General features: G+C 73.5%; 46 protein-coding genes and 1 pseudogene (2 of these 47 only partly in view). 31 read left to right on the top strand and 16 right to left on the bottom strand.

Going from position 1 to position 57,404, the window contains the following annotated elements:
* Positions 1-144 carry the beginning of an IclR family transcriptional regulator C-terminal domain-containing protein gene (locus ABZ822_RS21870; RefSeq protein WP_360856561.1) on the bottom strand. Its footprint begins 1,488 nt before the window's first position, so the window shows 144 of its 1,632 coding nt (coding positions 1-144); its start codon is at positions 142-144; its stop codon lies off the left edge, out of view.
* A gap of 234 nt (positions 145-378) precedes the next feature.
* Here ABZ822_RS21870 and ABZ822_RS21865 point away from each other — a divergent pair, with 234 nt between their 5' ends.
* Together ABZ822_RS21865 and ABZ822_RS21860 are read left to right on the top strand one after the other, a co-directional pair.
* Entirely contained in the window at positions 379-1,569 is a 1,191-nt protein-coding gene (locus ABZ822_RS21865; protein WP_360856558.1) for a thiolase family protein, read from the top strand.
* A 36-nt stretch (positions 1,570-1,605) separates the two neighbouring features.
* A complete protein-coding gene (locus ABZ822_RS21860) occupies positions 1,606-2,067 on the top strand; it encodes an FAD-dependent monooxygenase (RefSeq protein ID WP_360856764.1) in 462 nt (153 codons plus the stop codon).
* 69 nt (positions 2,068-2,136) lie between these two features.
* On the opposite strand, the gene ABZ822_RS21855 is transcribed toward ABZ822_RS21860, so the two are convergent.
* From ABZ822_RS21855 to xylB, 3 genes are all read right to left on the bottom strand, one after another.
* Positions 2,137-2,742, bottom strand: coding sequence for a peptidoglycan recognition family protein (locus ABZ822_RS21855; RefSeq protein ID WP_360856555.1), 606 nt, complete (start codon positions 2,740-2,742; stop codon positions 2,137-2,139).
* 76 nt (positions 2,743-2,818) lie between these two features.
* Positions 2,819-4,150: an ROK family transcriptional regulator gene (locus ABZ822_RS21850; protein ID WP_360856552.1), complete on the bottom strand. Its 1,332-nt coding sequence runs from the start codon at positions 4,148-4,150 to the stop codon at positions 2,819-2,821.
* Positions 4,147-5,586 carry a xylulokinase gene (gene xylB, locus ABZ822_RS21845; protein ID WP_360856549.1) on the bottom strand — a complete coding sequence of 480 codons (1,440 nt, stop codon included), beginning with the start codon at positions 5,584-5,586 and terminating at the stop codon, positions 4,147-4,149. Before xylB ends, ABZ822_RS21850 begins: the two co-directional genes overlap by 4 nt.
* 97 nt (positions 5,587-5,683) lie before the next feature.
* On the opposite strand from xylB, the gene xylA reads away from it, so the two are divergent.
* Positions 5,684-6,853 carry a xylose isomerase gene (gene xylA / locus ABZ822_RS21840; protein ID WP_360856546.1) on the top strand — a complete coding sequence of 390 codons (1,170 nt, stop codon included), beginning with the start codon at positions 5,684-5,686 and terminating at the stop codon, positions 6,851-6,853.
* 451 nt (positions 6,854-7,304) lie between these two features.
* Here the strand turns inward: xylA and ABZ822_RS21835 are convergent, their stop codons facing one another.
* Positions 7,305-8,612 (bottom strand): SWF or SNF family helicase, encoded by a 1,308-nt coding sequence (locus ABZ822_RS21835; RefSeq protein WP_360856543.1) that lies wholly within the window; start codon positions 8,610-8,612, stop codon positions 7,305-7,307.
* The gene (locus ABZ822_RS21830) at positions 8,609-11,545 is read right to left on the bottom strand and encodes a DEAD/DEAH box helicase (RefSeq protein ID WP_360856540.1); all 2,937 of its coding nucleotides are present in this window, start codon (positions 11,543-11,545) and stop codon (positions 8,609-8,611) included. Before ABZ822_RS21830 ends, ABZ822_RS21835 begins: the two co-directional genes overlap by 4 nt.
* Before the next feature lie 335 nt (positions 11,546-11,880).
* On the opposite strand from ABZ822_RS21830, the gene ABZ822_RS21825 reads away from it, so the two are divergent.
* From ABZ822_RS21825 to ABZ822_RS21795, 7 genes are all read left to right on the top strand, one after another.
* A complete protein-coding gene (locus ABZ822_RS21825; RefSeq protein ID WP_360856536.1) occupies positions 11,881-12,936 on the top strand; it encodes an acyl-CoA desaturase in 1,056 nt (351 codons plus the stop codon).
* A gap of 117 nt (positions 12,937-13,053) precedes the next feature.
* On the top strand, positions 13,054-13,239 hold the full coding sequence (locus ABZ822_RS21820; protein WP_360856534.1) for a hypothetical protein: 186 nt from the start codon (positions 13,054-13,056) through the stop codon (positions 13,237-13,239).
* Positions 13,240-13,381: 142 nt separating this feature from the next.
* A complete protein-coding gene (locus ABZ822_RS21815; RefSeq protein ID WP_360856531.1) occupies positions 13,382-13,924 on the top strand; it encodes an MOSC domain-containing protein in 543 nt (180 codons plus the stop codon).
* Between the two features lie 533 nt (positions 13,925-14,457).
* Positions 14,458-15,909, top strand: a complete 1,452-nt coding sequence (locus ABZ822_RS21810) for an FAD-linked oxidase C-terminal domain-containing protein (protein WP_360856529.1) — start codon at positions 14,458-14,460, stop codon at positions 15,907-15,909.
* A 6-nt stretch (positions 15,910-15,915) separates the two neighbouring features.
* Entirely contained in the window at positions 15,916-17,136 is a 1,221-nt protein-coding gene (locus ABZ822_RS21805) for an FAD-binding oxidoreductase (RefSeq protein WP_360856526.1), read from the top strand.
* A gap of 319 nt (positions 17,137-17,455) precedes the next feature.
* Positions 17,456-18,781, top strand: a complete 1,326-nt coding sequence (locus ABZ822_RS21800) for a heterodisulfide reductase-related iron-sulfur binding cluster (protein ID WP_360856523.1) — start codon at positions 17,456-17,458, stop codon at positions 18,779-18,781.
* Between the two features lie 203 nt (positions 18,782-18,984).
* Entirely contained in the window at positions 18,985-20,658 is a 1,674-nt protein-coding gene (locus ABZ822_RS21795; protein ID WP_360856520.1) for an L-lactate permease, read from the top strand.
* A 263-nt stretch (positions 20,659-20,921) separates the two neighbouring features.
* Here the strand turns inward: ABZ822_RS21795 and ABZ822_RS21790 are convergent, their stop codons facing one another.
* The 3 genes from ABZ822_RS21790 to ABZ822_RS21780 form a co-directional block, all read right to left on the bottom strand.
* Entirely contained in the window at positions 20,922-21,599 is a 678-nt protein-coding gene (locus ABZ822_RS21790) for a GntR family transcriptional regulator (protein ID WP_360856517.1), read from the bottom strand.
* A gap of 104 nt (positions 21,600-21,703) precedes the next feature.
* Positions 21,704-22,732: a hypothetical protein gene (locus ABZ822_RS21785; RefSeq protein WP_360856514.1), complete on the bottom strand. Its 1,029-nt coding sequence runs from the start codon at positions 22,730-22,732 to the stop codon at positions 21,704-21,706.
* 251 nt (positions 22,733-22,983) lie between these two features.
* Positions 22,984-23,589 (bottom strand): class I SAM-dependent methyltransferase, encoded by a 606-nt coding sequence (locus tag ABZ822_RS21780; protein WP_360856511.1) that lies wholly within the window; start codon positions 23,587-23,589, stop codon positions 22,984-22,986.
* A 382-nt stretch (positions 23,590-23,971) separates the two neighbouring features.
* On the opposite strand from ABZ822_RS21780, the gene ABZ822_RS21775 reads away from it, so the two are divergent.
* The 5 genes from ABZ822_RS21775 to ABZ822_RS21755 all read left to right on the top strand — a co-directional run bounded on the left by ABZ822_RS21775 (position 23,972) and on the right by ABZ822_RS21755 (position 29,320).
* Positions 23,972-24,742: an MHYT domain-containing protein gene (locus ABZ822_RS21775; RefSeq protein WP_360856508.1), complete on the top strand. Its 771-nt coding sequence runs from the start codon at positions 23,972-23,974 to the stop codon at positions 24,740-24,742.
* A 227-nt stretch (positions 24,743-24,969) separates the two neighbouring features.
* The gene (locus ABZ822_RS21770) at positions 24,970-27,840 is read left to right on the top strand and encodes a nitrate- and nitrite sensing domain-containing protein (RefSeq protein WP_360856505.1); all 2,871 of its coding nucleotides are present in this window, start codon (positions 24,970-24,972) and stop codon (positions 27,838-27,840) included.
* Entirely contained in the window at positions 27,837-28,277 is a 441-nt protein-coding gene (locus ABZ822_RS21765; RefSeq protein ID WP_360856502.1) for a roadblock/LC7 domain-containing protein, read from the top strand. Before ABZ822_RS21770 ends, ABZ822_RS21765 begins: the two co-directional genes overlap by 4 nt.
* Positions 28,278-28,293: 16 nt before the next feature.
* Positions 28,294-28,722: a DUF742 domain-containing protein gene (locus ABZ822_RS21760; protein ID WP_360856499.1), complete on the top strand. Its 429-nt coding sequence runs from the start codon at positions 28,294-28,296 to the stop codon at positions 28,720-28,722.
* Positions 28,703-29,320 (top strand): ATP/GTP-binding protein, encoded by a 618-nt coding sequence (locus ABZ822_RS21755; protein ID WP_360856496.1) that lies wholly within the window; start codon positions 28,703-28,705, stop codon positions 29,318-29,320. The genes ABZ822_RS21760 and ABZ822_RS21755 overlap by 20 nt, the downstream gene beginning before the upstream one ends.
* Before the next feature lie 93 nt (positions 29,321-29,413).
* Here ABZ822_RS21755 and ABZ822_RS21750 read toward each other — a convergent pair whose 3' ends face one another.
* Positions 29,414-29,842 (bottom strand): PPOX class F420-dependent oxidoreductase, encoded by a 429-nt coding sequence (locus tag ABZ822_RS21750; RefSeq protein ID WP_360856493.1) that lies wholly within the window; start codon positions 29,840-29,842, stop codon positions 29,414-29,416.
* 138 nt (positions 29,843-29,980) lie between these two features.
* On the opposite strand from ABZ822_RS21750, the gene ABZ822_RS21745 reads away from it, so the two are divergent.
* Both ABZ822_RS21745 and ABZ822_RS21740 read left to right on the top strand, forming a co-directional pair.
* On the top strand, positions 29,981-30,433 hold the full coding sequence (locus ABZ822_RS21745; RefSeq protein ID WP_360856490.1) for a roadblock/LC7 domain-containing protein: 453 nt from the start codon (positions 29,981-29,983) through the stop codon (positions 30,431-30,433).
* Positions 30,434-30,830: 397 nt separating this feature from the next.
* Positions 30,831-31,772 (top strand): DUF6397 family protein, encoded by a 942-nt coding sequence (locus ABZ822_RS21740; protein WP_360856487.1) that lies wholly within the window; start codon positions 30,831-30,833, stop codon positions 31,770-31,772.
* Positions 31,773-31,836: 64 nt separating this feature from the next.
* Here ABZ822_RS21740 and ABZ822_RS21735 read toward each other — a convergent pair whose 3' ends face one another.
* Together ABZ822_RS21735 and ABZ822_RS21730 are read right to left on the bottom strand one after the other, a co-directional pair.
* A complete protein-coding gene (locus ABZ822_RS21735) occupies positions 31,837-32,709 on the bottom strand; it encodes an acyl-CoA thioesterase II (protein WP_360856484.1) in 873 nt (290 codons plus the stop codon).
* 174 nt (positions 32,710-32,883) lie between these two features.
* Positions 32,884-34,443 (bottom strand): alpha/beta fold hydrolase, encoded by a 1,560-nt coding sequence (locus ABZ822_RS21730; RefSeq protein ID WP_360856481.1) that lies wholly within the window; start codon positions 34,441-34,443, stop codon positions 32,884-32,886.
* 118 nt (positions 34,444-34,561) lie between these two features.
* On the opposite strand from ABZ822_RS21730, the pseudogene ABZ822_RS21725 reads away from it, so the two are divergent.
* The 11 genes and pseudogenes from ABZ822_RS21725 to ABZ822_RS21675 all read left to right on the top strand — a co-directional run.
* Positions 34,562-35,794 (top strand): annotated as a pseudogene (locus ABZ822_RS21725) (ATP-grasp domain-containing protein); the annotation flags it as partial.
* Positions 35,795-36,117: 323 nt separating this feature from the next.
* Positions 36,118-36,957 carry a DUF364 domain-containing protein gene (locus ABZ822_RS21720; RefSeq protein WP_360856478.1) on the top strand — a complete coding sequence of 280 codons (840 nt, stop codon included), beginning with the start codon at positions 36,118-36,120 and terminating at the stop codon, positions 36,955-36,957.
* Complete coding sequence (locus ABZ822_RS21715; protein WP_360856475.1) at positions 36,954-38,117, top strand: pyridoxal-phosphate dependent enzyme; 1,164 nt, start codon at positions 36,954-36,956, stop codon at positions 38,115-38,117. Before ABZ822_RS21720 ends, ABZ822_RS21715 begins: the two co-directional genes overlap by 4 nt.
* Positions 38,114-39,223: a dipeptide epimerase gene (locus tag ABZ822_RS21710; protein ID WP_360856472.1), complete on the top strand. Its 1,110-nt coding sequence runs from the start codon at positions 38,114-38,116 to the stop codon at positions 39,221-39,223. Before ABZ822_RS21715 ends, ABZ822_RS21710 begins: the two co-directional genes overlap by 4 nt.
* 14 nt (positions 39,224-39,237) lie before the next feature.
* On the top strand, positions 39,238-40,596 hold the full coding sequence (locus tag ABZ822_RS21705) for an MFS transporter (RefSeq protein WP_360856761.1): 1,359 nt from the start codon (positions 39,238-39,240) through the stop codon (positions 40,594-40,596).
* On the top strand, positions 40,593-41,384 hold the full coding sequence (locus ABZ822_RS21700) for a class I SAM-dependent methyltransferase (protein ID WP_360856468.1): 792 nt from the start codon (positions 40,593-40,595) through the stop codon (positions 41,382-41,384). The genes ABZ822_RS21705 and ABZ822_RS21700 overlap by 4 nt, the downstream gene beginning before the upstream one ends.
* Positions 41,385-41,504: 120 nt before the next feature.
* Positions 41,505-43,097, top strand: a complete 1,593-nt coding sequence (locus tag ABZ822_RS21695; protein WP_360856465.1) for an ABC transporter substrate-binding protein — start codon at positions 41,505-41,507, stop codon at positions 43,095-43,097.
* Complete coding sequence (locus ABZ822_RS21690) at positions 43,094-44,041, top strand: ABC transporter permease (protein ID WP_360856462.1); 948 nt, start codon at positions 43,094-43,096, stop codon at positions 44,039-44,041. Before ABZ822_RS21695 ends, ABZ822_RS21690 begins: the two co-directional genes overlap by 4 nt.
* Complete coding sequence (locus tag ABZ822_RS21685; RefSeq protein ID WP_360856459.1) at positions 44,038-44,913, top strand: ABC transporter permease subunit; 876 nt, start codon at positions 44,038-44,040, stop codon at positions 44,911-44,913. The genes ABZ822_RS21690 and ABZ822_RS21685 overlap by 4 nt, the downstream gene beginning before the upstream one ends.
* On the top strand, positions 44,910-46,652 hold the full coding sequence (locus ABZ822_RS21680) for an ATP-binding cassette domain-containing protein (protein WP_360856456.1): 1,743 nt from the start codon (positions 44,910-44,912) through the stop codon (positions 46,650-46,652). The genes ABZ822_RS21685 and ABZ822_RS21680 overlap by 4 nt, the downstream gene beginning before the upstream one ends.
* A gap of 87 nt (positions 46,653-46,739) precedes the next feature.
* On the top strand, positions 46,740-47,534 hold the full coding sequence (locus ABZ822_RS21675; RefSeq protein WP_360856453.1) for a DUF817 domain-containing protein: 795 nt from the start codon (positions 46,740-46,742) through the stop codon (positions 47,532-47,534).
* Positions 47,535-47,559: 25 nt separating this feature from the next.
* Here ABZ822_RS21675 and ABZ822_RS21670 read toward each other — a convergent pair whose 3' ends face one another.
* Positions 47,560-50,073, bottom strand: coding sequence for a DUF3516 domain-containing protein (locus tag ABZ822_RS21670; RefSeq protein ID WP_360856450.1), 2,514 nt, complete (start codon positions 50,071-50,073; stop codon positions 47,560-47,562).
* Between the two features lie 167 nt (positions 50,074-50,240).
* Here ABZ822_RS21670 and ABZ822_RS21665 point away from each other — a divergent pair, with 167 nt between their 5' ends.
* A complete protein-coding gene (locus tag ABZ822_RS21665; RefSeq protein ID WP_360856758.1) occupies positions 50,241-51,032 on the top strand; it encodes a metal-dependent hydrolase in 792 nt (263 codons plus the stop codon).
* A 237-nt stretch (positions 51,033-51,269) separates the two neighbouring features.
* Positions 51,270-52,613 (top strand): MFS transporter, encoded by a 1,344-nt coding sequence (locus ABZ822_RS21660; protein WP_360856447.1) that lies wholly within the window; start codon positions 51,270-51,272, stop codon positions 52,611-52,613.
* A gap of 104 nt (positions 52,614-52,717) precedes the next feature.
* Here ABZ822_RS21660 and ABZ822_RS21655 read toward each other — a convergent pair whose 3' ends face one another.
* On the bottom strand, positions 52,718-54,499 hold the full coding sequence (locus tag ABZ822_RS21655; protein ID WP_360856444.1) for an ABC transporter ATP-binding protein: 1,782 nt from the start codon (positions 54,497-54,499) through the stop codon (positions 52,718-52,720).
* Positions 54,496-56,430: an ABC transporter ATP-binding protein gene (locus tag ABZ822_RS21650; RefSeq protein WP_360856441.1), complete on the bottom strand. Its 1,935-nt coding sequence runs from the start codon at positions 56,428-56,430 to the stop codon at positions 54,496-54,498. The genes ABZ822_RS21655 and ABZ822_RS21650 overlap by 4 nt, the downstream gene beginning before the upstream one ends.
* Positions 56,431-56,580: 150 nt before the next feature.
* Here ABZ822_RS21650 and ABZ822_RS21645 point away from each other — a divergent pair, with 150 nt between their 5' ends.
* Positions 56,581-57,318, top strand: a complete 738-nt coding sequence (locus tag ABZ822_RS21645) for a L,D-transpeptidase family protein (RefSeq protein ID WP_360856438.1) — start codon at positions 56,581-56,583, stop codon at positions 57,316-57,318.
* Positions 57,319-57,384: 66 nt separating this feature from the next.
* Here the strand turns inward: ABZ822_RS21645 and ABZ822_RS21640 are convergent, their stop codons facing one another.
* Positions 57,385-57,404, bottom strand: the 3' end of a protein-coding gene (locus tag ABZ822_RS21640) for a Gfo/Idh/MocA family oxidoreductase (protein WP_360856435.1). It continues 1,486 nt past the right edge of the window; 20 of the gene's 1,506 nt are visible here — the last part of the coding sequence; its start codon lies off the right edge, out of view; its stop codon occupies positions 57,385-57,387.

The raw sequence follows: 57,404 nt of genomic DNA, 5'->3' as shown, positions 1-57,404 counted from the left end.
CGTGGCGTGCACGAGATCGCTCGGGCGCAGGCGGTGGTTGCCGGGCCGGGACATCGCGCGCAGCACCGTGAGGCCGCGGTCGAGCGGGCCGACGATCCCGTCCGCCGCCACCGCCGCCTCGGCCCGGTCGGTGTCACGCGCCATGCGGGCCTCCTGCTGCTTGCCGGGCCTCCGGGACGGACGAGGGTGCCCGGGCTGGTCGGGGCTCTTCCGGGTGCCTGCGATCCGCGGACGAGGGCGGGGCACCGGCGGGGTCCCGCCCGACCTGCCGACCGCACCGTTGACAGTCCGACACCGCCGGGCGGACACTCACTGCGCCGAGATTATGAACGAAAGTTCATCCAGCGAACAAGCCCCCTGTCAGGAGGAGCGCTCCCCATGACCGACCGCCTGCGCGAGGTCTACATCGTCGACGCCGTCCGGACGCCGATCGGCAAGTACGGTGGCGCGCTCTCCGGCGTACGACCGGACGACCTGGCCGCGCACGTCGTCAAGGCGCTCACCGACCGGACCCCGGACCTGGACCCGGCCCGGATCGACGACGTGTACGTCGGCAACGCGAACGGGGCGGGCGAGGAGAACCGTGACGTGGCGCGGATGGCCGTGCTGCTGGCCGGGCTGCCCGTCAGCATCCCCGGCGCCACGGTGAACCGCCTCTGCGGCTCGGGACTGGAGGCCGTCATCCAGGCCGCGCGGGCCATCGCGACCGGTGACGCCTCCGTCGTCCTGGCCGGGGGAGTGGAGTCCATGACCCGCGCCCCCTGGGTGCTGCCCAAGCCGGAGCGGGCGTTCCCGGCCGGGAACCAGCAGATGTTCTCGACGACCCTGGGCTGGCGGATGACCAATCCGCGGATGCCGGAGGAGTGGACCGTCTCCCTCGGCGAGGGCGCCGAGCTGGTCGCGGACAAGCACGGCATCACCCGTGACCAGCAGGACGCCTTCGCCCTGGCCAGCCATGAGAAGGCGGCGCGCGCCTGGAAGGACGGGGCGTACGACGCGGAGGTGGTGGCCCTCGAGGGCGCGGACCTCACACGGGACGAGACCGTCCGCGAGAACACCTCGCTCGAAGCCCTCGCCAAGCTGAAGCCCGTCTTCCGTAAGGACGGCACCGTCACCGCCGGCAACGCCTCGCCCCTCAACGACGGCGCCGCCGCGCTGCTTCTCGTGGACGAGGAGGGCCTGAAGGCCACCGGGCGCGAACCGCTCGCCCGTATCCGTACGTCGGCCGTCACCGGCACCGAGCCGCAGCTCTTCGGGCTCGGCCCGGTGGAGGCGGTCGGACGTGCGCTGGGCAAGGCGGGCCGGAGCTTCGCCGATCTGACCACCTTCGAGCTGAACGAGGCGTTCGCCGCCCAGTCGCTCGGCTGCCTCGCCGAGTGGCGCGACCTGGACCCGGCGATCGTCAACCCGCGCGGCGGCGCCATCGCCATCGGCCACCCGCTCGGCGCGTCCGGTGCTCGCCTCGCCGGAGCCGTCGCCCACCAACTCGCCGCCGCGGGCTCGGGCGTGGGGCTGGCCGCGCTGTGCATCGGCGTCGGACAGGGCCTCGCCCTCGTCCTCGAACGCTGACCCTCAGGCCACCGATCCGCCTGGCCCGACGAGCGGATCTGGGACGAGCTGGACGCCCGCTTCGCCGTCGACTCCGACTGGCGGCTGGAGCGCGGCCCGGTCACCGCCAAGTCCGTGACGCCCATGCGCAGTTGGGTCACCGAGCCCATGCGGTACGGCAGCCTCTTCCTCGCGGGCGACTCCGCGCACATCGTCCCGCCCACCGGCGCCAAGGGTCTGAACCTCGCCGTCGCGGACGTCGTCGTGCTCGCCGCGGCCCTGGCCGACCGGCACGCGACCGGGTCACAGGACGCGCTCGACGCCTACTCCGCGACCTGCCTGCGCCGCGTCTGGCAGGCGCAGCACTTCTCGTCCTTCATGACCACGGCCCTGCACACCGACCCGCGGGACACGCCGTTCGACGCGCAGGTGCGGCTCGCCCGCCTGCACCGGATCGCCGACTCCGCCGCCGCCTCGGCCGAACTGGCCGAGCACTACACGGGCCTGCCGATCGGTTGAGCCCCGAAGAGCGCGCCGGGGGGCATACGAAGGCCGGCAGGACGCCCGGCCGACCGGTACGGAGGGGCTTCAGAGGCCGCGCACTCCGCCCACCAGCCGCAGATAGCGGGTCCAGTCCCAGTACGGGCCCGGGTCCGTGTGGTCGGCGCCGGGCACCTCGTGGTGACCGATGATGTGGTCGCGGTCCTTCGGGATGCCGTAGGTCTCGCACAGGTGCGCGGTGAGCAGCGCGGAGGAGATGTAGAGGGCGTCGGTGAACCACTCGGGCCGGTTCACCCATCCTTCGTGCTCGATGCCGATGCTCCGCGTGTTGTGGTTCCAGTTGCCCGCGTGCCAGCCGATGTCCTTGTCGCGTACGCACTGGGCGACCAGGCCGTCCCGGGACCGCACCACGTAGTGCGCGGAGACCCGGGACGACCGGTTCCGGAAGATCCGGATCGTATCGGCGAAGGTCACCTGCGTGACGTGCACGACCACCCGGTCGATGCGATGGGCCGAAGGGCGGCGGGAGACGGTGTAGTTGGACCGGGATGCCGGGGACCAGTACGCGCCGGGGTAGTCGGCGGGACGCCGGGGGCGGGCCGTGGCCGGCGCGGCGGCGCCCGCTCCCAGGGCGGCGGCGGTCACGAGGCCGCCGCGCAGCAGGGTGCGGCGGGCCGGGCGGGAGGGATCCATGGGGGTCTCCAGGGGCGAGCGCGCACGCCGGCCCACCGCCCACGGAGACCGGACCGGCCGGCCCCGGAAGGCGACGTCAGCCCGAGCCACCACCGCGGGAGCCGGCGCGCCCGAGGGGATCGTCGAGTACAGCTTGCACAACGGAGTGCGCCGCCCCCAGCAACGGCCCGTCGCGTCCCACCCGGGAAACGGTGATCCCCCCGTACGGGCGGATCACCCGGCCGGTCAGCTCCCGCTGCGCGGCGGGCAACAGCCAGGGCGACAGCCCGGCCAGGGCACCGCCCAGCACCACGGCCTGCGGGTCGAGCAGGTTCACCACGCCGGCGAGGGCGATCCCCAGCGCCGTGCCCGCCTCGTCCAGCGCGCGCAGCACCGCCTCCTCGCCCGCCGCGGCACGTTCCTGCAGCTCTGCGATCCCCTCACCGTCCCGCAGGCCCGCCGCTCTCCGCACCGCCTCCTCGCCCGCGTACTGCTCCAGGCAGCCGCGGCCGCCGCACGGACACGCGGGCCCTTCGGGACGGACCGGCACATGGCCGAGCTCGCCCGCGAAGCCCTGGGCACCCCGGAGCAGCGCGCCGTCCACCACGACCGCGGCGCCGATGCCGATCTCGGCGGAGATGTGCACGAAGTCCCGCCGGGAGGCGCCGCCTTCGCCCAGCAGGAGTTCGGCGAGGGCGCCGAAGTCGGCCTCGTTGCCGACGGAGACGGGGACCCCGGGCGGCACCGCGGCCTGCAGTGCCGGGCCGGCGTCCACGCCCTGCCAGCCGAGGTTCGGCGCGTGCACCACCGTCGCCGAGTCCCGGGCGACCAGGCCGGGGACGGCGACGGCCAGACCGCGCGGCCGCAGCCCTTCGCTTTCCGCCTCCGCCGTGACGGCCCGTACCAGCTCCGCGAGCCGGGCCAGTACGGTCGCGGGGTCGCTGCCCCGCCCCGCGACCGGCTCCTCGACCCGTACGCGTACCCGCCCGCGCAGATCGACGGCGCACACCGCGAGATGGTCGACGCCGATCTCCGCGCCCAGACCGGCCGGCCCGTGGTCGCCGATCACCAGGGCGCTGCCCGGCCGCCCGACGGTGCCGGGGCGGCCGCGGCCCAGCTCCACCAGCAGCCCGGCGGACGTCAGTTCGTCGACGAGCGTCGAGACCGCGGCCCGCGTCAGCCCGACGCGTCCCGCGACATCGGCGCGGGAGAGCGGGCCTTCGGCGGCGACCGTGTGCAGCACCAGGGAGAGGTTGCGCTGCCGTATGCCGTGCTGGGTGTGGGGCGTACGCCGCGCGTCGGGAACGGGGCGCGCGGTGGGTGGGCGGGGCGTACGCGATATGCCGGACGCGTCCGATGCCGGCTCCTGCCGGGGCTGTTCGCGGCCCGGGGCCCCCGCGGCCGGTCCGCTGCGCGGGGTGCCGGTCATGCGTCGCCGAACAGGGGGCCCGACCCGGCCAGCGTCGCGCTCAGGCGCTCCCACGCGGCGTCGTCCCGGACGACCGGATCGTAGGCGGGGCCGTCGTCCGTGCCCCAGCGCCGGGCGACGGCCGCCGGGTCCTCCCCGGTCAGCACGCCGGCAGCCTGGGCCGCGGCGCCGAGAGCGACCAGCTCCGCGGCGCGCGGCACCTGGACGGACCGGCCCGAGAGCCGGCGGACCGTCTCCCGCCAGGCCGTGCCCCGTGCGCCGCCGCCGATGAGCAGCATCGGTGCCCCGGCGCCCGCCGTCTCGCCGTCCAGCACCCGGTCGAGAGCGGCGAGCAGGGCGAACACCGCGCCGTCGTACGCGGCCTGCAGCACCTGCCCCGCCGTCGTGTCGTGCCGCAGCCCGTGGAGCAGGCCGGACGCGTACGGGCGGTTCGGAGTGCGCTCGCCGTCGAGGAACGGCAGGCACACCGCGCCGCCGCCCGCCTCCACCGCCTCGCGGTCGCGCCCCAGCAGGGCGGCGATCCGGTCGACGGCGAGCGTGCAGTTGAGGGTGCAGGCGAGCGGCAGCCAGTCGCCGCGCGCGTCCGCGAAGCCCGCGACGGTGCCGGTGGGGTCGGCAGGGCCGCGACGCGCCACCGCGTACACCGTCCCCGAGGTGCCGAGGCTGATGACCGGCTGTCCCGGGCGCAGCCCGAGGCCCAGCGCGGCGGCCATGTTGTCCCCGGTGCCCGCGGCCACCGACACGCCGGGCGCGAGCGGCAGTTCGGCCAGCCCGTCCCGTACGGCGCCTGCCGGCTCCCCGGGCGCCAGCACCTCGGGGAGCAGGGCGGGAGAGAGGCCGACGTGCGTCAGCAGCTCCTCGTCGTAGGCGCCGGTCGCCGCCGACCACCACCCGGTGCCGGAGGAGTCGCCGCGGTCGGAGGTGCCGCGCCCGGTCAGCCGCTCGGTGAGGTAGTCGTGCGGCAGCCGCACCGCCGACACCGCTTCGGCGGCCTCCGGCTCGTTCTCGCGCAGCCACGCCCACTTGGTGATCGTGAACGCGGGGGCGGGCACGCTCCCGATCCGCTCGGCCCACGCCTCCGGACCGCCGAGTTCCTCCACCAGCCGGTCGCGCTGCGGGGCGGAGCGCACGTCGTTCCACAGCAGGGCGGGCCGTACGGGCCGGCCCGCCGCGTCCAGCGTGACGAGTCCGTGCTGCTGCCCGCCGACGGACACCGCGGCCGCGTCGCGCGCCGCGGTCCCGCACCGCGTCAGGGCCTCGCACAGCGCGGACCACCACTGCTCCGGGTCGCTCTCCCGGCCGGGCCCTTCGCTGACCCGGTGGGGTGCCTGCCCGCGCGCCACGACCTCGCCCGTCGCCGCGTCCACGACCAGGGCCTTCGTGGACTGCGTCGAGCTGTCCACGCCGACGACCAGCGGTCCTTGTGGTGCTGCCATCGTCCGTCCCTCTCCTCGGGTGCGCGCACGGGGTTCCCCACTCTGCCGGTGCCGACTAATTTGTCAACAGCCATGACGAAAGAGCGAGGGAGCCGCGATGAGCTACCAGCCCACCCCCGACGACAGGTTCAGCTTCGGTCTCTGGACGGTCGGATGGCAGGGCCGGGACCCGTTCGGTGAGGCGACCCGGGCCCCGCTCGACCCCGTCGAGGCCGTACGGCGGCTGGCCGACCTCGGCGCGTACGGCGTCACCTTCCACGACGACGACCTGATCCCCGCCGGTACGCCCGCGGCCGGGCGGGAGGCGCACGTCAAGCGGTTCCGGCAGGCCCTCGACGCCACCGGCCTCGTCGTGCCGATGGCCACCACCAACCTCTTCACCCATCCCGTGTTCAAGGACGGCGCGTTCACCGCCAACGACCGCGACGTGCGCCGCTACGCCCTCCGCAAGACCCTCCGGAACATCGACCTCGCCGCCGAACTCGGCGCCAGGACCTATGTGGCGTGGGGCGGCCGGGAGGGAGCGGAGTCCGGCGCCGCCAAGGACGTACGGGACGCCCTCGACCGGATGAAGGAAGCCTTCGACCTCCTCGGCGACCACGTCACCGAGCAGGGCTACGACCTGCGCTTCGCCATCGAGCCCAAGCCCAACGAGCCGCGCGGTGACATCCTCCTGCCCACCGTCGGCCACGCGCTCGCCTTCATCGAACGCCTGGAGCGCCCGCACCTCTTCGGCGTCAATCCGGAGGTCGGCCACGAGCAGATGGCGGGGCTCAACTTCCCGCACGGTATCGCCCAGGCGCTGTGGGCGGGCAAGCTGTTCCACATCGACCTCAACGGGCAGTCCGGCATCAAGTACGACCAGGACCTCCGCTTCGGGGCGGGCGATCTGCGGGCCGCCTTCTGGCTGGTCGACCTGCTCGAATCGGCCGGCTACGCGGGGCCGCGCCACTTCGACTTCAAGCCGCCGCGCACCGAGGACGCCGAGGGCGTCTGGGCCTCCGCCGCGGGCTGCATGCGCAACTACCTCATCCTCAAGGAGCGTTCGGCGGCCTTCCGCTCGGACCCGGAGGTCCAGGACTCACTGAAGGCGTCGCGGCTGGACCAGTTGGCGCGGCCGACCCTGCGCGAGGGCGAGACGGTGGCGGATCTGCTGGCCGACCGTACGGCCTTCGAGGACTTCGACGTGGAGGCCGCTGCGTCCCGCGGGATGGCGTTCGAGCGGCTCGACCAGCTCGCCATGGACCACCTGCTCGGGGCGCGGTAGGTAACCAACTTCCCCTGACATCACCAACGTTGAGCAAAATACCGGGATCGGTGATGAGTCGAACCCTCGTCCGCATCCGTATAGGGATGCGCGAGACCGGAACGGCACTTCCGTGGGGGAGGCGCCGACACGGTCTCGCGGCACGCCCGGGGAGGCGAACGTCGTCGTGGCGCCGCTCTCTTCCGGATGCGACACGGACCGGCTCCGGCCGGAGACCGTGCGCAGCAGCGGCCGCCCCATCCGGGCCCCACGGGTCCGGCGGATGCCGAGGAGTCTGAGGGGTCCTCTCGGTGTCCTGCCGTCCGTCGAGGCTGCGGATGGGGGAGTGCCGAACGGGGCGTGCCGGATGGACACGGAGGGCCGGGCCGCCGATGCGGCCCAGCCCTCCGCACACCGTACGGCTGTGCCACTGCCCGGGCGCCCGCCCGGCTCGGCCCGCCCAAGTCGCCCTTCAGCCCGTGGCGTCGAGGAGCGGGGCCAGCGCGGCGGCCGGGTCGTGTCCGGCCGGCCCGGCCGGACACCACCGGCCCCGCTCCTTGCGGTACGGCCACCAGCGCCCGTCACGCCCGTACCGGAGCTGGGCGTCCGCTCCGACCGCCGTCCAGCGGTTCCCCGTGGCCCGCAGCCGCGGGGCGTGCTGCTCACCGGCCCACGCGGAGGACAGCTCCGTCCGGGCCCGCGCCAGTGCCTCCGGCTCCGGGTCCCACTCCTCCTCCAGCACCGCGAGCGCCGCCGCACCGCCCTGGCGCCAGGCGCGTACGGCCAGGTCCATGCCGCGCGCGTCCCGGCCGCTGCCCTCGGTGAGGCGGGCCGCCACCGGGACGGCGGGGCCGGAGGCGGCGAGCCGTACGGCGTCCTGGGCCACCGTCAACTCCGCCCCGATCGGCGACTGTTGGTGCCGGGGCGAGAGGGCGTCGGCGAGCAGCAGCGTCGCGCGCGCCGCCGCGTCGGAGGCCAGGAACTCCAGCGCGGCCGCGTCCAGCCCCGCCGCCGGATCGGCACCCCCCGTGAGAACGGGCGGGTGGCCCGGCTCCGTGACGGGCGGGGGAGGTGCGGGCAGGGGCGGCAGCGATCCGGCCGCCGCGAACGCCTCCCGGGCCGGGACGCCGTCCACGGCGCCCGGCTCCGCGCGGGCCTGGTCCCCGGTGGCGCGCCCCTCCGCGGCCTCCGTGCTCCGGGCCGCGCGGGCCGCGCTGCGTACCTGAAGCTCCGTCAGCAGCGCGCGTTCACCGCGGCCCCGTATCAGCAGCAGCACCAGAGGATCCTGGTCCAGCAGACGCGCCACCTGATAGCTCAGCGCGGCGGTGTGCGGGCAGTGGTCCCATGCGTCGCAACGGCACTCAGGCTCCAGGTCCCCGATGCCCGGCAACAGCTCGACACCGGCAGCCGCCGCGTCCTCGACGAGATGGGGCGGCATGTCGTGGTCGAGCAGGGCGGCGATGTGCCCGGCCCGGTCGGCGACCGTTTCCAGCAGCCGGTCCCACTCCGCGTCCCCGAACTCCCGCAGGAGCACGTCCGAGCGGTACGGCACACCGTCGCGGTCACGCACCACGGCGGTGATCCGGCCCGGCCGGACCGACACGGCACCCACCGCGCCCGCGCGCGCGTAAGCGCGGCCCCTGGCCAACTGCCCGCTGTCCAGGGCGGTGTCCTCCAGCGCCTTCAGCCAGGCCCGGCCCCACCAGGTCCGCGCGAATCCCTGTCCGCGCGCGGGGGGCAAGGCCTCGAAGACGCGCTCCCCCGTCGATTCCCCCGTCATCGGCCGTCCTTCCGCAGTGCCACCAGATCCGCCAGTTCCGCGTCGGTCAGCTCCGTCAGGGCCGCCTCGCCTCCGCCGAGGACCGCGTCCGCCAACTCCCGTTTGCGCTCCAGCATCTCCGCGATGCGGTCCTCGACCGTGCCCTCGGTGACGATCCGGTGAACCTGCACCGGCTGGGTCTGGCCGATCCGGTAGGCGCGGTCGGTGGCCTGCGCCTCGACCGCGGGGTTCCACCAGCGGTCGTAGTGCACCACGTGCGCGGCGCGGGTCAGGTTGAGCCCGGTGCCCGCCGCCTTGAGCGACAGCAGGAAGACGGGGACCTCGCCGTCCTGGAAGCGCCGCACCATCTCCTCCCGCCGCCCCACCGGCGTGCCGCCGTGCAGGAGTTGGGAGGACACGCCCCGCGCGGCGAGATGCTGTTCCAGCAGCCGGGCCATGGCCACGTACTGGGTGAAGACCAGCACGCTCGCGTCCTCGCTGAGGATGGTGTCCAGCAGTTCGTCGAGCAGCTCCAGCTTTCCCGAACGGCCCGTGAGCCGCGGCCGGTCCTCCTTGAGGTACTGCGCCGGGTGGTTGCAGATCTGCTTGAGGGCCGTCAGCAGCGCGACCACCAGCCCGCGCCGGGCGAAGCCACCGGTGCCCGAGATCTCCGCGAGCGTCTCACGCACCACCGCCTCGTACAGCCCGGCCTGTTCCCGGGTGAGCGCGACGGCACGGTCGGTCTCGGTCTTCGGGGGCAGTTCGGGGGCGATGCCCGGGTCGGACTTGCGCCTGCGGAGGAGGAAGGGGCGCACGAGCCGGGAGAGCCGCTCGGCGGCCGCGGGGTCCCGGCCGCTCTCGACGGCGTCGGCGTAGCGCCTGCGGAACGAGCCGAGCGAGCCGAGGAGTCCGGGCGTGGTCCAGTCGAGGATCGCCCACAGCTCCGACAGGTTGTTCTCCACCGGCGTGCCGGTGAGGGCGACGCGCGCGCGGGCGCCGATGGTGCGGAGCTGACGCGCGGTCGCCGAGAACGGGTTCTTGACGTGCTGTGCCTCGTCGGCGACCACCATGCCCCACGGTCCTGCGGCGGCCAGCCGCTCGGCGTCCAGGCGCATGGTGCCGTACGTGGTGAGCACGAACCCGTCGTCCGGCAGCTCGTCCAGACTGCGGGCGCCTGCGTGGTAGCGGCGTACAGGGGTGCCGGGCGCGAACCGCTCGATCTCCCGCTGCCAGTTGCCCATCAGGGAGGTCGGGCAGACGACGAGGGTCGGGCCCCCTGCGCGGAAGTCCGCCCCCTGCCGGTGCAGATGGAGCGCGATGACGGTGATGGTCTTACCCAGGCCCATGTCGTCGGCCAGAGCGCCGCCGAGGCCGAGCGCGGTCATGCGGTCAAGCCAGTCCAGGCCCCGGAGTTGGTAGTCGCGCAGGGTCGCGGCGAGGGCGGCGGGCTGCGCCACGCCGTCGCGGTCGCCCTCCCGCTGCGGGTCGGCCAGCAGGTCGCGCAGCGCCGCCAGCCGGCCCTCCGCCTCCACCCCGACGGTCTCGCCGTCGGCCTCCGCCGTCCCGGTCAGGGCCGCGCCGAGGGCGTCGATCGGCGCGACCTCGCGGTCCTTCCGGTCGCGGGCGCGGTGGGCGAGTGAGGGATCCACCAGCACCCACCGGTCCCGCAGCCGTACGACGGGACGGCCGGCCTCGGCGAGGCGGTCCAGCTCCTCGCGGGTGAGGTCCTGCCCGCCGACCGCGAAGCGCCAGCGGAACGCCAGCAGGGCGTCCGCGGACATCAGGGACGGCAGTCCGGACTCGGGGCGGGCGGGACCGGTCTCGCCCTTCGGGCCGATCACGGCTCTGGCCGTGAGGTCGCGGGCCAGCTCCTTCGGCCAGTGGATCTGGACGCCCGCGGCGTCCAGACGCCCTGCTGCTTCGCCCAGCAGCTCGGTGACCTCCTCGTCGGCGAGTTCGATCGCGTCGGGAACGGCCGCGGACAGCAGCGGGGACAGCGGAGCCCAGATACGGGCGGCCCGGCGCAGCGTGAGCAGGGCGTCCATCCGGGCACGGGGACCGAAGGCCGCCGGGCGTCGTCCCTCCTGCCCGGCCCACACCTCCGAGGCGTCGGCGACGAGTGTGGGGTCGGTGAGGCCGTGCAGTTGCACGACGGCGCGGAACCGCGGCCCGCCCGGCTCGCTCGGTCCGTCCTCCTCGCCGATCTCGTGCGGGGCGCCGATCTCATCCGGGCCGCCGCCCTCGTCCGGGCCGCGGTCGAGGAGGCCGGGCAGCTCGATACGCAGCGAGACCCGTACGCCCGCGTCGTGCCCCGCGGCCACGTCGGCCGCCCAGTCGCGCTGTTCCGGCAGCCGCTGCGGTTCGGGCGCGGCGAACGCCGGGCCGCCCGCGGCAAGGGAGGCGGCGGGCGAGCGGGGCATACCGTCGGCGACCGCGTCCAGGAAGGAGCGCAGCAGCCGTTCGGGTTCGGGCAGGCGCAAGGGGTCGGTCCCCGGCAGAGGCACGGCGTGGGCGGCCGGCGGCATGGCGGTGGCGAGCTCGCGCAGGCGCCGCAGGTCGTCGGGGCCGAGCGGCCCGACCCGCCAGGCGTCATGGTCGGTGGCCGTCAGCCCGGGCAGCAGGCGGCCGCGTGCGACGAGCTGGAGCGCGAGCACCGCGGCCGAGCCCCAGAAGACGGTGGCGGGGTCGCCCTGAGCGGCGCGGGCGCGGGTGAGGACGGGCACCGCGTCGCGGACCGGCAGGATCACGGCGCGTACGGTGCGCTCCCGGACGTCGTCGCCGTGCGGCACGGCGACGGTGAGGTCCTCGGTGTCGGCGGCGGAGGGGTGCGGGCCGCCGTCGGGGGCGACGAAGGCGACCCGGCCGGTGCGCGCGGGGTCACCGGGCAGGAAGACCGCCGGGCAATGGGAGAGCCGGGCGATGTCGGACGGCGTTGTCGTGGGGGACCGATGCACGGAACCTTGCATTCCTCAAATTTGACTACTGGACCCGGAGGGCGCCGAGGTTACCTCACGCCGCCGCCTCGCGGGGGTGCCGCCGCAGTGAACAGGATCACGTGAACTGCCGTGCGGGGAGCCGGCCGTCGCACCCGGAGCGGACGGACCGTCCCACCGCCGGTGACGTGGGCGGCCGCGGCCCGGCGCGCGCCCGACGGTGTACCCAGCCCCCCAAGCGGGAGGGTGCTGACCCCCGCCTGCGCCGGGTGCTGCCGCCATGGTCTCCGCGAGGCTCCCGTCCGTACGTTTTCACAGGTCAGCCCTTTGCGACCGATCACGGACCGGAGACCTTCATGCCGCAGGCCCCCGCACCGACCACGGAATCCGCGCCCTCCGCCTCCGCCCCGCCGAACGCGGGGAGCGAGTTCACCCCGCTGCTGCGGAAGGCGAAGGAACAAGGGCTCCTGGAGCGCCGCAGGGGCTGGTACGCGACGGGCATCGCCGTCAACGGACTGCTCCTGGCTGCCGTCGCGGCCGGAATCCACCAGGCAGGGGACACCTGGTGGACGCTGCTCCTCGCCCTCCCCCTGGCCGTCCTCTCCGCCCGCACCGCCTTCGTCGGGCACGACGCGGGGCACTCGCAGATCGCCGGGAGCCGCCGTACCAACCGGGTCATCGGCCTCGTGCACGGCAATCTGCTCCTCGGCATGAGCTACGCGTGGTGGAACGACAAGCACAACCGCCACCATGCCAACCCCAACCACGTCGAGAAGGACCCGGACGTCGCCGTGGGCGCGCTCGTCTGGACCGAGGAGCAGGCGGCCGACCGGCGGGGCTTCGCCGGCTGGGTCACCCGCCACCAGGCGAAGCTGTTCTTCCCCATGCTGCTGCTCGAAGGGATCGCCCTGAAGGTCAGCAGCATCCAGGACCTCCGGCGGCAGGGGGCGCGCGAGCGCGCCGTCGAGGCGCTGCTCCTGGTCGCGCATGTCGCCGGGTACGCCGCCCTGCTGCTCACCGCCCTGCCCCTGGGCAAGGCGATCGCGTTCGCCCTCGTGCACCACGCGCTCTTCGGCCTCCACCTCGGCATGGCCTTCGCGCCCAACCACAAGGGCATGGAGATGCCCGGCGGGGACGACCGGCGCTGGGGCCACCTCCGCCGCCAGGTCCTGACCTCCCGCAACGTCCGGGGCGGAGCCGTCACGGACTGGCTCCTGGGCGGGCTGAACTACCAGATCGAGCACCACCTCTTCCCGAGCATGCCCCGGCCCCACCTGCGGCTGGTCCAGCCGCTCGTCCGCCGTCACTGCCGCGCGCTCGGGCTGTCGTACGCCGAGACCGGGCTGATCGACTCGTACGGGCAGGCGCTCAGGCACATGCACGCGGTCGGCGCTCCGCTGCGTCCGGAGTGAGACTGGAAGGGACCGGCGCGGGGCGCCGGAACGCGGCGCACGGACGCCGGGGAACTGTCCCGGGCGCGTGCCCGTTCACCGGGTGACCGTGGGGTCGCCGCGAAGGAGGCGTCGGAGATGTCTGTTGGGGCCAAGGTCGCCGTCGGGGGCGTGGCGGTAGCGATCGTTCTGCTGATTCTCGGGGTGCCCCTCTGGGGCGTGCTGCTGGTGCTGATCGGTGTACCCGCGGCCGGATATCTCCTGCTCGACCCCGCGCAGCGGCGGAGGCTGCGCCGGGTGAGTAGGAAGGAGCTCCGCCGCTGAGCCGCGTTCCCGCGGCGCTGAGCCGCGTTCGGTGCTCCTGCGGGCCCGCCCCGTAAGCGCGGGGCGGCGCCCGGAGCGCGCCGTCGCCGCCCGGCCAGGGTGATCATCGGAGTTCACGGGGACCTGCCGGAGGGGGAGTGTCATGGGCGCGAGGGTCACGGCGGTCAGCCGCAGCGGTGACCACGACTTCAGCAAGCCCACGCAGAGCAGCATCCGGCTGCTGGCCGGGCTGGGAGTCGAGGGGGACGCCCACCTGGGGGTGACCGTGCAGCACCGCTCCCGCGTCGCCCAGGACCCCACCCAGCCGAATCTGCGCCAGGTTCATCTCATCCACGAGGAACTGTTCGCCGAGGTCGCGCGGGCCGGGTTCGAGGTCCTCCCCGGGCAGCTCGGGGAGAACGTGACCACGGCCGGTATCGACCTGCTGGCGCTCCCCGTCGGCACGCTGCTGCGCCTCGGCGGCGAAGCCGTGGTCGAGGTGACGGGTCTGCGCAATCCCTGCCTGCAGATCGACATGTTCCGGGACGGGCTGCTGAAGCAGGTCGTGGGGCGCGACGAGGACGGCGGCATCGTCCGCAAGTCCGGGATCATGGGGATCGTCATCACCGGCGGCGAGGTGCGGCCGGGCGACCCCGTCGCCGTCGACCTGCCGAGAGGGCCGCACCGCCCGCTCGAACGGGTCTGAGGGGACGCGACCCTCAGGGCCGGGGGCGCGGGCCGACGGTGACCCCCGGCGAGCCAACGGGCAACCCTCTTGCCGGTGTTGGACGGCCTTGCCCCGTACACGCCGCAGCGGACCCGGAGTTGTGGCCCCGAGGCGGACGACCACGGGCCGGCGAGAACTGCCGTCCCGCCTGCTGCCGCTCTGCCGCTCTGACGCACCGCGCAGGACACGAGCGGCGTCGGCCGCATCGTGACTACTGACGCCGAAGCCGACACGGTACGGCCCTACGTCGCCGTGCTGCACGGGCGGCTGACCGGAACCGGACACGGGCGGGAAAGATGCCTGGTCCGCACGGGGTCCCGCACCGGGATCCGGAGGCACACGGACAGCCGCCCCAGGGACGTCCGGAGGGGTCGCGAAAACATAGATGCAACAAGGGGTTGACCCTTAGATGCAACAGCCCTAGGTTCCGAGCCGCGGTCCGTGGGTTCCGGATCACGGAATTCAGGGGCGCTGTCGCCGTTCTGTCACGTGATCAGGAGGCCGCGGCAACCATGATCGACGATGTGCTGCGCGGGAAGTTCGAGGACGCCCTCGGCCCCGGCGCGGTCCTCCACGATCCGCTCGAACTGCGGACGTACGAGTGTGACGGGCTCACCGGCTTCCGTGAAGTCCCCGCTCTGGTCCTGCTGCCCAGCACCACCGAGGAGGTGGCGGTCGCCGTCTCCCTCTGCGCCGCCGAAGGAATCCCCTTCGTCGCGCGAGGCGCGGGCACGGGCCTGTCCGGAGGCGCCGTGCCCGTCGCCCGGGGCGTCGTGATCTCGCTGGCCCGGATGCGGCGGGTGCTGGACTTCGACGCCGAGGACCGGCGCATGGTCCTCCAACCCGGCGTCACCAACGCCGAGATCTCCCAGCTCGCCGCACCCTGCGGCCTCTACTACGCCCCGGACCCCTCCAGCCAGATCGTCTGCACCATCGGGGGCAACGTCGCGGAGAACTCCGGCGGCGCGCACTGCGTCAAGTACGGCTTCACCGTCCATCACGTCCACGCCCTGCGCGTCGTGCTCCCCGACGGCTCGGTCGTCGACCTCGGCGGTGACACCCCCGGGACCGCGGGCCCGGATCTGCGCGGCCTGTTCATCGGGTCCGAGGGGACGCTGGGCATCGCCACCGAGATCACCGTCCGGCTCCTGCGCATCCCCGAGAGCGTACGGACGCTGGTCGCCGACTTCCCGACGGTGGAACAGGCGGGCGAGGCGGTGAGCGCCATCATGGCGGCCGGAATCACCCCGGCGGCCGTGGAAATGCTCGACGCCCTGGCGATCGAGGCGTGCGAGGCCGCGGTCGGCGCGGGCTACAGCCGCGACACCGCCGCCGCCCTCGTCGTCGAACTCGACGGCCTGGAGCAGGAATGCGACGAGCAGTTCGAGCGGGTCGTCGCCCTCTGCCATGAACAGGGCACCACCTCGGTCCGCATCGCCTCGGACCCCCACGAACGCGCCCTGATCTGGAAGGGGCGCAAGGCGGCCTTCGCCGCGGTGGGGCGCATCAGCCCCGACTACCTCGTCCAGGACGGCGTCGTGCCCCGCACCCGTCTCGCCGAAGCCCTCACCCGCATCGCGGCGATGGGACACGAAGCGGGCCTGCGGGTGGCCAATGTCTTCCACGCCGGGGACGGCAACCTCCATCCGCTCGTCCTCTTCGACAGCCGGGCCGGCGAGGCCGAGCGCGCGGAGCAACTCTCCAAGGACATCGCCGAGATGTGCGTCGAACTGGGCGGTTCGCTCAGCGGAGAGCACGGCATCGGTCTCGACAAGGCCTGCTCGATGCCGCGGATGTTCGGCGAGGACGACCTGGCCGCCATGCGGCGCGTGCGCGCCGCCTTCGACCCGGACCAGTTGGCCAACCCCGGCAAGGTCCTGCCCACTCCGCGGCTGTGCGGCGAACGCCCGGGCCCCTACCGGCCGCACCCCCTGGAAACCGCCGGCGTCATCGAGAGGCGGTGAGACGCCGTGACCGACGAATCCCCGGCGACCGTGCAGCACGACACCCCTGCGGACCCAGGCCCGGTTCGTGTCCGGCCCACGACGCTCGCCGAGGCCGCCGACGTCCTCCGCGGAGCGGCCGCCGACCGGCAGGCGCTGCTCTTCACCGGAGCCGGTACGGCCACGTCCTGGGGCGGTCGTCCGACACGTACGGACCTGGCGGTGGAGACGGCCGGACTCGACCGGCTCGTCAGTCACGCGCCGGGGGACTGGACGGTCACCGTGCAGGCCGGCATGCCCCTGACGCGGCTGCAGGAACTGCTCGCCCCCGAAGGCCAGTGGCTTCCCCTCGACCCTCCCGCCGCACCGTCCGGCGCGACGCTCGGCGGGCTGCTGGCCACCGACGACTCCGGTCCCCGGATCCTCGCCTACGGCGGACTCGGCGGCCTGGTGATCGGCGCGACCCTGATCCTCGCGGACGGCTCCGTGGTCCGCACGGGCGGAGGCGTGATCAAGAATGTAGCGGGCTACGACCTGGCCAAACTGTTCACCGGGTCGCTCGGCACGTTCGGCCTGCTGGCCGAACTCACCCTCCGCGTCCACCCGTTGCCCCAGGTCGGGGCCACGCTCGACCTCCCCGCCGCCGACGCCGAGCAGGCGCTCGCGGCGGCCCGCGCCGCACTGCACTCGCCCCTCGAACCGGTGGCCACCGAGTGGGACGGCACCCGGCTGCTGATCCGCTTCCACGGCACGGTCGCGGGAACCGCCGCCCGGGTGCGGCTCGCCGACGCCATCCCCCGGCTCGCCGGGGCACGCGTCCTCGACGGCGCGGACGAGAACGCGGCCTGGGGACGGCTCGCAGCCCGCATGAGCGGCGAGGACGGCGACACCGTTCTGCGCGCCGCGGCCGGCCCGGCACACCTGCCCGAACTCGCCGATGCCCTCGGCGACATCGCCGCGGCCCACGGTGTCGGTGCGGAGCTGTTCAGCAGCGTCGCCGTGGGCGTCCACACCGCACGTCTGCGGGGCGGCGACGCCGCCGGGCACGCCGCCTGCCTCACCGCCTGGCGCGACGCGGTACGGGTGCGAGGCGGCACGGTCACCCTGCGCCGACGGCGGGAAGGTGTCGACTCCCTGGCCGGAGCCTGGGGGGACGCCCCGCCCACAGCTCCTCTTCTCCGCGCGCTCAAGCGGCAGTTCGACCCCGAGGACCGATGTGCTCCCGGCCGATTCGCCCCCTGGTTCTGACGCGGCGGCCGTGCCCGCCCCGCCCTCCTCCCGGCCGTGTGCGCCGGGCTTCTCGCGGCGACGGCCGCCGTCACGTCCCAGGCGGCCTTCGCACCCGCCGGGCCGGCCGCGCCGGGCCCCAAGTCCCCGGAAAGGCAGGTCACTTCCGGCACCTCACGGACCGCGCCCGGGCCACTGCCTTACTGCCACCGGGCCACTGCCTTACCGCCACCGGACCACTGCCGTACGGCCCCCGGACCACTGCCGTACCGCCACCGCCGTACCGCCCCCGGATCCATGGTGCGACGGCCACCGGACCCCGACCCCTCAGGAGCGCGACATGAACCCGCACGGTGAGAGCGGCGAGGAACCCCACGCGGCCCGGGGCTTCGACACACACCACCCGCCCGCACCGGAACTCGTCTCCGACTGCGTCCACTGCGGCTTCTGCCTGCCCGCCTGCCCCACATACGCCCTGACGGGGGAGGAGACGCAGTCGCCGCGCGGCCGCATCTACCAGATCAAGCTCATCGGCGAGGGAGCGGCGCCCCTGGACGCCGCGGCCGTCCACCACTTCGACAGCTGCCTGGGATGCATGGCGTGCGTCACGGCCTGTCCGTCCGGCGTCCAGTACGACCGCCTCATCGAGAGCGTCCGCCCGCAGATCGAGCGCAACTGGGCCCGCAGCCGCTCCGACCGCGCCTTCCGCGAACTCGTCTTCCGGCTGTTCCCCTACCCGCGCAGGCTGCGGCCCGCCGCCGTCCTCGGGGCGCTCTACCGGCGTCTGCGGATCCGGAACGCCCTGGCCCGCAGCGGACTTCTGCGCCGTCTGCCCGCCCGCCTCCGGGCCCTGGAGGCGCTGATGCCCGACGTCCCCCTGCGCTCGGCCCTCCGCAGAACCCCCGCGCGCAGTCCGGCCCGCGCCACCGCGCGCCGTACGGTCGGCATGGTCACCGGCTGTGTCCAGCAGGTCTTCTTCGCCCACGTCAACGAAGCCACGGTCAGGGTGCTCACGGCCGAGGGATGCGACGTCGTCGCGCCGCGGGCGCAGGGCTGCTGCGGCGCCCTCAGCGAACACGCGGGCCGCGAGGAGGAGGCAGCCGCCCGCGCCCACCGCCTCATCGACACCTTCGGGCCGCTCGACGTCGACGCGATCGTCGTGAACGTCGCGGGATGCGGCTCGGCCCTCAAGGAATACGGCCGCCTGCTCGCCGACGACCCCGGCTACCGCGAACGGGCCGAGGAGTTCGCCGCCAAGGTCCGTGACGTCTCCGAACTGCTCGACGAACTCGGCCCGGTGGCTCCCCGCCACCCCGTACCCGCCCGGCTCGCCTACCACGACGCCTGCCATCTCGCCCATGCCCAGGGCATTCGCGACGAGCCGCGCGCCGTCCTGCGAACGGTGCCGGAGCTGGACGTGACGGACATCCCCGAGTCCGCCATGTGCTGCGGATCGGCCGGCATCTACAACCTGGTGCAGCCGGACGCGGCCGAGGAGCTGGGACGCCGGAAGGCCGGCCACATCCAGGAGGTCGCCCCGGACGCGGTCGTGACGGCCAACCCCGGCTGCCTGCTGCAGATCGACCGGCACCTGGACGGCGAACTGCCGTTGCTCCACCCGGTCCAGGTCATCGACGCGTCCATCCGGGGCGTCATGCCCTGGTGACCCCCGGGCCCGCCGGAGGCGCCACCGCACCGGCCGTCCGCACGCCGAAGCCTCAACTCCCTGTTCCCGATCGCCTGTCCCCAGCCCCGAGTCCCAGCCCCGAGTCCCAGGCCCGTCCCCAGCCGCCAGACCCCGTCCCGAGCCGCGCCGTCCCCCCCCCCCCCGAACCGAACTCCGAGCCCGTCCCCGTACCGGAGGTTCCCGTGTTCCAGCCCGCACTCGACCCCTTGGGCGACTCACTGGCCTGGTCGGCGCTCGCCGCCGCCATGCCCCTGATCGTCTTCTTCGTCCTCCTCGGCGTCGTACGCCTCAAGGCGCACTGGTCCGCGCTCGCCGCGCTCGCCACGTCCGTCGTGGTGGCCGTGGCCGCCTACGACATGCCGTCGGGGCAGGCGCTCGACTCCGCCGCCGAAGGCGCGGTCTTCGGGCTGTTCCCGATCATGTGGATCGTCGTCAACGCGCTCTGGATCTACCAGATGACCGTCGACACCGGGCACTTCGAGGTGCTGCGCAGGTCCTTCAGCCGGCTCTCCGACGACCAGCGCCTGCAGGCCGTCATCGTCGCCTTCTGCTTCGGGGCCCTGCTCGAGGCCCTCGCCGGGTTCGGCGCGCCCGTCGCCATCAGCTCGGTCATGCTCATCGCCCTCGGCTTCCGCCCCTTCAAGGCCGCCACCGTGGCGCTCGTGGCCAACACCGCCCCCGTCGCCTTCGGCGCCATGGGAACCCCCGTCATCACCCTCTCCCAGATCACCGGCCTCTCCCTGGAGGACATCTCCTCCACCGTGGGCCGCCAGACCCCGGTCCTGGCCGCCATCGTGCCGGTCCTGCTCGTGTTCCTGGTCGACGGCAAGCGCGGGGTGAAGGAGACCTGGCTGCCCGCGCTCTCCTGCGGACTCGCCTTCGCCCTGGCCCAGTTCGCCTGCTCCAACTACGTCTCCGTGGAGTTGACGGACGTGGTCGCCGCGCTCGCCGCCGTCGGCGTCCTCGTCCTCGTCATGCGCGCGACGGGCACCGGCGTCCCGGAAGGAAAAGGCCGCGGACTTCAGCCCCCGCCCGTCATCGCCGGCGGCAGCGAGGACGCCGACCCGGCTCTCGTCGAGCACGCCCGAGCGACCGCCGAGGCCCACGACCGTCCCGGCGCCGCCGTCAAGGCGTACCTGCCCTACGCCGTCATCATCGTCGTCTTCGCCGTCGCCCAACTCGGCCCCGTCAAGACGCTGCTGGAGCACGGCTCGGTCGAATTCTCCTGGCCCGGCCTGAACGTGGCCGACCCGGTCACCGGAGAACCGAGCAGCGCCATGGTCTTCAAGTTCAACTGGCTCCCCGCGACCGGCACTCTGCTCCTCCTCAGCGGTCTCGTCACCGCGGCCGTGCTGGCGGTGAGGCCCGCCGTCACCGTCCGCGCCTACGGCCGTACGCTCCACCAGCTGCGGTGGGCCATCCTCACCGTCGCCGCCGTCCTCGCCCTCGCGTACGTGATGAACCTGTCCGGGCAGACCGCCACCATCGGGCACTGGATCGCGGGCGCGGGAGCCGGACTGGCCTTCCTGTCACCGGTCCTGGGCTGGCTCGGCGTCGCCGTCAGCGGATCCGACACCTCGGCGAACGCGCTGTTCGGCACCTTGCAGGTGGCCGCGGCGAAGAGTTCGGGACTCAGCCCCGAACTCCTCGCGTCGGCCAACAGCTCCGGAGGCGTCCTCGGCAAGATGCTCTCGCCGCAGAATCTCGCCATCGCCGCGGCCGCCACCGGACTCGGCGGTCGCGAGGCCGAGATCCTGCGGAAGGTCGTGGGCTGGAGTCTCGCGCTGCTGCTCGTGATGTGCGTCCTGGTCTGGCTGCAGTCGACGCCGGTGCTGGCCTGGATGGTCCCCGCCTGAGCATTCCACGGGTGGGCGTACGGGCGCGGGCGCGGCGGGAGTTGAGGGTACGTGCGCGGCTCCGGCGTCAGTGGGGGTACGTGCGCGGCTCCGGCGTCGGTGGGGGTATGTGCGCGGCTCCGGCGTCGGTGGGGGTACGTGCGAGCGGCCCCGTTGCCGCTGGGGGGACGGCGCCCGTGGCCGTACACGCGCCGGCCCGGCGGGATTCGGTGCGACGGCCCGTACCCGCTGCGGATGAGGCAGCGGGTACCGGCGCCGCCCGCTCACGTGCCGGTGCCGGTGTCCTCGCCCGCAGTGCCGCCGGGCCCCCGGTGGAGGACCGCGGCGCGGGTACCGCCCAGGTGCTCGCGCAACGCCGTCCGGTAGGCGGCCAGATCGCCCTGCTCGAGGAGGTCCACGAGCCGGATGTGCTCCTCGTTGGTCACGCGCAGCCGGTCGTGGTCGTTGACCAGGGCCCACAGCCCCATGCGCTGCTGCCGGTCGCGCAAACCGGCGTAGAGGTCCAGCAGGATCGCGTTGTCCGCCGCGGCGACGATGAGTTGATGGAACGCCTGGTCGGCGGCGACGAATCCCCTGCCGTCGCCCGCCGCGCGCAGCCTCGCCTGCTCGCACAGCTGCTCGCGCAACGCCGCCACCAGGCGGTCCATCGCGGCCCGTCCCAGCCCGGCGACCTTCTCCGCGGCGAAGGACTCGACCACCTCGCGCGTCTCGAGCACCGCTTCGACCTCCTGGGCCGACACGGGCACGACCACGGCCCCGCGCTTGGGGTAGAGGCGCAGCAGACCCTCGGCCTCCAGCCGCAGGAACGCCTCACGCACCGGCGTACGGCTGATGCCGAGCTCCTCGGAGACCATGCCCTCGCTGATCAGCTCACCGCCCGCGAGGACGCCGTCGAGTATCCGGCCCTTGGTGTAGAGATAGGCGCGCTCTGCCGTGGGCACAGCACCGGCCACGCTTCCGCCCCCCGGCCGTCATCGATGGATGCTTGGGTCCAAGCGGGACATTAGACGCGTGGCCGGTGCACGTGCAACAGGGGGTCCGCAGGTCAGGAGGGCCGTACGGCCAGGTCGTCGAGCGCCTTGAGCAGGCCGGGAAGCTCGGGGCCCCGGCCCACCGGCAGTACCTCGCCCGGTTCGTCGTCGAGGAGGATGAAGGCGATGTCGTCGGTCCGCGCGACCATGCTCCAGCCGGGTCCGTCGACGCGCAGGGTACGGGCGTCGCCCGTGGCGAACGCGGAGCGGATGCGGCCCGGCGGCGGGGGCGTTGCGACGTAGCCGCGCGCCTCCTCCAGGACCCTGCGCACCGCGGCCTTCGCGGCGGCCGACGTGGAGCCGTCCTCGTCCTGCTGCCGCTCCCCTCCCTGCTCGGCATCCGTTTCGTGTTCCGCGCCGGTCTCCGGGGACGAGTCCTCGGCGGAGGAGTCCTCCGGGGCGGCGCCCTGTTCGGCTGACGGCCCGTCCGTCCTGTCCGACTCGGAGGCGTCGTCCTCCGCCGGACCGGACGTCTGCTCCTGCTCCCTGTCCGCCGCGCCGTCCGCCTCTTTGTTCTCCCGCGCCGTCCCGAACTCGGCCTCGTCGTCGATCTGTTCACGCCAGGCGGCCCACTGGAGCGCGATCTCGTCGGCACCCAGCCGCCGTTGGGCCGGGCCCCAGCTCTCCGAGTCCGGGGGGCACAGCAGCTCCCAGTCGCTTTCGTCCACCTCCGGGTCGGGCTCCGGATCGTGCGGTGCGGGGACGTCCGGGGCGGCGACGGCGACGGCGAGGGGCCAGCCGGGGAGCGCGGCGATGACGCTGCGCTCGCCGGGTGAGAGGTCGTACTCCATGCCGCAGTCCCAGGCCGCGATCGCGCAGGCGACGAGGGAGACGTCATCGGTGACCACCGTCCACCGTGCGCCGCTCCCGTCCTGCCCGAGGACCAGGCCGTACCCCCCGACGTACGGCTCGAGGCCGAGCACGGAACACGCCTCCGGGTAGTCGTCGCCGAGCACGCTCGGGAACTGCGCGGGCGTGAGCAGCACCGCGGTCAGTACGAACAGGGCGTCCCCGGCGTCCTGGGCCTCGTCTGTCGCGGACATGGTCACCTCTCATGGTCAGTGGTGCGCGCACACTAACCATTGGTCAACGCTTCCGTCGAGAGTCCGGCGGAACGCAAAGGCGCAGCGCACGCCCCTCGGCCGCTGGTGAGGGCGCCGCGGCCGCTGGGCAGGTCGGGCCCCGCGGTGGCCGCGCGCGAGGAGTGCGCCGGGCGCGGACGCTCCGACCCGCACGCCCCGCGTTCCGCCGACGCGCGGCGCCCCGTCGGCGAAGTCGGGTGCGGCGCGGGCGCCTATGCGGTGGCGCGGCGCACGGCGAGGGCGAGGAACCGGGTGTCCTCGTCGGTGTACGAGACGAGGCGCCAGCCCGAAGACCGCAGCAGCGGGCCGAGGTTGGGCTCCGCCCGGAGATCGTCCGGGGTGATCTCCCGCCCCTGGCGGGCCGCGAGGGCGGCGCGGCCGATGGGGTGGAAGAGCGCCAGCCACCCGTCGGGGCGTACGACCCGGGCCAGCTCGCGCAACCCCTCGCCCGGGTCCGGCAGATGCGCCACCAGCCCGGCGGCGAACACCGCGTCGAGCGAGCCCTCCCGCAGCGGCAGCCGTACGACGTCCGCGAGGGCGAGGGCGGCGTTGTGGTCCCGGCCGGCGCGCACGGCGGCGTGCAGCATCTCGGGGGTGAGGTCGGCGCCCAGCACGGTCCCGGCGGGTCCCACGGCCTCACGCAGTGCGGGCAGCGCCCTGCCGGTGCCGCAGCCGGCGTCGAGCACCGCGTCCCCCAGGCGCAGCCCCAGCTCCGCGACCGCGGCGGTGTAGGCCGGGCCGTCGTCGGGGAAGCGGGTGTCCCAGCCGTCGGCGCGGGCCGCGAAGAACTCGCGCGTACGGGTGTGGTCGGCGTTCATGGCTCCATGGTCCCGCGAGGGCCGCGCACGGTCGCGCGGGGGCGGCGGGCCGCCGGCGTCGGTGCGTATCCGTGGGGCGTATCCGCGGGGCGTGTCGGTCGGGCGGGTGCGGCTGCGGGTGCGCGCGCGGGCGCGGGCGCGGCTGCGGGGGAGCGCGGTGCGGGTGCGGGTGCGGGCGCCGGGCGGATCGCGGCCCGGCCGGTCCTGCCCGCGGGGAGGCTCCGGCGCGCGCCCGTCGTCGCGTGCGAGCACGATGAAACACCCGTGCGGTGCGCATGTTCGAGCACGGCTCGATCGTTCGGGAACGTGTCAGTGTCAAATTCCGTTCGGTTCCGAAATGCGTCCCTTCTGGGCATCATCGGCGCCATAGCGTCCCTGAGTCATGGGACACCTGGACCACGCCACCTTCGGGTGGCTGACCCCCGTGCTGTCGTACGTGATGGCCTGCACCGGAGCCGCCCTCGCGCTGCGCTGCACCGTGCGGGCGCTCGCGGCGGAGGGCAGGTCGCGCCGCAACTGGCTCATCACCGCGGCCTCCGCGATGGGCACCGGCATCTGGACGATGCACTTCGCCGCCATGCTCGGCTTCGCCGTCGGCGGCACCGAGATCCGCTACGACGTGCCTCTCACCGTCCTCAGCCTCGTCACGGCCATGGCGGTCGTGGGCCTCGGATTCTTCGTGATCGGCTACGGCCGCAACCGCGTACGGGCCCTCGCGCTCGGCGGTCTCACCACCGGCATCGGAGTGGCCGGCATGCACTACATAGGGATGGCCGCCCTCCGGCTCCACGGCGAGATCGTCCACCACTTCGTCCCGGTGGTCCTCTCCGTCGTCATCGCGGTGGTCACGGCGACCGCGGCGTTCTGGGCCGCCCTCACCGTCCGCGCACCGGTCGCGGTCGCCGCCGCGTCCCTCGTCATGGGCGGGGCGGTCAGCAGCATGCACTACACGGGGATGCTCGGGGTCGTCGTGCACGTCACGCCGTCGGGAAGTGCCCTGCCCGGGGTGTCGGCGATGCAGTTCATCTTCCCGCTCGCCGTGGGGCTGGGCGCCTATCTCTTCCTCACCTCGGCCTTCGTCGCGCTCTCCCCGACAGCGCGGGAACGGGCCGCCAGCGCCTCGGCGCAGCGGCTCTCGCAGGAGGTGGTCTGAGCGCGGCCGTCCGGTCCGGCGGGTGGCGCGGCCCACCGGGGGCGGAAGGCACCATCCCGCACCGGACAGGGGAAGCGCCCGCCCTCGGCACCCCCGCGTTCCCTCGGCGTACGGACCGCCCCGCGTACCGCGGTCCACGCACCAGCCCGCGTACGCAGCCCCCGCCGTACGACCCCGCACCTGCCCGTCCCGGCCACCACGGCCCGAGCACCCCGAACGAGGAAGACATGCCGCACCCGCGCACCACATCGGGCCGCGGCGCGCCGCGCCCCGCGCCGCCGGCGCGCGGACGACGCGCGCACGCGCGCCCGCCCACCGAGGAGGAGAGAGCGGCGGGCGGGGAGAGCACCGCCGGGCGGCCCGGGCCACCCGCCGTGCGCGGCGGCCGATGGCGGCTGCGGCCCCGTACCGTACGGGCGAAGATCATCTGTCTGCTGATGGTCCCCGTCGTCTCGCTCCTCGCCTTCTGGGCGTTCGCCACCGTGCGTACGGCGCAGGACATCGCCGGACAGCGGAAGTCGGGGCGCGTCGACGCCCAGGTCCGCGCACCCGTCGCCGCCGCCGCGGACGCGCTGCAGCAGGAGCGCAAGGCGGCCCTCGCGCATCTCGCGAAGCCGGACGCGGACAGCGCCGGGGAGTTCGCCACCCGTGCGCGCCACACAGAGCGGGCCGTGGCCCGCCTGCGTCTCGGCGCCCGTCACACCGTCGCCGACGGCATGGGGCTCCCGGCGACCGCTGTCACCACGACGAACACCTTCGTCGGCCGGGCCGCGGACCTCTCAGGACTCCGCGAGCGGATCGCCGCGCGCCGGGTGAGCTGGGACGACGCCTATGCCGCCTACACCGGAGCCATCGGGTCCGCCCTCTCCGTGACGGGCGCCCTGGCGGAGGTCACCGACGTGCCGCGCGGCGACGGGGGCACCCATCCCCGTGTCCTCCTGGAGACCGCACGCTCGCGCGAACTCCTCGCCCGCGAGGACGCTCTGCTCACCGCGGGCCGGCTCAAGGGCTCGTTCGAACCCGCCCGCCACCGCCAGTTCACCGGAGCCGTCGAAGCACGCCGCGCCTTCGAGGAGGCTTCCGTGAGCGGCCTGCGTGGCGCGGACCAGGCGCGGTGGCGCGCGATATCCGGAGGCCGAGCGTACGCGCGGGTGCGCGCCGTCGAGGAGGACGTCCTGCGCTCCGGCCCCGGGAGCGAGGCAGCGAAGGCAGCGTCCGGGGCGGCCTGGAACCCCTCGTACGACGCGCTCCGGACCGATCTGCGCGAGCTGGAGAGCGGCGGCCGCGCCTCGGCGGCCCGCGACGCCGATCCCCTGGCCCGCGCCGTGCTGTCCGCTGCGGGAGCCGCGGTCCTGCTGGGCCTCGCGGCCGTGATCGCGTCCCTTCTCATCTCCGTACGCATCGGGCGCGGACTCGTCGTCGAACTGGTCTCCCTGCGCAACGACGCGCTCGAACTCGCCCGCCACAAGCTGCCGCAGGCGATGCGGCGGCTGCGCACGGGCAAGGAGATCGACATCGACGCCGAGGCGCCCCGGGGGCGGTCCGCCGACGACGAGATCGGCCAGGTCGCCGAGGCGCTCGCGTCCGTCCACCGGGCGGCCCTCGTGGCCGCGGCGGAGCGCGCCCGGCTCGCCAGCGGTGTCTCGGGGGTGTTCGTCCATCTCGCCCGGCGCAGCCAGGTCCTCGTCCACCGTCAGCTCGCCCTGCTCGACAGCATGGAGCGGCGCACGGAGGACCCGGGCGAACTCGGCGACCTCTTCCGCCTCGACCACCTCACGACACGGATGCGGCGGCACGCGGAGAGCCTGATCATCCTCTCCGGGGCCGCGCCGGGGCGCGCGTGGCGCCTGCCCGTTCCGCTCACGACCGTCGTCCGCGCCGCTGTGTCCGAGATCGAGGACTACACCCGGGTCGAGGTCTGCCGGCTGCCGGAGACCTCGGTCACCGGGGGCGCAGTCGCCGACCTGACCCACCTCGTGGCCGAACTCGTGGAGAACGCCGCGCAGTTCTCGCCCCCGCGGACCGCGGTGCGCGTCAGCGGCGAGTTCGTCGGCAACGGCTTCGCGCTGGAGGTCGAGGACCGGGGACTCGGCATGGGGGAGCAGACGCTGCGCGCCGCCAACCGCCGTCTCGCCGGGTCCGAGGCGCTCGACCTCGTCGACAGCGACAGACTCGGACTGTTCGTGGTGAGCCGACTGGCCGCCCGGCACGGTGTGAAGGTCTCCCTGCGGCCCTCGCCCTACGGAGGTACGGCGGCCGTGGTGCTGCTGCCCCCGTCACTGCTCCAGGCAGCAGCGCATCCGGTGGGGCAGGTGGCTGAGCCCACCGGACCCGCGCGGGTCCCGGAGACGGCCGACCCCGCGGACGCGCCGGGTGCCGGCCTCCCGACGGACGGGCTGCGGGACCTCGTCCCCGACCATGTGCCGGACGGTCTCGGACCGGCCGACGTCCCACCTCGAGCGGTCGAGGCGCGCCTCGTCGGACGCGGCCCCGTGACGGTCCCCGGGCCGCGGGCGGCCTCCGACCCCGTCGCGGCGGAACGCGGGGGGCGTGGCCCGACTTCGTACGGCGACGGCCCCTACGGCCCCGCCTCGTACGGCCCGGCGTCGTCCGGCCCTGGCTCGTACGGCGCTGTCCCGCACGTTGTCCCGCACGCCGTCCCGTACGGACCACCCGTGGCCCGCGGCTCCGGAACCGCTGGTGAGGCCGGGGAGGATGCGTGCGGACCGGGCTCGCGCCCGCGCCTGCCGTCACGCGGTCCCCGGAGTACCGGAGCTCCCGGGAGTTCCGGGCCTTCGGGGGGTTCCGGCGGTACGCGTGGAGCCGGGGCCCCGGACGCGACCCCCGGTGCCGGTCTCGGTGCCGGTCCCGGTCCCGGCGACAGCGGTCTGCCGCGCCGTATCCGTCAGGCCAGCCTGGCGCCCCAACTGCGTACGGCCCCGGAGCCCGAGGAACCGGACGCGTCGGCAGGCTCCGGCACACGCCCCGGGAACCGCACACCGGAGCAGGTCCGCGACCGCATGACGGCCTTTCGTAACGGGTGGATCCGCGGCGGGGGCCCCTCCGCCGCCGGAGCGAGTGAAGGAGACCGGGAATGAACGAGGACCGCAGGACCGACGCCCCGTACTCGTCGGGCGAGCTCGACTGGCTGCTGGACGATCTCACCACCCGGATCCGGGAGGTGCGGCACGCCGTCGTGCTCTCCAACGACGGTCTGGCGGTGGGTGCTTCGGACCGCCTCACCCGTGAGGACGCCGAGCATCTGGCCGCCGTGGCCTCGGGCTTCCACAGCCTGGCCAAGGGCGCCGGACGGCACTTCCGGTTCGGAAGGGTGCGGCAGACCATGGTCGAGATGGACGCGGGCTTCCTGTTCGTCGCGGCCGCCGGAGACGGTTCCTGTCTCGCCGTCCTCAGCAGCGTCACCGCCGATGTGGGTCTGATCGCCTACGAGATGGCGCGGCTCGTCAAGCGGGTCGGCGAGCATCTGCACGCCCCGTCCCGGTTCGCGGAACCGCAGCCCCCCGCCGCGGGCTGACCGCATCCGACCGGACATGGCACAGAGCGACCACGACCGACCGCCCTTCGGCAGCCGGTCCCCTCAGCGACCGGGCCACTGGTACGACGCCGAAGCCGGACCCCTCATCCGTCCCTATGCGATGACGGGCGGACGTACCAGCCCCGGCACCGGTGGCGTCCCCCTGGACCTCATCGCCCTGGTCACCGGCGACGCGGGCGCCATCGACGCGGAGGCGGCCCGGCTGGGACCCGAACACCGCGCCCTGCTCGGCCTCTGCGACACCCGGACCCTGTCGGTCGCCGAACTGGCCGCCGACGCCGACCTGCCCGTGGGCGTCGTCCGCGTCCTCCTCGGCGACCTCCTCGAACTCACCTGCATCACCGTGCGCCGACCGGTACCCCCGGCCCGGCTTCCCGACGAGAACATCCTGAGAGAAGTGATCGATGGACTCCGTGCGCTCTGACCGAGACCAGCAGGCCGACGACGGCGCGGCCGACGCGCTGGCGCTGAAGATCCTCGTGGCCGGAGGCTTCGGGGTCGGCAAGACCACCCTGGTCGGATCCGTCAGCGAGATCCGCCCCCTGCGCACGGAGGAACGGCTCAGCGAGGCCGGACGCGGCGTCGACGACCTCGCGGGCCTCGAACGGAAGACCACCACGACGGTGGCCATGGACTTCGGCCGGATCACCATCCGCTCGGGATTATCGCTGTATCTGTTCGGCACCCCGGGACAGGACCGGTTCTGGTTCCTCTGGGACGAGCTCGCGACCGGCACTCTGGGGGCCGTCGTCCTCGCCGACACGCGCAGGCTCGAGGACTCCTTCCCGGCGGTGGACTTCTTCGAGCACCGGGCCATCCCGTTCGTGGTGGCCGTCAACTGCTTCGCCGGGGCTCGTGCCTACGGCGCGCACGAGGTGTCGCAGGCCCTCGACCTCGAGCGCGGCACTCCGGTGGTGCTGTGCGACGCACGGGACCGCGACTCGGGGAAGGAGGTGCTGATCAGGCTGGTCGAGTACGCGGGACGGGTCCACACGGACCGGCTGCTGAAGTCCGTGGGGTAGTGCGGTGGCGCGACCGTCTGCCCGGTCCGGTGCCGCCCGGTCCTTCGCTCGCGCCTTCCCGCCCCGCTCCCCGCCGCTCCCGCCCGCTCCCGGCTATTCGGCGAGGGCGGCCTGAGCGACGACCCGGTCCACGCGCACCCGGACCACCAGCTCGCCGGGCACGGCGTTGCGCTTGCCGTACGCCTCGGCCTGGTCGGCCCCCATGTAGCGGCCTGCGATGCGCGTCGCCCAGTGCAGGAGCTCCTGTGCGTCCTCGCTCACATCGGCCGTGCCGCGGATCGAGACGAACGAGAACGGCGGACGGTCGTCGTCCACACAGATCGCCACCCGGCCGTCGCGCAGCAGATTGCGGCCTTTGACCGTCTCCTTGTGCGTGGTGAGGACGAGATCGTCCCCGTCGAGCACGAACCACACGGGAGCCACATGAGGGCTGCCGTCGGAGCGCACGGTCGACAGCTTCGCGGTGCGCGTTCCCTCGGCGACGAAAGCGTGCCATTCGTCCTGGGTCATTGTGTGAGCCATGCGGCCATCTTCTGTCATATGCCGACGTCGGACACGGTACGGCCACCACCTCGTAAGACGGCTTGCCCGTACGGCCTACGTGGGACAGGCTTCACGTCAGTTGAAGCGAACTGCCGTACGGGGAGGCGGAGGGACGCAATGGCATTGGGCAAGGGGCTCGACTGGCTCGTGGAGGATCTGACGCAGCGCGTCGGATCGGTGCGCCACGCGCTGGTCCTGTCGAACGACGGACTGGTGACGGCGGCCAGTGAGGGGCTCGAGCGTGAGGACGCCGAACATCTCGCGGCGGTGTCATCGGGCTTGCACAGTCTGGCGAAGGGCTCGGGCCTGCACTTCAGGGCAGGACGAGTACGGCAGACGATGATCGAGTTCGATGACGGCGTGCTCTTCGTGACAGCCGCTGGGGAGGGTAGCTGTCTCTGCGTTCTCGGCACCGCCGACGCCGACATCGGGCAGGTCGCGTACGAGATGACGCTGCTGGTCAACCGTGTGGGCGAGCACCTCGGGGTCGCCGTCAGGCAGCAGGGCAGGACCGTGCCGGGCGACGCTCCGGGCAGCGGAGGCATCGGCGGGGGCATCGGCGGGGGCTGAGGTGTGCGGCCGCTGCGCTTCTCCGAGTTATCCACAGGGGGAGCGAGGTGTCGGCCTTCCGGGCTACGGTCGTCACCGAGAGTGATCGGACCGTACGGGGGAGACCGTCATGGCAGTTCAGGAAACGCGGACCGCGGCACAGGCCGTCGTCGACGGGGGCACCGCGGGTGGCGCCGTCCCGGTGCAGGGCGCGCCGGACCGGAGCGCGATTGATCCGGGCGCCGTAGGCCGGAGCGTCGTGGATCGGGGCGGGGTCGATCGACACGGCGCGGATCGGCGCGCCGTTGATCGGCCCGTACTCGATCGGCCGGTAGTCGATCGGCCGGTCGTGGATCGCGGCGGCGCGGTCCTTCACGGCGCCGTGGGACGGGGGAGTCCGGCCGCTGCCGGCCGGGGTGTGGCCCGCAGGGGTGCCACGGATCGCGGCGTCCCCGATCGCGGGGCCGTCGAGGCGGCGCTGGCGTTCCGCAGGGCTGCGGCGGAGCTGGGCCTGAGGCCGCGGGAGCTGGAGATCGCGGTCCAGCTCGAGGAGGTGCGGACCGTTCCCGCTCCGGCGGGTGAAGGTCGTCGCGTGCCGCGTGCGGAAGTGACGCGTCTGCAGCGCGAGGAGGGCTTTCCCGACCGTCTGCGGGAGCGCGCGCACGTGGTCGGGACGGCCGACGCCGCCGAGCTGATGAGCATCACCCAGGAGCGCTTCGGCCGCCTGGCCCGGGTCGGCCTGCTGAGTCCCGCCACGTTCTACGTCAATCGCTATCGCGCCGTCGTCTGGCTCTACCCGGCAAGGGAACTGCGGGCGTTCGCCGAGCGGGAGCCCGCCATGCTGACCGGCAGCATTCCGAAGAACCTCAAGGCGTTGCTGGATGCCGGTGAGGACTGGCGCGCGAGGAACTGGCGCAGTCGCCGCGTCGGGCAGCTCGCCCGGCAGACGGACGACCCGTGGGAGCGCGCCGCGGTGCCCGCGGCCCTGCTGCCCTCGGACGACCTGGCCGAGATCGCCGAGGATCCCTACGAGCGGGCGTACTTGCGCAAACTGCGTCCGTCGCTGATGCCCCGGCGGGCCGTGTCGACCGCGACCGCGGAGGTGGTCGAGCGGCTGATCAGGGCTGACGATCCGGACGAAATCCTGTGGATCCGGCTGTCGTTGGCCTACGCGCTGGACGAGGCGAGGGCCGTCCGCTCGGCACCGCTGCCGGGGCAGCCCACGACCGGCACCGGAAGCCCGGCACCGGAGGACGCCGGCCGTTCCCCGGGCCCGTCGGAAGGCGGCAGGTCGCCGGACGGACCGGAGGTGAGCCGCCGCCGGGGCCTGAAGGCCTGGCTGCGACGCCGGGCGGGGTGACGGGAAGGCGGGTCCGGGTGGGGACCCGAGCGGAGGGGTGGACGGCGGAGCCGTCATCCGGCCTTCAGCCGTCCAGCCCCAGCCTCCGGAAGAGTCCCTCCTGCATCACGGAGACCAGGAGCCGGCCCTCCCGGTCGTAGATCTGGCCGCGGGCCAGTCCGCGCGCGCCCGTGGCGATGGGGGACTCCTGCTGGTAGAGGAACCACTCGTCCGCGCGGAACGGGCGGTGGAACCACATCGCGTGGTCCAGTGACGCGATGTCGAACCCTCGTGAGCCCCAGAGCGGTTCGACCGGCACGCGGACCGCGTCCAGCAGCATCATGTCGCTGGCGTAGGTGAGGGCGCAGGTGTGGACGAGCGGGTCGTCGCCCAGCGGCCCCACGGCCCGCATCCACACGGCGCTGCGCGGTTCGGCACCTCGCAGCTCCTTCTCCGACCACCGCAGCCGCTCCACATAGCGGATGTCGAAGGGCTGCCGCCGGGCCATGCGTTCGAGGGCCTCGGGCAGCTCGCCCAGGTGCTGCCGGATCTCGTCCGGCAGCGTGGGCAGTTCCTCGGGCCCCGGCACCTCGGGCATGGGCAATTGCTGCTCGATGCCCGCCTCCGGCTGATGGAAGGAAGCCGTCAGATTGAAGATCGTGCGGCCCTGCTGCACGGCCACCACGCGGCGGGTGGTGAACGACCGCCCGTCCCGCACACGCTCGACCTGGTAGACGATCGGCACGCCCGGCCTGCCGGGACGGAGGAAATAGGCATGCAAGGAGTGCACCGGGCGCTGCCCGTCCGTGGTCCGCCCCGCGGCCACCAGAGCCTGCCCGGCGACCTGCCCGCCGAACACCCGCTGCAGCGACTCATCGGGGCTGCGACCGCGGAAGATGTTCACCTCGATCTGCTCCAGGTCGAGCAGGTCGACGAGGCGTTCCGCCGGGTTGGTCATCGCGTCTCCTCATGTCGTGCCACCGCGGCGCAACACTAGATCAGACCTCCCGGAGGGATGGCTCGGCAGGTGACGGCCGTGCCGGTGGGGCATGTCCATGAGGCCGCCGGCTCGGCAGGTGACGGCCGTGCCGGTGGGGCATGTCCATGAGGTCGCGCTACGACGCCGTGGCAGTCACGGCGCCGGCGGCGTGGGCGGGGTGGGCTCGGGAAGTCCCGGGCCCTGGCAGTCGACGTCATGGCGGGGGACCTTCCCGTCGACGAGATAGGCGGCGGCCGTCTCGTCGACGCAGGTGTCGCCGCGGCTGGCGAAGACACCGTGCGAGAAGTCGTCGTGAAGGGTGACGATCCGCGAGCCCGGCAGCTCGCGGCGCATCGCATGAGCGCCGGAGACCGGGGTCACCGGGTCGTGGCCGGAGGCGATCAGCAGGAGGGGAGGAGCATCGGGAGAGCCGAGAGCGGTGCGGTGATCGGGGTGGTGGTGCCAGTACGCGCAGGCCCACGCCTCCATCCCGGTCAGCACGGGGAGCGGGTCGAGCGCGCGCAGCCGGTCCAGATCGGAGGCGACCCGTGACGGTGAAGGGCCGGGCCCGTCAGCGCACTTGACGGTCCGGTTGGCGGCTTCGTAGCTGCGCGAGGCGGGGCCGTCGAACGGCTCCGCGGGCCGCAGCCCGGCGACCGATCCGCGCGTGAGATAGCCGTGGATCCCGTCACCGAGACCGGTCCAGCGTTCGGTGCGGCCGAGCGCCCGGTAGACGGCACGGTCGAACTCGGCGGGGCCGAAGCCGTCGACGGGGTGGGCGGCCAGTCCGTGACGGGCGCGTGCGTAGGCGGCGCGCACCGACGCGCGGGTGGCGCCGAGGCCGAACCGGTCGGGATGGTCGGCCACCCAGTCGAAGAACGTGGAGCGTTGCCGCAGCAGGGCCCGTGCCTGGCGCAGGTCGAAGTCGTGCCAGTCCTCGGGGCCGACGACGCTGTCGAGCACCATGCGGTCCACGCGGCGCGGATAGCGGGCGGCGTAGGCGGCGCCGAGGTACGAGCCGTAACTGACACCGAGGAAACTGATCCGCCGCTCGCCGAGAGCGTGGCGGATGGCGTCCATGTCGCGGACGGTGTTCTCGGTGCCGAGGTGGGGGAGCGCTGCTCCGGTTCCCCGCGCGCAGTCCCCGGCGGTGTGCCGGAGGGCGCCCCGGTGCGCCCGTTCCGCGGCGGCGCCGCGGGGCACGGGATCGGCACCTGGGGCGTCGAAGAGCCCGCCCATGGCGCCGCAGTCCGCGGGTGAACTCCGCCCGGTTCCGCGGGGGTCGAAGCCGATGACGTCGAAGGAGGTGCGGACGGACGCGGGCAGCTTGGCCCGCTTGGTGGCGGCGTAGCCGAGCCCGGGGCCACCCGGCCCTCCGGGGTTGACGAGCAGGGCGCCGCGCCGTTCGGACGGCGGGCCCGATGCGGCGACGCGGGAGACGGCGAGGTCGATCCGGGGCCCGTGGGGGCGGTCCCAGTCCAGCGGCACGCGCAGGGTCGCGCATTCGATCCGGTCGGGCGCCGGCGGGGCGGGGACATCGGCCGGGCACTGGGAGAAGTGCAGCCGGTCCGCGGGGGCCGAAGCCTGCGCGGGCGTCTGCTGCGCGGCCGGCACCGTCGCGGCAGGGGCCGGTGTGAGGGAGATCACGATGGCGGCAGAGGCGCAGATCAGAGCGGTGCGTCGCGAAGAAGGGCTGGGGTCAAGGGAGTTCACGGGGTCTCACGGTCCGTATCGGTGGCGGGGCATCACATGGCAATGAAAACGATTATCGTTTACTGTCGCTCTCGGTCAATGCCACGCCGCCATGACGTCGCACTCCGAGAGGGGCACCGTGGGACATCTGCTGATGATCGAGAGCTGGGTCGGATCGATGAGCCGGCTGCTGCCGCATGCCATCGGCGAAGCCGGACACCGGTTCACGTTCCTGACCAGGGACCTGCACCACTACCTGCGCTCCGCACCACCGGGCGCACCCCATCCGCTGCTGGCCGCGCACCACGTGATCACCGCCGAGACCAACGACATTCCCGCGCTGGTCGACCGCGCCGAGCAGCTGCACCAAGTGCTGGGCTTCGACGGGGTGTTGTCCTCCTGCGACTACTACCTCCCCGCCGTCGCCCATGTCGCCGACCGGCTCGGGCTTCAAGGCCCCGCGCCCCATGCGGTCGAGGCCGCCTGCCGCAAGGACGCGACGCGACGGATACTGGCCGACGCCGGGGTGCCGGGCCCCCGCTTCGCGATCTGCGGAGACTGGGAGGAGACGGTGAGGGCCGCCGGAGACTTCGGGTTTCCTCTGGTGATCAAGCCTGTCGACCTGTGTGCCGGCATGTGTGTGCGGCAGGTGGACGACGAGCGACAACTCGCCGAGGCCTACGCAGCGGTGGGGGGATTCCCGGTCAATGCCCGCGGTCAGCGGCGCGCCCCCGTGGTACTCATCGAGGAACTGCTGACGGGACCCGAGGTCAGCGTCGAGACCGTCTCCCACGACGGGGTGTGCCAGGTCGTCGGAGTCACCGACAAGAGCGTGGGCGGAGCGCCGTCGTTCATCGAGACGGGCCACATGTTCCCGGCGGGATCCCCGCACGAACGGGAAGCCGCGGAGACGGCGGTGGCCGCACTGCACGCGCTCGGGCTCGACCAGGTCGTGGCCCACACCGAGATCAAGCTCACCGAGGCGGGCCCGCGCGTCGTCGAGGTCAATCCGCGCCCGGCGGGCAACCGCATCACCGAACTCGTCCGGCACGTCACCGGGATCGACCTCGCCGCGGCCGCCGTCGACGTCGCGCTCGGCCGCCGCCCCGCGCTGGCCCCGCGGCCGACCGGCGTCCGGAGCGCGGCCATCGGCTTCCTGCTCCCCGAACGGTCCGGGGAACTCGCCGGGTTCGCCGGAGCGGACGACGCAGCGGCCGCACCGGGTGTCCGCGAGGTGGACCTCGCCCGGCCGGGTCGCAGGGTTCGAGCGGCCACCAGCAACAACGAGTACCTCGGCCACGTCATGGCTGTCGACACCGAGGGCGGCGGAGCGCGGAGCCGGGTGGAGGCCGTGCTCGCGGGAGTTCGACCGGTCTACGCGGAGCCCGCCGAGCCCGAGCCCGAGCGCACGACCACGACAACGACCACGACCACGTTCGGCACATCGGCCACGACTTCCCCCGGCACGTCCCCGCCCCCGTCCCCGTCCTCGCCCCCGTCCCCGTCCTCGCCCCCGTCCCCGTCCCCGTCCGACGGGATCGGGAACGGCGCCGCTCTCAGGGCGGCCGCCCAGCGCACGACCCCGCGCCCGCCCGAGTCCGGTGAGTCCGCCGGGACCCAGGCTGTACGGTCCGCGTCCGGCACCGGCGACGCCACGTCGGCCGCCGCCGCTGCCGCGCCGATGGGTGGTGCCGCATGACGGCCGTGCGTACCGCGCCCGCCCGTACCCTCGCGGAGCTTCTGCGGCGCGCGCTGGACGGGAAGTTCGGGCTCCGTCCCGCCACGTGCACCGTGGCGGTCGCCTTCACCACCGCTCAAGCCGTGCGCCACGAGGGGCGCAGCGGCGGATACCGCAACGAGGTGCTGAGCCTGCGGCTCGGGGAGAGCGTCGGGTCGTGCGCGGTCGAACCCGGTTCGCTGACGGCCGGGGCGCTCGACGACTGCGCCGGAGCCGATGTCGCGACGCTGCTCCGCCATCCGGTTCCGGCCGTGCGGGTGGCCGCGCTCGACGCGTACCTGATGCACGTCCGGCCGCACTCCCCGGAGAACGGCGCGCGGCCGTTCCCGCTGCCCCCCGGCGACAGCCTGCACAAGTCCCGCTGCCGCGCCCGGAGCGTGGCCGGTCTCCTCCCGGGGCCCCCGACCGCCCAGGCGCCCCGCCGTGTGCTCGTCGTCGGCGTCGTCAACTCGCTGTTGGAGCAGTTGCGCGAGCGCGGCATCGGCTATGTGCCGTGCGACCTCAAGGGCGGGACGACCGAGTGGGGCGAGCCGATCCGCACCGACGCAGGACCCGAACTCGACGGCTGCGACGCGATTCTGGCCTCCGGGATGACCCTGGGCAACGGGACGTTCGAGCCGCTGCTGCGGCATGCGCACGGGACCGGTACGCCGTTCGTCCTCTTCGCGCAGACCGGCAGCGCGATCCTGCCGCACTTCATCGGGGCAGGGGTCACCGCCGTCTCCGCCGAGCCGTACCCCTTCTTCTGGCTCGACGGCGGCCCGGGCGTCCTGCACCGTTACGGAGGTCCGGCATGATCACCGTCGCAGCCGAACCGGTTGCCGCGCCCGAGCTGCTGGCCCTCCTCGGCCGTACGCCCCTGGCCCGTATCGCGGCCCCGCTGCCGCACGCGCACCCCGGGTTCTGGGCCAAACTCGAAGGTCTGGGCGCCGGGGGTATGAAGGCCCGGGCCGCCGTGGCGATGCTGCTCGGGGCCCGCGAGCGCGGCGAGTTGCGCCCCGGTGCTCCGGTCGTCGAGTCCACCTCCGGCACGCTCGGTCTCGGGCTCGCCTTCGCCGGGCAGGCGCTCGGGCACCCGGTCGTCCTCGTCGGCGACGCCGAACTCGAAGCCTCCATGCGCCGCCTGCTGCGCGCACACGGCGTGCGTCTGGAGATCGTCGACCGGCCCGCTCCCCAGGGAGGTTGGCAGGCGGCCAGGCTCGCGCGACTCCGTGAGCTGCTGGCCGAGCTGCCCGCCGCGTACTGGCCGGACCAGTACAACAACCCTGACAACACGGCCGGTTACGCGTCGATGGCCGCCGAGATCGCGGAGGCACTGGACCATCTGGACGTGCTGGTGTGCAGCGTGGGCACCGGCGGGCACAGTGCCGGAATCGCCGGTCGCCTCCGGCGCCGCTGGCCCGGGCTGTACGTGATCGGGGTCGACTCGGTCGGCTCCACCATCTTCGGCCAGCCCGCCCGGCCACGCCTGATGCGCGGCCTCGGCAGCAGCATCCATCCGCGCAACGTCCGGTACGAGGCGTTCGACGAGGTCCATTGGGTCGGCCCAGACGAGGCCGTCGACGCCTGCCGCAGGCTCGCTCGTTCCAGCTTCGTCAGCGGAGGGTGGAGCACGGGTGCCGCGGCCCTCGTGGCCGCATGGGCCGCCCGAACCCGTCCCGGCGCCGTCGTCGCCACGGTCTTCCCCGACGGCCCGCACCGGTACCTCGGCACGGTCTACGACGACGACTACTGCCTCGCCCACGGCATCAGCACCGGAGGCGACACCGCGACAGACGCGACAACGGCACAAGCAACAGCAGCAGCAGGCGCACGGTTGCCCGCCGACCGCCCGGTCGAAATCCCCAGCCCCACCGCCGTCGAGGCCACCGGATGGACCCGGTGCCGCGGTGTCGTCGACCCCCTGATGCCGTCGCTTCCCGCCCCGGTACGGCCGCCGAAGGAGGACGGCCCATGAGACTCACCCTGCGCACCACCCGCCTCGCACTGCGCGAACCGCTCCGCATCTCCCGCTCCGTCATGTCCGCCCGTGACGCCGTGTGGGTCCGCCTGGACCACCGCGGTCACCACGGATACGGCGAGGTCGTCAGCTCCGTCCACCTCGGCCTGAGTGCGGACCGGGCCGTCGGATGCCTCCGCGAACTCGCCCCGGTCCTGGGCCGGTTCGATGAACCCGAGACCGCCCTGTCCGCGCTCGCCGCGGGAGAACTGCTGCCGCCCGGCGTCCCCGCCGGAGTCGCGGCCGCCGTCGACTCCGCCCTCCTCGACCTGGTCGGCACCGCGGCCGGGGCCCCCGTCCACGCCCTCCTCGGCGACCTCTCGCCGACGCCCTCAGCGGCGACCGCCCGCACCATCGGCCTCAACAGCGTGGAGGACGCGGCCGCCCAGGCTCGTGCCCTCACCGCCCAGGGCTTCACCGTCCTCAAGGTCAAAGCAGGCGGCCCCGACCCCGAGGAGGACCTGAACCGGGTCGCCGCCGTACGGGAGTCCGCCCCCGGAGCCCGGCTGCTCCTCGACCCCAACGGCGCCTGGCCACCGGCCCTGACCGAACACCTCCTGCCGCGGCTCGCCGCACTCGGCGTCGAGGCCGTCGAACAACCCGTCCCGCCCGGCGACCCCGACACACTCGCCCGGCTGGCACGGCGCTCGCCCCTGCCCCTAATCGCCGACGAGGACGCGATCGGCTACGAGGACGCGCTCCGCCTCGCCGGCCGCGTACAGGGCGTCAACATCAAGCTCGCCAAGTGCGGGGGTGTGCACCAGGCGCTGCGCATCTGCGAGGCGCTGTCCGGCTCCGGTACGGACGTCATGTTCGGCTGCCTGACGGCCAGTTCGCTGGGCATCGCGCCCGCCGTGCACCTCGTCGGCCGGGCCCGCTGGGTCGATCTCGACGGCCATCTGCTCCTCGCCCGCGATCCCTGGCAGGGCATCGGCGGTGCGGACGGCACCGTCCGGGCGGGCCCGGCCCCCGGACTCGGCGTGACGCCCACCGCCGCTGCGGCCCCCGACACCACCCCCGACGACCCCCGGCACAGGCCACGACGCGAAGGGACCTCCGCGTGAACACCCTCCGTACGATGCGCGGACACCCGCCCGCCGTACAGCTCCTGCTGATCAACCAGCTCGGTGTCAACACCGGCTTCTACCTGCTCATCCCGTACCTCGCCACCCACCTCGACGAGGACCTCGGGATGTCCGCGGCCGTGGTCGGGATCGTGCTGGGGGTGCGCAACCTCAGCCAGCAGGGCCTGTTCATCGTGGGCGGCTCGGCGGCCGACCGGCTCGGGGCCCGCGGTGTCATCATCGCGGGCTGCGCCCTGCGCACCGCGGGCTTCGGGCTCTTCGCCCTCGGCGACGGCCTGCTCGTCCTGCTCGCCGCGTCCGTCCTCAGCGGGGTCGCGGGCGCGCTCTTCAACCCGGCCGTCCGCGCTTACATCGCCGCCGAGTCGGGGGAGCGGAAGGCCGAGGCGTTCGCGCTGTTCAATGTGTTCGCCACCACCGGCGCGTTGATCGGCCCGCTTCTGGGAAGTGCTCTGCTCCTGGTCGACTTCCGCGCCTCCGCGCTCACCGCCGCCGCCGTCTTCGCCGTTCTGACGGTCGCTCAGGCCGCGGTCCTTCCCGCCCGTGAGGTGCCGAAGACGCAAGCCCGGCTGCTCGACGACTGGCGCGACGTCCTCGCCAACCGCCGTTTCCTGGCCTTCTCGCTCGCCATGGTCGGCATGTTCACCCTGGAGAACCAGCTCTATCTGCTCCTTCCCGCCGGCGCGCGCGAAGCCACCGGACTACCGGGTGCGGCCGGTGCCGTCTTCCTGGTGGGTACGGTCGCCAACCTCGCGCTCCAACTGCGCATCACCGCCCGCCTGAAGCGGTACGGGGACCGCGGTCGCTGGATATCCCTGGGACTGGCTCTGATGGGGCTCGCGTTCGTCCCGCCCCTCCTGGTCACCGGCACGGACGCGGGCGGGAGCGGAACCGGAGCGCTGGAGGCCGCCCTGCGCCTGACGCCCGTCCTCGCAGGTGCCTTCCTGCTCTATGCCGGGATCATGGTGGCGCAGCCCTTCGTCATGGAACTCATCCCGGAGTTCGGCAGCCCGCGGCTCACCGGTACCTATTTCGGCGTCTTCTACGTCGTCTCGGGCGTGGCGGCCGCGGCCGGGAACACCGCGGTCGGCTGGGCCATGGACGCGGGCGACAGCGGGAACCGTCCCTGGATTCCCTGGGTGTGCTGCGTCGCGTTCGGCCTCCTGTCGGCGGCCGGGGTCCGGCTGCTGCGGCGCCTCCGCGCCCTGCCGGAGCCCGGATCCGAACCGGGAACCGAGCCCGAGGCCGAGCCCGAGCCCGAGCCCGAACCCGAACCCGAGCCCGGACCGGGAACCGAGCCCGAACCCGGACCGGGAACCGAAACCGGGCCACGCTCGCGCGAGGCCGTCTCATGAGCACCTCCGCGAACCTGCTGACCGATCATCCCGAGCTGTACGAGGCCCAGTTCCCCGACCCCGACCGCCGCGCGGGCCGCTGGGCGGAACACGTCCTGCGCCGTCACGGCGCGGGTGCCCGCGTCCTGGACGCCGGTTGCGGAACAGGGCGCGACATCGCGTACCTCCACGCCCAGGGCCGTGACACCGTCGCCATCGACGTGTCCGAGACGATGCTCGCGTACGCCAGGACCCACCACCCCGGGCCGGAGTACCACCGTGCCGACCTCCGCGGCTTCGATCTCGGCCGCACCGTCGACGCCGTGCTGTGCCTGGACAGTTCGCTGCTGTACTGCCACACCAACGACGAGCTGGCCGGGTTCTTGGGCAGTTGCCGGCGCCATCTCGCGGAGGGCGGGCTGCTCGTCGCCGAATTCCGCAACGGTGCCTACTTCCTGGGCGCCACCGACGGCCTCGGCGTTCCGCGGACCCGTTCCGTCACCTGGCAGGGCGTCGCCCACACCTCGACCACCACCCTGCACATCGACCGCGCCGCCCAACTCCTGCGCCGCCGCCGCGTATGGACCACCACCGGGACGGAGCGGCACCCCGTCGAACAGCACTCCGCCTGGCGGCTGCTGTTCCCGCAGGAGCTGCGTCATCTGCTCGCGCACGCCGGTTTCGAGGTGCTGGAACTCCACGACGGGCCGGGGCCGCGTACGGAACCGCCCTGGCGGCCGGGTGCCCACGAGCCCGTGGGTGGTGCCGACGGCGACCGGCTGCACCTCGTCGCCCGGCTGACGAGCTGACCGGCTGACGAGCTGACCCGCTGGAACCGCCGGAGCCCCCCGCGAACGTCCCCTTCGGCCGCCAACACCGGCACCACCCCCAACTCCCCTTCCGATCAACCCGATCAAGGACCGGCTTCCATGACCGATCATCACCGCTCAGCCTCCGCCCTCCTCCCGCACCACCCCGCCCGGCGCGCCGTGCTCGCCGCGGGCACAGGAGCGGCCGCGACCCTCGCTCTCGCCTCCTGCACCTCGGGCTCGGGCCTGCGTTCCGACGCGGCCGACGACGACGGCCCCCCGCGGCGCGGCGGGACCCTGCGCGCCGCGTTCGCCGGAGGAGGCGCGGGCGAGACACTCGACCCGCACATGGCGAACCTGTTCGTCGACGCCTCCCGTGCCAAGGCGCTGTTCGACAAACTCGCCGACCTCGGCTCCGACATGTCCGCGCAGCCACGTCTCGCCGAGCGCTGGGAGCCGAACGCCCGGCTCGACCGCTGGCGCGTCACCCTCCGCGAGGCCCGCTGGCACAACGGCGCGCCGGTCACCGCACGGGACGTGCTCCACAGCTACCGGCGCATCGCGGACCCCGACCGTGCCTTCCGTGCCAAGGCGTCGCTCGAACCCGTCGACCTGGACGCGAGCCGTGCCACGGACGACCGGACCGTGGAGTTCCGGCTCAAGCGCCCGTACGCCGAATTCCCCAACGTCCTGGCCGCGTTCGGGGCCTACATCGTTCCCGACGGTGCGGACCGGTTCGAGAAGCCGGTCGGCTCGGGACCGTTCCGCTTCGGCTCCTTCGAGCCCGGGCGCTCTCTGCGGCTGCTCCGGTTCGACGACCACTGGGATGGCGCGCCGTACCTGGACGCGCTCGAGTTCGTCGTCGCCAACGAGGAGTCCGCCCGGATCAACGCCCTGCTCGGGGGCCAGGTGGAGTACGCCCACGAGCTGAACCCGACGACTGCCCGCGCTCACGACAAGAGCGGCCAGGTCACCATCGTGCGGCTGCGCAACAGCGCCATGCAGGCCTTCGCGATGAAGACCGACCGCCCGCCCTTCGACGACCCTCGGGTCCGCGAGGCGTTCTTCCTCATCGCCGACCGCGAGGAGCTGGTCAGGGGCGCGCTGTCCGGCGCGGGCGAGATCGGCAACGACCTGTTCGGCAAGGGCTACCAGTACTACGCGAAGGGGCTTCCGCAGCGGGAACAGGGCCTCGATCGGGCGCGCACGCTGCTGCGCGAGGCCGGACACGACCGGCTCTCCGTCACCCTCGACACCTCCCCGGTCGCCGCCGGTTTCGTCGAGGCCGCCGAGATCTTCAAGGAGCAGGCCGCGAAGGCCGGTGTCGACGTCAGGATCAAGGTCGGCAACAAGGACACCTACTGGAACGACATCCTCGAATCCGGCACCTTCTGCAGCTACCGCTCCGGTGCCATGCCCATCGAGTCCCACATCTCCCAGCGGCTCCTCACCGGCTCCACCACCAACGCCACCCACTGGGAGCACAAGACCTTCGACGCCCTCTACCAGCAGGCCCAGTCCACCCGGGACACCGACGAGCGCTCCGCACTGTACGCGCGCATGCAGCGCCGTCTGCACGCCGAAGGCGGCTTCCTGGTCTGGGGGTTCTCCGACTGGATCGTGGGCACGGCCCCGCGTGTGCGCGGTGTGCGGCGCGAAGCGCCCGCCAACACGCTCGACTGGGCCCGCTTCGACCGGGTGTGGCTCGCGTGAGCACCGGTCGCGCCTGGCTGGTGCGGCGCCTGCTGCTGGGCGCCGCGCAGACGGCCGGTGTCGTACTGCTGATCTTCCTGCTGACCGAGGCCCTTCCCGGTGACGCGGCCGTCGCGCTCGCCGGGGACCATCCCGACCCCGAGCGCATCGAGCGCATCCGCGCCGCGATGCAGCTCGACCGCCCCGCCGCAGAGCGCTTCCTCGACTGGGCCGGCGGGCTGCTCCGGGGCGACCTCGGCACCTCCCTCGTCACGGGCCGCCCCGTGACCGCCTATCTGGCGGCCGGCATCGGGCCGACCCTCGCGCTCGCCCTGTCCACCCTGGCGCTGCTCGTGCCGGTGGGGGTGGGGCTCGGAGTCCTGGCCGCGCGACGGGAAGGCGGACGGACGGACCGCCTCATCAGCGCCACGACCCTCGGGGTCTACGCGGTGCCGGAGTTCGCATCCGGCGTCCTGCTGGTCGTCGTCTTCGCCCTGCAGCTCGGCTGGCTGCCGCCGACCGCCGTCGGCACCACCGGCGTACCCCCGCCCGCGCTGCTGATCCTGCCGGTCCTCGTGCTGCTGGCCCGCCCCGTGTGCTCCGTCAGCCGCCTCGTACGGGCCGGGATGATCGACGCCCTGGCCTCGCCGTACGTCGCGCAGGCGCGGCGCTACGGCATCCCGGGAGCCCGCGTCGTCTGCGGCCACGCCCTCCCCAACGCCGTGGCACCGGCCGTGCAGCAGCTCGCCCGCACCGGTGACTGGCTGCTGTCCGGGGTCGTCGTGGTCGAGACACTGTTCGTCATCCCCGGTCTCGGCACGGTCCTCATGGACGCCGTCGCCGCGCGGGACATCCCCGTACTGCAGGGCTTGGCGGTGGTGTTCGGCATCGTCACGGTGCTGCTGAACATGGGCGCGGACGCGGTGGCGCATCGCTTCGCCCCCCGCGCGGGGGTGATGGCATGACCGCCTCCGCGCTCGCCGGACCGTCCCCCGCAGTGGTCCGCCGGGGACACCGGGCCCGGGCAGGTCTCGGCCTCGCCCTGCTCGCCGCGCCCCTGCTGCTCGCGCTCGCAGGACCGTGGATCGCCGGTGAACCCGGCCCGCGCGGCGCCTCGTTCACCCTGGGAGACGGCCACTGGCTCGGCACGGACTTCACCGGCCGCGACGTCTGGCGCCAAGTGCTGCTGGGCGGTCGGTCCGTGGTGCTCGTCGCACTCGCCGCCACCGCGCTCGGATATCTCGCCGCCGCGCCCCTGGGCCTCGCCGCCGCGCTCACCCGCCGACCGTGGCTGGAGGAGCTGCTGATGCGACCTCTGGACGTGCTGCTCGCCGTCCCGTCGCTGCTTCTGCTGCTGCTCGTCGCCGCCCTGTTCAGCCCCGGCCCCGCAGGACTCGCGCTCATTGTCGCGCTCGTCAACCTGCCGGACACGGCACGGATGATGAGGGCCGCCGCCGCCTCTGCCGCGTCCCGTCCTGCCGTGGAGGCCCTGCGCATGCAGGGGGAGAGCCGGTGGCGGATCGCGGCGGGTTACGTGGGCCGGGCGACGCTGCGGACCATGGCGGCCGACGCGGGCGTACGGCTCACCGGCGCGCTCTATCTCGTCGCGACCGCCGCCTTCCTCGGCGTCGGCGTCGCGCCGGACGCGGCCGACTGGGCCGTGATGGTCGACCGCAACCGCACCGGACTCTTCGTGCAGCCCTGGGCCGTGGTCGTCCCGGCCCTGCTCATCGTGGCGCTGTCGACGGGCGCCAACCTGCTGTTCGACGCCGTCCTGGCGAAGAGCCCGCGAGACCCGGGAACCACAAGGAAGTCCGAGAGAGAGGACACCGCGTGACGCCGTACGTGGCACGCGTCGACAGCCTGCGCGTCGAGGCCGGCGGGCGCGCCCTCGTCGACGGGGTCGGCCTGGAGCTGCGCCCCGGGCGCTGCACGGCCCTCGTCGGAGCGTCCGGCAGCGGCAAGACGACGACAGGACTCGCCCTGCTCGGCGCGTTCCCGTCCGGGGCACGGGTTTCGGGAACGGTTGACGTGCCCGGCGGACGGATCGGCTACATCCCGCAGAACCCGGCCGCCGCCCTCAACCCGGCCCGCAGGGTCGGCGCCCTACTCGCGGACATCGCCCGCCTCGACGGCGGTAGGCGACGCTCGCGGGCAGCGCGGGTGCACGGGGCCCTGCGGCTCGCCCAACTCCCCGATCCCGCGGCCGTACTCCGCCGTTTTCCGCACGAGCTGTCGGGCGGTCAGCAGCAACGCGTCGTGCTCGCCCAGGCGTTCCTCCTGGGGGCGCGCGTCGTGGTGGCCGACGAACCGACGACCGGCCAGGACGACCTGACCAAGCGACGCGTCGTCGCCGAACTCCGCGCTCTCCGGCCGCGCGGCATCGCGGTGCTGCTGCTCAGCCACGATCTGGAGGTCGTGCGCGAACTGGCGGACGACGTCGTGGTGCTGGAGGAGGGGCGCGTCGTGGAATCGGGTCCCGCTGCCGACGTCTTCGCGGCGCCGGAGCACCCCTGGACCCGGCAGCTGCTGTCCGCCGCCGCACCCCCGGCCGATCCGGAAGACCGCCCCCGCGATGCCCCGCGCTCACGGCACGGGACGGATTCGGGCGGCGGTGGTCCCGACCGACCCGCGAGCGGCGGTGATCCGGACCGACCCGCGAGCGGCGCTGGTCCGGACCGCCACGCGAGCGACGGTGGTCCGGCCCACCGCACCGGCGGCGCGATCGAGGTCACCGGCCTGACCGCCTGGCACGGGCCGCGGCGCAGCGCCACGACCGTCCTCGACGCCGTCGCGCTCACCGTCGTCGCGGGGGAGTGTCTGGCGGTCGTGGGCCGCTCCGGGTCGGGCAAGACCACCCTCGCCCGCTGCCTCGCCGGTCTGCACCGGCAGTGGTCCGGCCGTGCCGTCCTGGACGGGAGCGCCCTGCCCCGCAGCCTGCGCGACCGCACCCGTACCGACCTCGCGTCCCTCCAGTACGTGTTCCAGGACGCGCGGGCCTCCTTCGACGAGTACCGCCCGGTGCTGGACCAGGTCGCGCGGACAGCCGTACGCCTGCGGGGCCTCGGCCGGGAAGCCGCACGGCATGAAGCCCTCGACGCGCTCGCCCGCGTGGGCCTCTCACCCGAAACGGCCGGGCGGCGGCCTGCCGCCCTCTCCGGAGGCGAACTGCAGCGGGCCGCCCTCGCCCGCGCGCTGCTCGCGCGCCCCCGTGTCCTCGTCTGCGACGAGATCACCTCCGGCCTGGACACCGTCGCGCGCCGCGGCATCCGTGACCTCCTCCGCCGCCTCCAGCGGGACGAGCTGACGAGCCTGGTGCTGATCACGCACGATCTGGCGGTGGCCGCGGACCTCGCCGACAGCATCGCCGTCGTCGACGCGGGCCGTGTCGTCGAACACGGCCCGGCCGCGACCCTGCGGTCCCGGCCCCGCCACCCCCGTACCGCCGAGCTGTTCCGCGTGCCCCGCCTCGCGGAAGCGAGCCCGCCCCGCGCCCTGGGACCGCCCCGCGCCCCCGGCCCGCCCAGCGTCCAGGGACCGGCCTCGCGGACAGCGGGCACAGGCGGCCCGGGGTGAGCCCGCCGGATCGCCCCACGCTCCCGCGGAGCGATCGACACGGCCGGACCGGCAACCGCCGACCGGGCCCCCTGCGTCCTAGAGACCATGCCGACGGTGATCACGACCTTCAGGCAGCTCTGGCTGTTCGCGGGGATGCAGGTCAGGTGCTGCGCCTTCGCGGCCGCCATCCTCGCCGGCGTGGCCCTGTCCGGGGCGCTCCCGCACCTGCCGGTGGCGCGGTACGACCTCCTCCTGCTCTACGGCCTGCTGCTGACCGTGGTGTTCCGTGCCTGCGGCTGGGAGACGGGGCGGGAGCTGGCGGTGATCGCCGTCTGCCACGCCATCGGCCTGGCCTTCGAGCTGCTGAAGGTCTACCTGGGTTCGTGGAGCTACCCGGAGCCCGCCCTCCTGAAGGTGGGCGGCGTCCCGTTGTACGGGGGATTCCTGTACGCGGCGGTGGGCAGCTACGTGTGCCGTGCCTGGCGCCTGTTCGACCTCGGCCTGGTCCGCTACCGTGCGCGGACCGTCCAGGCCATCGCCGCGGCGATCTACGTGAACTTCTTCACCCACCACTGGCTGCCCGACGCGCGCTGGCTCCTGGCGGGCCTGCTGCTGGCGGCGACCTGGGGCACCTGGGTGGAGTTCACCACCGGAGGGCGCCGCCACCGGATGCCGCTCGCCCTGTCGTTCGTGCTGATCGGCTTCTTCCTGTGGCTGGCCGAGAACATGGCCACCTATCTGGGCGCCTGGCGCTACCCCTACCAGATGGACGGCTGGGAGCCCGTCTCCGTCCACAAGTTCGCCGCGTGGTCCCTGCTGATCACGGTCACCTTCGTGCTGGTCGCCCGGGCCCGGCGGAGGCCGGACGCGGGCGACCCCACGGAACAGGCGGCGGTCTGACGCCGGCCGGACCGCGTCCGGCGGCTCACAGCTTGCCGACGTCCGTGACCCGGACGACGGCGCGCCCCTCCTCGTCGGAGGCCGCGAGGTCGACCTCGGCGCTGATGCCCCAGTCGTGGTCCCCGTTGGGGTCGGCGAAGGTCTGCCGTACGCGCCACAGCCCGTGCTCGGTGTCCTCCTCGATCCGCAGCAGCTTCGGCCCGCGGGCGTCGGGGCCGGTGCCCAGGTCGTCGTACTCGTCCCAGTACCCGTCCATGGCCTCGGCCCAGGCGTCCTCGTCCCAGCCGGAGTCGGCGTCCATCTCGCCCAGCTCGCCGACCTTGTCCAGCGCCGCCAGCTCCACACGGCGGAAGAGGGCGTTGCGCACCAGGACCCGGAAGGCGCGGGCGTTGGCGGTGACGGGCTTGACCTCGTCCGCCCTGGCCTGGGCCTCCTCCGCCGTCTCCTCCTCCGGGTTGGCGAGCTGCTCCCACTCGTCGAGCAGGCTGGAGTCGACCTGGCGGACCATCTCGCCGAGCCAGGCGATCAGGTCCTGGAGGTCGTCGGACTTGAGGTCGTCCGGGATGGTGTGCTCCAGCGCCTTGTACGCGTTCGCGAGATAGCGCAGCACGATGCCCTCGGTGCGGGCCAGCTCGTAGAAGGTGACGAACTCCGAGAAGCTCATGGCCCGTTCGTACATGTCACGGATGACCGACTTCGGGGAGAGCGGGTGGTCGCCGACCCAGGGGTGGCTCTTGCGGTAGACGCCGTACGCGTGGAAGAGCAGCTCCTCCCGAGGCTTCGGGTAGGTGACGTCCTGCAGCCGCTCCATCCGGTCCTCGTACTCGACGCCGTCGGCCTTCATCGCGGCGACCGCCTCGCCGCGCGCCTTGTTCTGCTGCGCGGCCAGGATCTGCCGCGGGTCGTCGAGCGTGGACTCCACGACGGACACCATGTCCAGGGCGTAGGACGGGGATTCGGGGTCCAGCAGCTCGAAGGTGGCGAGCGCGAAGGTCGACAGGGGCTGGTTGAGCGCGAAGTCCTGCTGGAGGTCGACGGTCAGCCGGACGATGCGGCCCTCCGCGTCCGGCTCCTCCAGCCGCTCGACGATGCCGCCGTCCAGCAGCGAGCGGTAGATCGCGATGGCGCGGCGGATGTGCTTCAGCTGGGCGCGCCGGTCCTCGTGGTTGTCCTCCAGCAGCTGCCGCATCGCCTCGAAGGCGTTGCCCGGCCGGGCGATCACGGACAGCAGCATCGCGTGGGTGACGCGGAAGCGTGAGGTCAGCGGCTCGGGATCGGAGCCGATGAGCTTCTCGAAGGTGTTCTGGCCCCAGTTGACGAAGCCCTCGGGCGCCTTCTTGCGCACCACCTTGCGCCGCTTCTTCGGGTCGTCGCCCGCCTTGGCGAGCGCCTTCTCGTTCTCCACGACGTGCTCGGGCGCCTGGGCGACCACGAAGCCCGCCGTGTCGAAGCCCGCGCGGCCGGCCCGGCCGGCGATCTGGTGGAACTCCCGAGCCCGCAGCGTGCGCACCCGGTTGCCGTCGTACTTCGTCAGCGCCGTGAACAGCACCGTGCGGATCGGCACGTTGACCCCGACGCCGAGCGTGTCCGTACCGCAGATGACCTTCAGCAGACCGGCCTGGGCGAGCCGTTCGACCAGGCGCCGGTACTTCGGCAGCATCCCCGCGTGGTGCACCCCGATGCCGTGCCGTACATAGCGCGAGAGGTTCTTGCCGAACCGGGTGGTGAAGCGGAAGTTGCCGATGAGCCGGGCGATCTCGTCCTTCTCCTGGCGCGTGCACATGTTGATGCTCATCAGCGCCTGCGCCCGCTCCACCGCGGCCGCCTGCGTGAAGTGCACGATGTAGACCGGAGCCTGGTGGGTCTCCAGGAGTTCGGTCAGCGTCTCGGTGAGCGAGGTGGTCCGGTACTCGTACGACAGCGGGACCGGACGCGTGGCGGAGCGGACGACCGCGGTCGGGCGGCCGGTGCGGCGTGTGAGGTCCTCCTCGAACCGCTTCATGTCGCCGAGCGTCGCGGACATCAGCACGAACTGCGCCTGCGGAAGCTCCAGCAGCGGGATCTGCCAGGCCCAGCCGCGGTCCGGCTCGGCGTAGAAGTGGAACTCGTCCATGACGACCTGGCCGATGTCGGCGTTCTTCCCGTCGCGCAGCGCGATGGAGGCCAGCACCTCGGCGGTGCAGCAGATCACGGGGGCGTCGGCGTTCACGGAAGCGTCGCCGGTCAGCATGCCGACGTTCTCGGTGCCGAAGAGCTTGCAGAGGTCGAAGAACTTCTCCGACACCAGCGCCTTGATCGGCGCGGTGTAGAAGGTGACCTGGTCCTTCGCCAGCGCGGTGAAGTGGGCGCCGGCCGCGACCAGGCTCTTGCCGGACCCCGTCGGGGTGGACAGGACGACGTTCGCCCCGGAGACCACTTCGATCAGCGCCTCCTCCTGGGCGGGGTAGAGGGAGATGCCCCGCTCCTCGGCCCATGTCGAGAACGCTTCGAAGAGGGCATCGGGGTCGGCGTCGTTCGGCAGATGATCGATGAGGGTCACGCCTCCATACTGCCTGCCTCCCGGCGCCAGGGAAGAACCCGGGCGGGGGAAGGAAGATCACGGGCGGTACGCTGTCCCGCCGACTGGCCGTCAACACACCGTGGCCGTACGGGAAACGCCCGCACACGGCACCGCGGCGCACAACAGCAACAGGGGTGGGGAAGACCATGATGGGACCGGCGCACTCGCTGTCCGGGGCGGCGGCCTGGCTGGGGGTGGGCGCCGCGGCAGCCGCGGCCGGACACCCGATGCCCTGGCCCGTCCTCGTCGTCGGCGCCCTGGTCAGCGCCGGCGCGGCGCTGGCCCCCGACCTCGATCACAAGTCGGCGACCATATCCAGGGCCTTCGGGCCCGTCTCGCGCGGCCTGTGCGGGGTGATCGACAAGATCTCGTACTCCGTCTACAAGGCCACCAAGACGCAGAGCGACCCGCGGCGTTCGGGCGGTCACCGCACGCTCACCCACACCTGGCTGTGGGCCGTGCTGATCGGCGCAGGGACGGCCGTCCTCGGCATGGCGGGTGGCCGCTGGGCGGTGCTCGGCATTCTCTTCGTGCACATGGTGCTGGCGGTGGAGGGCCTGCTGTGGCGGGCCGCCCGGGTCTCCAGCGACATCCTGGTGTGGCTGCTCGGCGCGACCAGCGCCTGGATCCTGGCCGACATTCTCAACAAACCGGGCAATGGGGCGGACTGGCTGTTCACCGCCCCGGGCCAGGAGTACCTGTGGCTCGGCCTGCCGGTGGTGCTGGGCGCGCTCGTCCATGACATCGGGGACGCGCTGACCGTCTCCGGCTGCCCGATCCTGTGGCCCATCGTCGTCGGCCGCAAGCGCTGGTACCCGATCGGTCCGCCGAAGGCGATGCGCTTCCGGGCGGGGAGCTGGGTGGAGCTGAAGGTGCTGATGCCGGTCTTCATGCTGCTCGGCGGTGCCGGGTGCCTGGCGGCGCTCGGCATCATCTGAGACGCGGAAGGGCGCCCTCGCGGCACGCGCCCACACGGTCGCGGAGGCCCGGAACGGCGTACTCGTTCCGGGCCTCCGGCATGCGCGGACGGTGACGCCGCGGTGCGATTCGGTCCGATCCGTTGACGCCATACCATCCGGTCGGTACGTTCGCTCGCGCCTCACCCCCGAGGCCCCACTCCCCACGTCGGCGCCGACATCTCACCCGTCCCCACGTCCCTTGCGAAGGACGGCACCATGGACACACCCCCGACGTCCGCCACCACCACCCCGTCCGCCACCGACACCTCCCGCCGCCGGCGAACCGCCGCCGCGGCAGCCCTCGCCTCGGCCGTGGAGTGGTACGACTACTTCATCTTCGGCATCGCCGCCGCCCTCGTCCTCGGTGACGCGTTCTTCCCGTCCGCCAGTCCGGTCGCCGGCGTCCTCGCGGCCTTCGCGACCTTCGCAGTCGGCTTCCTCGCCCGGCCCATCGGCGGAACCATCGCGGGCCACATCGGCGATCAGCGCGGCCGCAAGCCCATGCTCGTCCTGGCCCTGACGATCATGGGCCTGTCCACCACGGCCATCGGCCTGCTGCCCTCGTACGAGACGATCGGCATCCTCGCCCCCGTCCTGCTCGTGCTGCTGCGCATACTCCAGGGCATCGCCGTCGGAGCGCAGTGGGGCGGCGCGATGCTGATGGCCACCGAGTACGCGCCGCCCGGCAAGCGCGGCCTCTACGGCAGCCTCGTCCAACTCGGCGTCCCCATCGGCGTGGTGACAGCGAACTCGGCCTTCCTCCTCTCCGAAGCGGCCACCGGTGACACGGCGTTCGTCTCCTGGGGATGGCGGCTGCCGTTCGTCGTCGGCCTGCTCGTGCTCGTTCTCGCCTGGTACATCCACACCCGCGTCGAGGAGACCCCGGAGTTCCGGGAGGCCGAACGACGGCTCGCCACCGAGGAGAAGGAGAAGCAGGGCGCCCGCTCACCCCTGCGCGAGATCCTCGCCCGGCACCGCGGGACGGTGCTCCTCGCGGGAGGCTCCTTCGCCGTCAACACCGCGACCTTCTACATCCTCATCACCGGCGTGCTCGACTACACCACCCGCGAACTGCACATGGAGCGCGGCTCGGTGCTCGCCGTGTCCCTGATCGTGAGCTGCTTCCAGCTCCTGATGATCCCCGCCGCGGCGGCCCTCTCCGACAAGCTCGGACGGCTGAGGATCTACGCGATCGGCGCGGGAGGGCTGCTGCTCTGGGCCGTCCCGCTCTTCCTGCTCATCGACACGGGCACGATCGCCGGGCTCGCCGTCGGCACGTTCGTCGGCAGCCTCTTCCTGAGCATCATGTACGGGCCGCAGGCCGCCCTGTTCGCCGAGCTGTTCTCCGCGGAGATGCGCTACACCGGAGCCTCGCTCGGCTACCAGATCGCCGCCGTGCTCGGCGGTGGCCTGGCGCCGTTCATGATGGTGCTGCTGCTGGAGAGCACCGGGACGTCGATGGCCGTCTCGGCCTACATCATCCTGCTCGCGGTGGTCGCCCTCGGTTCCATCGCCGTGCTCAGGCGCCGCGCCCAGGCCGCCGGGAGCGAGGTGACCTGAGGCCCCGGATCACGGAACCGGTCCGCTGTGGGGGGCTGACCGGGACCGTGTGCCGGCGCGGTGGGGTGCGGGCGCTCGCCCGTGCCTCACCGCGCCTGTGGACCTCAGCCGTGCCAGGAGCGCCACAGCGCGGCGTACGCCCCGTCCTCCGCGACCAGCGTGTCGTGGCTGCCGAGTTCGCTGATCCTGCCGTCCTCGACGACCGCGATCACATCCGCGTCGTGCGCGGTGTGCAGCCGGTGCGCGATGGCCACGACCGTACGGCCGTCGAGCACCCGCGCCAGGGAGCGCTCCAAGTGGCGGGCCGCGCGCGGGTCGAGCAGCGACGTCGCCTCGTCCAGGACGAGGGTGTGCGGATCGGCGAGCACCAGCCGGGCCAGCGCGATCTGCTGCGCCTGCGCCGGGGTCAGCGCCAGACCGCCCGAGCCGACCTCGGTGTCGAGACCCTCCTCCAGCGCCCTCGCCCAGCCGTCCGCGTCGACCGCGCCGAGCGCCGCCCACAACTCGGTGTCCCGCGCGCCGGTACGCGCGAGCAGCAGATTGTCCCGGAGGGATCCCACGAAGACATGGTGCTCCTGGTTGACCAGCGCCACGTGCTCCCGCACCCGTTCGGCCGGCATGCGCGCCAACTCCGCCCCGCCGAGCGTCACTTCACCGGCACGCGCCGCGTAGATCCCGGCCAGCAGACGGCCCAGCGTGGACTTGCCCGCGCCGGACGGCCCGACCAGCGCCAGCCGCGTGCCGGGCCGGACGTCGAGGGAGACCCCGTGGAGCACGTCGGTGTCCGCGCGGTAGCCGAACCGCACGCCGTCCGCCCGCACATGCCGCCCCTCGGGCGCCAGACGGCCGTCGGCGTCCCGGCCCTCGACCTCCCGGACCCCCACGAGCCGGGCGATCGACACCTGCGCGATCTGCAACTCGTCGTACCAGCGCAGGATCATCCCGACCGGCTCGACCAGCATCTGCGCCAGCAGTGCCCCGGTGGTGAGCTGACCGACCGTCATCCAGCCCTGGAGGACGAACGAACCGCCGATCATCAGCACGGAGCCCAGGATCAGCACGTAGAAGACGTTGACCACCGGGAACAGGACGGAGCGGAGCCACAGGGTGTAGCGCTCCCATGCCGTCCACTCCCGGATCCGCCGCTCCGACAGGGCGACGCGGCGCCGTCCGAGGCGGTGGGCCTCGATGGTGCGCCCGGCGTCCACGGTCTCGGTGAGCGCCGCAGCCACCGCCGCGTATCCGGCGGCCTCCGAGCGGTACCCGCTCGGGGCGCGGCGGAAGTACCAGCGGCAGCCGACCAGCAGGACGGGCAGCGCGACCACCAGTGCCAGCGCGAGCGGCGGCGCGGTGACCCCGAGCGCGCCGATCAGCAGCCCGGCCCACACCACGCCGATGGCGAGCTGCGGCACGGCCTCGCGCATCGCGTTCGCCAGCCGGTCGATGTCGGTGGTGATGCGGGACAGCAGATCGCCGGTCCCGGCACGCTCCAGCACACCCGGCGGCAGCCCCACGGACCGTACGAGGAAGTCCTCGCGCAGATCCGCGAGCATCTCCTCGCCGAGCATCGCTCCGCGCAGCCGCACCAGCCGTACGAACACGGTCTGGACGGCCAGAGCCACCGCGAACAGCCCTACGGTCCACTCCAGTTGGAGGTCGCGGGCACCGTCCGCCACCTTCTCGACGAGTCCGCCGAGGAGGTACGGGCCGACCATGGACGCGATCACGGCGATGGCGTTCACGGCCACCAGCAGGGTGAACGCGCGCCGGTGACGCCGCAGCAGTTCCCCGACGTAGCGGCGCACGGTGGTGGGGGAGCCGACGGGCAGGGTGGCCGCCGTCTCCGCCGAGCCCGGGTCGTAGGCCGGTGGGGCCACGCCGATCATGCCGACTCCTCCATTCCTGTTCTGTCGCCGACGGCCGCCGACGGGGCGGGCACGGCCCGGCCGGACTCGCGTTCACGCTGTTCCCGGTCGGTCTCGCGGGTGACGACGGACCGGTATCCGGCGTCGCGCGCCAGCAGTTCGCGGTGCAGGCCGACCGCCGCGACCTCGCCGCCGGGGACGAACGCCACCCGGTCGGCCCGGTCGAGCAGCAGCGGGCTGGAGGCGAAGACCACGGTCGTCCGGCCCGCGCGGAGGCCCCGGAGCCCGTCCGCGATCCGAGCCTCGGTGTGCGAGTCGACGGCGCTCGTCGGCTCGTCCAGTACCAGCACCTCGGGGTCGGCGACCAAGGACCGCGCCAGCGCCAGCCGCTGGCGCTGGCCGCCGGAGAGCGACCGCCCGCGTTCGGTGATGTGCGCGTCCAGCGGGTCACCGCTGCCCGCGTTCAGCGCATCGCCGCCCGCCGTCCCGCCCGCCGACGCGGTCGCCGACGCGGGGGAGGACTGGGCCAGCGCCTCGAGGACGTCCGCGCACTGGGCCGCCTCCAGGGCGGCCTCGTACGTCACCGCGCCGGAGGAAGGGACGTCGAACAACTCGGCCAGCGTCCCCGAGAGCAGCACCGGGTCCTTGTCCTGGACCAGCACCGCCGCCCTGGCCGCGTCCAGCGGCACAGCGTCGAGCGCCGCGCCGCCCAGCAGGGCCGAGGGCACGGTCTCGTCGTCCGGCTCCAGCGGCGCGTGCCCGCCGAGCCGGTCGGCCAGCCGGCCCGCCGCGTCCGGGTCGCCGCACACGACGACCGTCAGCAGGCCGGCGGGGGCCAGCAGGCCGCTGCGCGGGTCGTAGAGATCGCCGGTGAGCGGTTCCTGGGCGCCGCGCTCCTCCGCTGCCCCTTCGCCCCGGTCAGCCGCTGCAACCCGTACGTCCGTATCCGGAGTCGCCGTGCGCCGGAGGCTCAGGACGCGAGCCGCCCGCTTCGCCGAGGGGCGCGAGAACGAGTACGCCATCGCGATCTCCTCGAAGTGGCGCATCGGGAACAGCAGGAAGGTGACCGCGCCGTACACGGTGACCAGTTCGCCCACGGTGATCCGTCCGTCCAGCGCCAGACGGGCGCCGTACCAGACCACCGCGATCAGCAGGAGCCCCGGCATCACCACCTGGACGGCCGAGATCAGCGACCACATCCGGGCGCTGCGCACCGCCGCCGTCCGCACCTCCTGCGAGGCCCGGCGGTAGCGGGTCAGGAACAGCTCCTCGCCGCCGATGCCGCGCAGCACCCGCAGCCCGGCGACCGTGTCCGAGGCGAGTTCGGTCGCCCGGCCCGCCTTCTCCCGCTGCTCGTCGGCCCGCCGGGTGGCGCGCGGCAGGAGCGGCATCACGGCCAGCGCGAGGACCGGTACGCCGACGGCGACGACACCGCCGAGCGCCGGTTCGTACAGCACCAGGGCCACGCAGACGGCGACCGAGGTCAGGGCCGCCGCGGCGAAGCGCGACAGGGCCTCGACGAACCAGCCGATCTTCTCCACGTCGCCCGTCGACACCGCGGTGATCTCGCCCGCCGCCACACGCCGGGTCAGCGTCGCCCCCATCTCCGCCGTCTTGCGGGCGAGAAGCTGCTGGACGCGGGCGGCCGCGGTGATCCAGTTGGTGACGGCGGCGCGGTGCAGCATGGTGTCGCCGAGGGCGATGAGCGCTCCCAGGGCGAGGATCAGCCCGCCGGACAGCGCCAGCCGGGAGCCCGAGCCGTCCACGACAGCCTGTACGGCGAGACCCACCACGACGGGCAGCAGGGCGACCCCGGCCATGTGGAGGGTGCCCCACAGCAGCGCCTTGAGCTGGCCACGCCACTGGCTCCGCCCGAGCCACACCAGGAAACGCGGACCGGACCGGGCGTCGGGGACGCCCGGATCGGGATACGGAAGATCGCGGATCTGCATGACGTCCCAGGGACCGTTCTCGTCGTTCGTGCATCGCGGGAGGTGAGCCGTGCAAGGTTCGCCCCGGCGGAGGGCCCGGATCAACCGAATTTCCTCGCTCACCGTCACCGTGTGCGGCGCCCGGCGTAACGGAGTGGGACCATGGGGCCCATGCGCATATCGGGGACTTTGCGGGCATGGGCCACCGCCATGGCGGGAATCGCGCTCCTGGCGGGCTGTACCGGCACGGACGGCGGACGCGGCGGCGGACGGCACGACAGCGGCGGACACCGGGCCGGTGCCGCGCAGCCCGCATCGAACCTGGGGCGCATCCCGGGCCTGGGGGAGCGGCTGCGGTCCCGCATCCCCGCCGAGGCGGGCCAGGTCGTCGCCGTCTACGGCAAGGGCGAGGACTCGGCCGACGCCACGGTCGTGCTGTGGACGAAGAACGGCGGCACCTGGGACCGTACGCGCAGTTGGGACGGGCACAACGGCAAGCGCGGCTGGACCACCGACCACCGTGAGAACGACAAGCGCAGCCCCGTCGGCGTGTTCTCCCTCACCGACGCGGGCGGAGTCCTTCCGGACCCCGGTCCCGGCAAGGGGCTGCCGTACAGCCGGTCTGCGGCGTTCGCGGCGCCGCGCTCCTGGGCCGAGTCCCACTGGCACGACTTCGACTACGTCATCGCCATCGACTACAACCGCGTCAAGGGCACCGCCCCCAACGACCCCAACCGCCCCGAGGGCCAGGCCAAGGGCGGCAGCATCTGGCTCCACATGGACCACGGCAGCGGCACATCGGGATGCGTGAGCCTGTCCAAGTCCGGGATGGAGTACCTGCTGCGCACCCTCGACCCGGCCCGGCACCCCGTCGTCGTCATGGGCGACAAGGCGCACCTGAAGGGCTGAGGACCACCCGCGCACGCGCCGGGCGCCGACTTCCGGGCGGGGGCGGGGAGTTGAGGCGTCCGCGTACTACGCCCCGGGCTTCTCCG

Origin of the sequence: Streptomyces sp. NPDC047108 (assembly GCF_040643575.1) — a bacterium.
Classification (GTDB): Bacteria; Actinomycetota; Actinomycetes; order Streptomycetales; family Streptomycetaceae; genus Streptomyces.
The sequence above is the reverse complement of the archived record's forward strand: the minus strand, read 5'-3'. Positions and strand labels throughout refer to the sequence as shown.

What these genes read in the sequence shown, in the direction of transcription:
- ABZ822_RS21865 (WP_360856558.1), top strand. Translation starts at nt 379, where the DNA reads ATGACCGACCGCCTGCGCGAGGTCTACATCGTCGACGCCGTCCGGACG.
- ABZ822_RS21855 (WP_360856555.1), bottom strand. Translation starts at nt 2,742, where the DNA reads ATGGATCCCTCCCGCCCGGCCCGCCGCACCCTGCTGCGCGGCGGCCTC.
- ABZ822_RS21850 (WP_360856552.1), bottom strand. Translation starts at nt 4,150, where the DNA reads ATGACCGGCACCCCGCGCAGCGGACCGGCCGCGGGGGCCCCGGGCCGC.
- xylB (WP_360856549.1), bottom strand. Translation starts at nt 5,586, where the DNA reads ATGGCAGCACCACAAGGACCGCTGGTCGTCGGCGTGGACAGCTCGACG.
- xylA (WP_360856546.1), top strand. Translation starts at nt 5,684, where the DNA reads ATGAGCTACCAGCCCACCCCCGACGACAGGTTCAGCTTCGGTCTCTGG.
- ABZ822_RS21835 (WP_360856543.1), bottom strand. Translation starts at nt 8,612, where the DNA reads ATGACGGGGGAATCGACGGGGGAGCGCGTCTTCGAGGCCTTGCCCCCC.
- ABZ822_RS21825 (WP_360856536.1), top strand. Translation starts at nt 11,881, where the DNA reads ATGCCGCAGGCCCCCGCACCGACCACGGAATCCGCGCCCTCCGCCTCC.
- ABZ822_RS21820 (WP_360856534.1), top strand. Translation starts at nt 13,054, where the DNA reads ATGTCTGTTGGGGCCAAGGTCGCCGTCGGGGGCGTGGCGGTAGCGATC.
- ABZ822_RS21815 (WP_360856531.1), top strand. Translation starts at nt 13,382, where the DNA reads ATGGGCGCGAGGGTCACGGCGGTCAGCCGCAGCGGTGACCACGACTTC.
- ABZ822_RS21810 (WP_360856529.1), top strand. Translation starts at nt 14,458, where the DNA reads ATGATCGACGATGTGCTGCGCGGGAAGTTCGAGGACGCCCTCGGCCCC.
- ABZ822_RS21800 (WP_360856523.1), top strand. Translation starts at nt 17,456, where the DNA reads ATGAACCCGCACGGTGAGAGCGGCGAGGAACCCCACGCGGCCCGGGGC.
- ABZ822_RS21785 (WP_360856514.1), bottom strand. Translation starts at nt 22,732, where the DNA reads ATGTCCGCGACAGACGAGGCCCAGGACGCCGGGGACGCCCTGTTCGTA.
- ABZ822_RS21780 (WP_360856511.1), bottom strand. Translation starts at nt 23,589, where the DNA reads ATGAACGCCGACCACACCCGTACGCGCGAGTTCTTCGCGGCCCGCGCC.
- ABZ822_RS21775 (WP_360856508.1), top strand. Translation starts at nt 23,972, where the DNA reads ATGGGACACCTGGACCACGCCACCTTCGGGTGGCTGACCCCCGTGCTG.
- ABZ822_RS21770 (WP_360856505.1), top strand. Translation starts at nt 24,970, where the DNA reads ATGCCGCACCCGCGCACCACATCGGGCCGCGGCGCGCCGCGCCCCGCG.
- ABZ822_RS21765 (WP_360856502.1), top strand. Translation starts at nt 27,837, where the DNA reads ATGAACGAGGACCGCAGGACCGACGCCCCGTACTCGTCGGGCGAGCTC.
- ABZ822_RS21760 (WP_360856499.1), top strand. Translation starts at nt 28,294, where the DNA reads ATGGCACAGAGCGACCACGACCGACCGCCCTTCGGCAGCCGGTCCCCT.
- ABZ822_RS21755 (WP_360856496.1), top strand. Translation starts at nt 28,703, where the DNA reads ATGGACTCCGTGCGCTCTGACCGAGACCAGCAGGCCGACGACGGCGCG.
- ABZ822_RS21750 (WP_360856493.1), bottom strand. Translation starts at nt 29,842, where the DNA reads ATGGCTCACACAATGACCCAGGACGAATGGCACGCTTTCGTCGCCGAG.
- ABZ822_RS21745 (WP_360856490.1), top strand. Translation starts at nt 29,981, where the DNA reads ATGGCATTGGGCAAGGGGCTCGACTGGCTCGTGGAGGATCTGACGCAG.
- ABZ822_RS21735 (WP_360856484.1), bottom strand. Translation starts at nt 32,709, where the DNA reads ATGACCAACCCGGCGGAACGCCTCGTCGACCTGCTCGACCTGGAGCAG.
- ABZ822_RS21720 (WP_360856478.1), top strand. Translation starts at nt 36,118, where the DNA reads ATGACGGCCGTGCGTACCGCGCCCGCCCGTACCCTCGCGGAGCTTCTG.
- ABZ822_RS21715 (WP_360856475.1), top strand. Translation starts at nt 36,954, where the DNA reads ATGATCACCGTCGCAGCCGAACCGGTTGCCGCGCCCGAGCTGCTGGCC.
- ABZ822_RS21710 (WP_360856472.1), top strand. Translation starts at nt 38,114, where the DNA reads ATGAGACTCACCCTGCGCACCACCCGCCTCGCACTGCGCGAACCGCTC.
- ABZ822_RS21705 (WP_360856761.1), top strand. Translation starts at nt 39,238, where the DNA reads ATGCGCGGACACCCGCCCGCCGTACAGCTCCTGCTGATCAACCAGCTC.
- ABZ822_RS21700 (WP_360856468.1), top strand. Translation starts at nt 40,593, where the DNA reads ATGAGCACCTCCGCGAACCTGCTGACCGATCATCCCGAGCTGTACGAG.
- ABZ822_RS21695 (WP_360856465.1), top strand. Translation starts at nt 41,505, where the DNA reads ATGACCGATCATCACCGCTCAGCCTCCGCCCTCCTCCCGCACCACCCC.
- ABZ822_RS21685 (WP_360856459.1), top strand. Translation starts at nt 44,038, where the DNA reads ATGACCGCCTCCGCGCTCGCCGGACCGTCCCCCGCAGTGGTCCGCCGG.
- ABZ822_RS21675 (WP_360856453.1), top strand. Translation starts at nt 46,740, where the DNA reads ATGCCGACGGTGATCACGACCTTCAGGCAGCTCTGGCTGTTCGCGGGG.
- ABZ822_RS21665 (WP_360856758.1), top strand. Translation starts at nt 50,241, where the DNA reads ATGATGGGACCGGCGCACTCGCTGTCCGGGGCGGCGGCCTGGCTGGGG.
- ABZ822_RS21660 (WP_360856447.1), top strand. Translation starts at nt 51,270, where the DNA reads ATGGACACACCCCCGACGTCCGCCACCACCACCCCGTCCGCCACCGAC.
- ABZ822_RS21655 (WP_360856444.1), bottom strand. Translation starts at nt 54,499, where the DNA reads ATGATCGGCGTGGCCCCACCGGCCTACGACCCGGGCTCGGCGGAGACG.
- ABZ822_RS21650 (WP_360856441.1), bottom strand. Translation starts at nt 56,430, where the DNA reads ATGCAGATCCGCGATCTTCCGTATCCCGATCCGGGCGTCCCCGACGCC.
- ABZ822_RS21645 (WP_360856438.1), top strand. Translation starts at nt 56,581, where the DNA reads ATGCGCATATCGGGGACTTTGCGGGCATGGGCCACCGCCATGGCGGGA.